General features: G+C 57.9%; 35 protein-coding genes and 1 pseudogene. 27 read left to right on the forward strand and 9 right to left on the reverse strand.

Features of this window, described 5'->3' with window-relative positions; all coding sequences use genetic code 11:
* The coding region (gene purM / locus WCG50_RS05050) for a phosphoribosylformylglycinamidine cyclo-ligase (RefSeq protein WP_336898484.1) at positions 1-865 on the reverse strand (865 nt) is incomplete at its 3' end.
* A 93-nt stretch (positions 866-958) separates the two neighbouring features.
* Here purM and WCG50_RS05055 point away from each other — a divergent pair.
* From WCG50_RS05055 to WCG50_RS05080, 6 genes are all read left to right on the forward strand, one after another.
* Complete coding sequence (locus WCG50_RS05055; RefSeq protein WP_336898485.1) at positions 959-2,041, forward strand: AI-2E family transporter; 1,083 nt, start codon at positions 959-961, stop codon at positions 2,039-2,041.
* A gap of 9 nt (positions 2,042-2,050) precedes the next feature.
* Positions 2,051-2,737, forward strand: coding sequence for a DnaA regulatory inactivator Hda (gene hda / locus WCG50_RS05060; protein ID WP_336898486.1), 687 nt, complete (start codon positions 2,051-2,053; stop codon positions 2,735-2,737).
* Between the two features lie 4 nt (positions 2,738-2,741).
* A complete protein-coding gene (locus WCG50_RS05065; protein ID WP_336898487.1) occupies positions 2,742-3,416 on the forward strand; it encodes an HAD family hydrolase in 675 nt (224 codons plus the stop codon).
* Between the two features lie 63 nt (positions 3,417-3,479).
* Positions 3,480-5,087 (forward strand): polynucleotide adenylyltransferase PcnB, encoded by a 1,608-nt coding sequence (pcnB, locus tag WCG50_RS05070; protein ID WP_336898488.1) that lies wholly within the window; start codon positions 3,480-3,482, stop codon positions 5,085-5,087.
* A 2-nt stretch (positions 5,088-5,089) separates the two neighbouring features.
* Positions 5,090-5,578, forward strand: a complete 489-nt coding sequence (gene folK / locus WCG50_RS05075; protein ID WP_336898489.1) for a 2-amino-4-hydroxy-6-hydroxymethyldihydropteridine diphosphokinase — start codon at positions 5,090-5,092, stop codon at positions 5,576-5,578.
* 93 nt (positions 5,579-5,671) lie between these two features.
* Positions 5,672-7,507 carry a methyl-accepting chemotaxis protein gene (locus WCG50_RS05080; RefSeq protein WP_336898490.1) on the forward strand — a complete coding sequence of 612 codons (1,836 nt, stop codon included), beginning with the start codon at positions 5,672-5,674 and terminating at the stop codon, positions 7,505-7,507.
* On the opposite strand, the gene WCG50_RS05085 is transcribed toward WCG50_RS05080, so the two are convergent.
* The 3 genes from WCG50_RS05085 to WCG50_RS05095 form a co-directional block, all read right to left on the reverse strand.
* Complete coding sequence (locus tag WCG50_RS05085) at positions 7,504-7,959, reverse strand: RidA family protein (protein WP_336898491.1); 456 nt, start codon at positions 7,957-7,959, stop codon at positions 7,504-7,506. The two genes, WCG50_RS05080 and WCG50_RS05085, sit on opposite strands and share 4 nt — an antisense overlap.
* 72 nt (positions 7,960-8,031) lie before the next feature.
* Positions 8,032-9,054 carry a transglutaminase family protein gene (locus WCG50_RS05090; RefSeq protein ID WP_336898492.1) on the reverse strand — a complete coding sequence of 341 codons (1,023 nt, stop codon included), beginning with the start codon at positions 9,052-9,054 and terminating at the stop codon, positions 8,032-8,034.
* Entirely contained in the window at positions 9,054-11,675 is a 2,622-nt protein-coding gene (locus WCG50_RS05095) for a circularly permuted type 2 ATP-grasp protein (protein WP_336898518.1), read from the reverse strand. Before WCG50_RS05095 ends, WCG50_RS05090 begins: the two co-directional genes overlap by 1 nt.
* A gap of 145 nt (positions 11,676-11,820) precedes the next feature.
* Here WCG50_RS05095 and WCG50_RS05100 point away from each other — a divergent pair, with 145 nt between their 5' ends.
* The 8 genes from WCG50_RS05100 (at position 11,821) to WCG50_RS05135 (ending at position 19,129) form a co-directional block, all read left to right on the forward strand.
* Complete coding sequence (locus WCG50_RS05100) at positions 11,821-12,318, forward strand: hypothetical protein (protein ID WP_336898493.1); 498 nt, start codon at positions 11,821-11,823, stop codon at positions 12,316-12,318.
* 2 nt (positions 12,319-12,320) lie between these two features.
* Positions 12,321-12,887, forward strand: coding sequence for an OmpA family protein (locus WCG50_RS05105; RefSeq protein ID WP_336898494.1), 567 nt, complete (start codon positions 12,321-12,323; stop codon positions 12,885-12,887).
* 3 nt (positions 12,888-12,890) lie between these two features.
* Positions 12,891-14,552, forward strand: coding sequence for a CHASE2 domain-containing protein (locus WCG50_RS05110; protein ID WP_336898495.1), 1,662 nt, complete (start codon positions 12,891-12,893; stop codon positions 14,550-14,552).
* A 12-nt stretch (positions 14,553-14,564) separates the two neighbouring features.
* Positions 14,565-16,532, forward strand: coding sequence for a caspase family protein (locus WCG50_RS05115; protein ID WP_336898496.1), 1,968 nt, complete (start codon positions 14,565-14,567; stop codon positions 16,530-16,532).
* Between the two features lie 8 nt (positions 16,533-16,540).
* Positions 16,541-17,044 carry a hypothetical protein gene (locus tag WCG50_RS05120; RefSeq protein ID WP_336898497.1) on the forward strand — a complete coding sequence of 168 codons (504 nt, stop codon included), beginning with the start codon at positions 16,541-16,543 and terminating at the stop codon, positions 17,042-17,044.
* An 84-nt stretch (positions 17,045-17,128) separates the two neighbouring features.
* A complete protein-coding gene (locus tag WCG50_RS05125) occupies positions 17,129-17,317 on the forward strand; it encodes a hypothetical protein (protein ID WP_336898498.1) in 189 nt (62 codons plus the stop codon).
* Positions 17,314-17,829, forward strand: coding sequence for a DUF2844 domain-containing protein (locus tag WCG50_RS05130; protein WP_336898499.1), 516 nt, complete (start codon positions 17,314-17,316; stop codon positions 17,827-17,829). The genes WCG50_RS05125 and WCG50_RS05130 overlap by 4 nt, the downstream gene beginning before the upstream one ends.
* 25 nt (positions 17,830-17,854) lie before the next feature.
* The gene (locus WCG50_RS05135; protein ID WP_336898500.1) at positions 17,855-19,129 is read left to right on the forward strand and encodes a DUF3443 family protein; all 1,275 of its coding nucleotides are present in this window, start codon (positions 17,855-17,857) and stop codon (positions 19,127-19,129) included.
* Positions 19,130-19,137: 8 nt separating this feature from the next.
* On the opposite strand, the gene WCG50_RS05140 is transcribed toward WCG50_RS05135, so the two are convergent.
* On the reverse strand, positions 19,138-19,785 hold the full coding sequence (locus WCG50_RS05140) for a GntR family transcriptional regulator (protein ID WP_336898501.1): 648 nt from the start codon (positions 19,783-19,785) through the stop codon (positions 19,138-19,140).
* 151 nt (positions 19,786-19,936) lie between these two features.
* Between WCG50_RS05140 and scpA the strand changes: the two genes are divergently transcribed.
* The 9 genes from scpA to WCG50_RS05185 all read left to right on the forward strand — a co-directional run bounded on the left by scpA (position 19,937) and on the right by WCG50_RS05185 (position 32,664).
* A complete protein-coding gene (gene scpA, locus WCG50_RS05145; RefSeq protein ID WP_336898502.1) occupies positions 19,937-22,096 on the forward strand; it encodes a methylmalonyl-CoA mutase in 2,160 nt (719 codons plus the stop codon).
* Positions 22,097-22,129: 33 nt separating this feature from the next.
* The gene (gene meaB, locus WCG50_RS05150) at positions 22,130-23,131 is read left to right on the forward strand and encodes a methylmalonyl Co-A mutase-associated GTPase MeaB (RefSeq protein ID WP_336898503.1); all 1,002 of its coding nucleotides are present in this window, start codon (positions 22,130-22,132) and stop codon (positions 23,129-23,131) included.
* A 76-nt stretch (positions 23,132-23,207) separates the two neighbouring features.
* Complete coding sequence (locus WCG50_RS05155) at positions 23,208-24,740, forward strand: acyl-CoA carboxylase subunit beta (protein ID WP_336898504.1); 1,533 nt, start codon at positions 23,208-23,210, stop codon at positions 24,738-24,740.
* Positions 24,741-24,762: 22 nt separating this feature from the next.
* Positions 24,763-26,817, forward strand: coding sequence for an acetyl/propionyl/methylcrotonyl-CoA carboxylase subunit alpha (locus tag WCG50_RS05160; RefSeq protein WP_336898505.1), 2,055 nt, complete (start codon positions 24,763-24,765; stop codon positions 26,815-26,817).
* A 2-nt stretch (positions 26,818-26,819) separates the two neighbouring features.
* Positions 26,820-27,302 carry a VOC family protein gene (locus WCG50_RS05165; RefSeq protein WP_336898506.1) on the forward strand — a complete coding sequence of 161 codons (483 nt, stop codon included), beginning with the start codon at positions 26,820-26,822 and terminating at the stop codon, positions 27,300-27,302.
* 166 nt (positions 27,303-27,468) lie between these two features.
* Positions 27,469-29,283, forward strand: a complete 1,815-nt coding sequence (locus tag WCG50_RS05170) for an FAD-dependent oxidoreductase (protein WP_336898507.1) — start codon at positions 27,469-27,471, stop codon at positions 29,281-29,283.
* A 12-nt stretch (positions 29,284-29,295) separates the two neighbouring features.
* On the forward strand, positions 29,296-31,146 hold the full coding sequence (locus WCG50_RS05175; protein WP_336898508.1) for a 2-oxoacid:acceptor oxidoreductase subunit alpha: 1,851 nt from the start codon (positions 29,296-29,298) through the stop codon (positions 31,144-31,146).
* The gene (locus WCG50_RS05180; RefSeq protein WP_336898509.1) at positions 31,143-32,198 is read left to right on the forward strand and encodes a 2-oxoacid:ferredoxin oxidoreductase subunit beta; all 1,056 of its coding nucleotides are present in this window, start codon (positions 31,143-31,145) and stop codon (positions 32,196-32,198) included. Before WCG50_RS05175 ends, WCG50_RS05180 begins: the two co-directional genes overlap by 4 nt.
* A gap of 25 nt (positions 32,199-32,223) precedes the next feature.
* Positions 32,224-32,664 (forward strand): CBS domain-containing protein, encoded by a 441-nt coding sequence (locus tag WCG50_RS05185; RefSeq protein WP_336898510.1) that lies wholly within the window; start codon positions 32,224-32,226, stop codon positions 32,662-32,664.
* A gap of 3 nt (positions 32,665-32,667) precedes the next feature.
* Here the strand turns inward: WCG50_RS05185 and rsxB are convergent.
* The 4 genes and pseudogenes from rsxB to WCG50_RS05205 all read right to left on the reverse strand — a co-directional run.
* Positions 32,668-33,321 (reverse strand): annotated as a pseudogene (gene rsxB / locus WCG50_RS05190) (electron transport complex subunit RsxB); the annotation flags it as partial.
* An 8-nt stretch (positions 33,322-33,329) separates the two neighbouring features.
* Complete coding sequence (gene phaZ / locus WCG50_RS05195; protein WP_336898511.1) at positions 33,330-34,991, reverse strand: polyhydroxyalkanoate depolymerase; 1,662 nt, start codon at positions 34,989-34,991, stop codon at positions 33,330-33,332.
* 309 nt (positions 34,992-35,300) lie between these two features.
* A complete protein-coding gene (locus WCG50_RS05200; RefSeq protein ID WP_336898512.1) occupies positions 35,301-36,119 on the reverse strand; it encodes a Rossmann-like and DUF2520 domain-containing protein in 819 nt (272 codons plus the stop codon).
* Between the two features lie 157 nt (positions 36,120-36,276).
* Entirely contained in the window at positions 36,277-37,473 is a 1,197-nt protein-coding gene (locus tag WCG50_RS05205; protein WP_336898513.1) for an amino acid aminotransferase, read from the reverse strand.
* A 139-nt stretch (positions 37,474-37,612) separates the two neighbouring features.
* Between WCG50_RS05205 and uvrB the strand changes: the two genes are divergently transcribed.
* The 4 genes from uvrB to iscU form a co-directional block, all read left to right on the forward strand.
* Positions 37,613-39,748 carry an excinuclease ABC subunit UvrB gene (gene uvrB / locus WCG50_RS05210; protein WP_336898514.1) on the forward strand — a complete coding sequence of 712 codons (2,136 nt, stop codon included), beginning with the start codon at positions 37,613-37,615 and terminating at the stop codon, positions 39,746-39,748.
* A 94-nt stretch (positions 39,749-39,842) separates the two neighbouring features.
* Positions 39,843-40,379 (forward strand): Fe-S cluster assembly transcription factor, encoded by a 537-nt coding sequence (locus WCG50_RS05215; RefSeq protein WP_336898515.1) that lies wholly within the window; start codon positions 39,843-39,845, stop codon positions 40,377-40,379.
* A 24-nt stretch (positions 40,380-40,403) separates the two neighbouring features.
* Positions 40,404-41,624, forward strand: a complete 1,221-nt coding sequence (locus WCG50_RS05220) for an IscS subfamily cysteine desulfurase (RefSeq protein ID WP_336898516.1) — start codon at positions 40,404-40,406, stop codon at positions 41,622-41,624.
* Between the two features lie 41 nt (positions 41,625-41,665).
* On the forward strand, positions 41,666-42,052 hold a 387-nt coding region (iscU, locus tag WCG50_RS05225; protein ID WP_336898517.1), incomplete at its 3' end, for a Fe-S cluster assembly scaffold IscU.

The raw sequence follows: 42,052 nt of genomic DNA on the forward strand, positions 1-42,052 counted from the left end.
GCTCGGTTTGGGGCCAGCTGCCTTTGGTCAGGTGGGCGGCCATGCCTTCAGGCAGCACGCGGGGAATATTTTCCAGCAAGCCGCCACCGGTGATGTGGGCCAGCGCCTTGATGCCGGTGGAGGTGGCCGCATCGTTGGGGAAGGCGGCGAGCGCAGCCAGCACGTTTTTAACGTACAGGCGGGTTGGCGCCATGATGGCTTGCTTGAAGGGTTGGCCATCAAGCGTGGCAGGCAACTGCTCACCCGCGCGCTCAATGCATTTGCGCACCAGGCTAAAACCATTGGAGTGCACGCCGCTGGAGGCCAGGCCCAGCACCACATCGCCGGGTTTGACATCGGCACCAGCCAGGATTTTTGATTTTTCGACCGCGCCCACGGCAAATCCGGCCAAATCGTATTCGCCAGCGGGGTACATGCCGGGCATTTCGGCGGTTTCGCCGCCAATCAGCGCGCAGCCAGACAACTCGCAACCGCGGGCAATGCCGCCCACCACCGCTGCGGCGGTGTCCACATCGAGTTTGCCGCAGGCAAAATAGTCGAGGAAAAACAGTGGTTCTGCGCCTTGCACAAGCACATCGTTGACGCTCATGGCGACCAGATCAATGCCGACGGTGTCATGCATTTGCCACTCAAAAGCGAGTTTGAGTTTGGTGCCCACACCATCGGTGCCGCTGACCAGCACCGGTTCTTTGTAGCGCTTGGGCACTTCAAACAGGGCGCCGAAACCGCCGATGCCCGCCAGCACCCCTTCGCGCATGGTTTTCTTGGCCAAGGGCTTGATGCGTTCAACCAGCGCGTCACCCGCGTCAATGTCGACACCGGCGTCTTTGTACGAAAGGGGAGAGGAATGCTGAGGTGTTGTCATTTAAAGTGCTTGAATAAAGGCGGCAGGGCGAAGGGCTCGGCTGAGCCCGATAGAATTTGCCTTGATTTTAAGGGTTAGTCCTCCACCATCCACATGCAATTCAATTCAACTCAAAAAAGAGCCTTGGCCTGGTGCCTGATTGCGGCCTTCACGGCTGTGGTCATTTGGTTGCTCGCGCCGGTGCTGACCCCCTTCGTGGTGGCCGCCGTACTGGCCTACGCACTGACACCGGTGGTGGACTGGCTCGACGACCTCGGGCGCGGGCGCATTCCCCGGCTCCTGGCCGTGATCGTGGTGGAGTTGCTGTTCATCCTCGTGGTGCTAAGTGTGGTCTTGCTGATTGTGCCGATTCTGGTCAAAGAGTTGCCTTTGATGAGCGAGCAGGTGCCGGTGCTGATGGAGGGACTGAATACGTCGCTGAAACCCTTTTTGGCCCAATTTGGGATCAAGTTTTCACTCGATGTGGGCAGTCTCAAGGCCTTTGCCCTGAAATACCTCAGTACCAATTTTGAAGAGGCTTTGGGCTCGGTCATGACATCGCTCAAGCTCGGGGGCAGCGTCGCTTTTGCCATCTTTGGCAATGCGGTGATGATCCCCGTGGTACTGTTTTATTTGTTGATGGACTGGCGACGTTTTGTGGCGCAGGCCCTTGAGTTTGTGCCACCCCGTGGCCGCGCCACTTATGACAGCTTCAGCAGTGAGGCTGACGCGGTGCTGGGTCAGTACCTGCGCGGCCAATTGCTGGTGATGGGCGTGCTGGCGATTTTTTACAGCGCCGGACTGGCTTTGTTCGGACTTGATCTGGCTTTGCCGATTGGCATTTTTACCGGGCTCGCCGTGTTTGTGCCTTACGTGGGGTTTGGTCTGGGTTTGATTCTTGCCACGCTGGCGGGCTTGCTGGAGTTTGCGGCCACGGGTGGGCCATCCAAGGCGCTGATGATGGTGGCCGTGGTGTATGGCTCGGGTCAGTTTTTTGAGAGTTTCTTGTTGACACCGCGTCTGGTGGGGGAGCGCATTGGCCTGCATCCGCTGGCGGTGATCTTTGCCTTGCTGGCTTTCGGACAATTACTCGGTTTTGTGGGCGTGTTGATCGCCTTGCCCGCGAGTGCTGTGCTGCTGGTCGCCATGCGTCGGGCTCGCACCCGTTATTTGTCCAGCAAACTTTACCAAGGTTAAATGAAGCGAATGAAGCAAATTGCCCTGGATATTGGTCTCGCGACCGGGCCGACCCTGGAGAGTTTTTTTGCCGGCCCCAACGAGGCTGCCCTACGGCACCTGGAACTTTGGGTCGGCAACAAGTCTTCGGCGGCGCTGCGCTCACCGGTGCCGATCTACCTGTGGGGCAACAATGGCAGTGGCAAAACCCATCTGCTCAAGGCGGTGGAAGCCGCTTTGAAAGAGCAGGGCGCTGACATCGGTTGGCTCGATGCCTCGGTGATGGACCCCCCTGAATTCGATGAGCGCTGGGCTGCCGTGTTGTTGGATGAAGTTCATCTCTACACGGCGGTGCAGCAGCATGCGGCCTTCAATTGGTTTGTCAATGCACAAACCCGGCCTATTGGGGTGCTCGCGGCGGGCGCCTTGCCACCGGCTGACCTGAAGTTGCGCGACGACCTGCGAACCCGCTTGGGCTGGGGTCATATATTTCAGCTGCAGGTGCTTAGCGAGCCCGAACGGCGCGCTGTGTTGCGTCAGGCAGCGGATGCGCGGGGGGTATTTTTGGGCGATGAGGTGATGGACTTCATGCTGACGCGCTTCAGTCGCGACCTCGGCAGCCTGATGGAACTCCTTGACCTGCTCGACGGCTATGCCTTGCAAACCAAGCGGGGCATCACCATTCCCCTGATTAAATCCATGATGGAAAACTCTTAAACGCATGAAACTGGCACTCTTTGACCTTGATCACACGCTGATCCCGATTGACTCTGACCACTCCTGGGGCGTCTATACCACCCACATCGGCTGGACTGATCCTGTAGATTTCACCCAGCGGAACGACCAGTTTTATGCCCAGTACCAGGCCGGAACGCTTGATATTCATGACTACGTGCGCTTTTCCACGGCTGCCGTGCGGCACCAAGGTGCTATAAATTCAGAAGCAGCCCACGCAGACTTCATGAGGGCTATCGTCCAACCCGCCTTAAAACCGCAGGCGCAGGCCTTGGTCGCCCAGCACCAGCAGGCTGGCGATGCAGTGATCATCGTCACGGCGACCAACGAATTCGTGACGCGTCCCATTGCCCATGCTTTTGGTGTCGCAGAATTGATTGCGGTGGAGTTGGAACGCGACACCGCACCGGGCGGCACGGGCTGGATCACCGGTGAAATCAAGGGCGTGCCGTCCTTTCGGGAAGGCAAGATCACCCGGGTCACGCAATGGCTGGCCGCGCGGCAACTCGTTTGGGCCGATGTGGAGAGCACTTTCTACACCGATTCCATCAATGATTTGAGTCTGATGGAACAAGTGACCCATCCCATCGCCACCAACCCCGACGACCGCCTGCGTGCCATTGCCGTTGAGCGTGGATGGCGCATACTCGACCTCTTTTAAACGTCTCACACAATGTGGGGTTACTGTCTCGAAAAGTGCGTATTTTTCAGATTTTTGGAATAAATGATTAAAAAATTCATCGACAAGCTGTTGGGCAAAGCCCCCTCGGCTGCAAAAAGCAAAAAGCTTCAATTTGGCAAGCGCGAAGAGGTCAGCGTTGCGGCGCATGGCATTGACGTGGCGCTGGTGGATGACCGGGCGCTCAATGTGGTGCGCACCCTCAAGCACGCCGGCTTTGAAGCCTATATCGTGGGGGGTGCCGTGCGTGACCTGATGGTTGGCCTGCGTCCGAAAGACTTTGACGTGGCCACCAACGCCACGCCCGAGCAGGTCAAAAGCCTGTTCCGGCGCGCCTTCATCATCGGGCGTCGTTTTCGCATCGTGCATGTGGTGTTTGGCCGTGGTCGTGAAAATGATGTGATCGAAGTCTCCACCTTTCGCGCCTACATGGACAACGCGGCCGCAGAGCAGGTCGCTGGCAACGAGAAAACCAGCCGCAACGAGTTGGCCAACATGAAGCACGCGGTGGATTCCACCGGCCGGGTGTTGCGCGACAACGTCTGGGGCCCGCAGGAAGAAGACGCGGTGCGCCGCGACTTCACCATCAACGCCATGTACTACGACCCTGAAACGCAGATTGTGGTGGACTACCACAACGGCATCAAGGACTCTAAAAAGCGCGTCATCCGCATGATTGGCGACCCCGCGACCCGCTACCGCGAAGACCCGGTGCGCATCATCCGTGCCGTGCGTTTTGCGGCCAAACTGAGCGGATTGGGTTTCCAGTTGGAACCCAAAACAGCCGCACCTTTGATCAAGTCCCAAGAGTTGCTGGCCGATGTGCCGCAAAGCCGCTTGTTCGACGAAATGCTCAAGTTGCTTCAAACCGGCCATGCGCTGTCGTCCATTGAGCAGCTCAAGTCGCTCGGCATGGCGCGAGGTATTTATCCACTGCTGGACGTGATCGTTGAGCGAGCCGAGTCGGTTTTTGTTAAAGCTGCTTTGATCGACACCGACCGTCGGGTGGGCGAAGGCAAACCGGTGGTGGCCAGTTTCCTGCTGGCGTGCGCCTTGTGGGCAGATGTGCGTGATGGCTGGGCGCAGCGCATTAACCAGCGTCAGTCACCCCATCCTGCTTTGCAGGACGCGATTGAAGACGTCTTTAATGCCCGCATTGGGGATGTGTCGGGTCGCGGCAAGTTGGCCGGTGACATGCGTGAAATCTGGATGCTTCAGCCGCGTTTCGAGAAGCGTGTGGGCAGTGCGCCGTTTGGTCTGGTTGATCAAGCCCGGTTCCGGGCGGCGTTCGACTTCATGCGTTTGCGCGCTGATGCGGGCGAAATTGACATCGTGCTGGCCGATTGGTGGCAAGAGTTCAGCCTGGCCAGCGACGATATGCGCCAGGACATGGTTGATCAGGTGCGCGAAGAGCAGCAGCAAAAGCAACGTGCGCCACGGGTTCACAAAATGCCAGTGGCAAAAGTCGCACCTGATGCGACGCGCGATGCCGCTTCATCACATGATGCAGACAACCGCAGCGTCGGCTCTGAGTCAGACGGCACAGAAGCCTACCCGGCTGAGGGTTCGGATGCCCCTAAAAAACGCCGTCGCCGCAGGCGCACCAGCGGTCCCAAAGACGGTGGCGAGCAGGCCTCAGACCCTGGCGTTTAAGTTTGAGCTTGCATCGGCCTGGTCGCCTGCCCGTTACGGCCTACATTGCGCTCGGCGCCAATTTGGGTGACCCGCAAGCCGCGTTGCTTCAATCCATCGACGATTTGGCGCAGACGCCCGACATCACCCTGGTTTGCCGATCCAGTCTGTACCTAACCGCCCCCATTGAGTCGAGTGGCCCTGATTACGTCAATGCCGTGGTCGAAATATCCACCGTGTTGACGGCGCCTGATTTGTGGGCTGCGATGCAGCGTATTGAATCAAAAGCCGGGCGCGACAGACCTTATCCGAATGCACCCCGAACACTGGACCTGGATTTGCTGCTTTACGGGACAGCGTCGATCCAAAGTGCCGCCTTGGTAGTGCCGCATCCGCGTATGGGAGAGCGGGCCTTCGTGCTGGTTCCTCTGGCGGAGATTGCGCCTCTTTCAAGCAATGAAGCCATGTTGGCAGCAGTGTCCAACCAAGTCCTCACACGTTTGCCTATTTGAAAATCAGGGAAAACCCTAGTTCCCAAAAATGTAACGGCGTTCTGCGAGCCTCTCTATTAGCATAAACTGAAAAAGTTACCAATAGGAAATGTCATGAATCTGAAAAATCTTCGAGTTGCCACTAAATTGTGGCTCGGTGTACTCTTAATTGTTGTTTCGCTGGTTTTGATGATTGGCACTTCGGCTTTCAGGCTGTCGGCCTTGCAGTCGCAATCAGACGATAAACTGGGTGCGCTCAACCTGCGAAGCAAGGCGGTCAGTACCTGGGCTGGCTTGACCGAATCCAACTCAATTCGCACCCTGGCGTTGATCTCGGCCTACGACGCCACCATTGAAGCGACGCTCAAGACCGATATTGCCGCCACTTCGGCCAAGATTTCTACGGCGCAAAAAAACATTGAGGCCATGCCCTTGGGCGAGATCGAATTAGCCCAGATGAAAAAGATCGCCGGTGCCCGTGGCGGCATGGCTGATTTGCGCGCTAAAGCCGTCAAGCTGAAAGCGGATGGCAACAGCGAAGAAGCCATGCGGACGGTGAAGGAGGAGTATCTTCCGGTCGTGGCGGTTTATCTTGGCACACTGCGTGAGATGGTCGAGATGGAAGAAAAGATCATGGCTGCCTTTTTGCAAGACACAGCTCAATCCCGTTCAACCATCGTCACCAGTCTTGCGGTGTTTTTTGTACTGCTCTTTGTGGGTATTCTGGTCGGAGCGGTCTGGCTTATTCGTTCAATCCGGCAGCCGCTGGACCAAGCTAATGCTTTGGCTGCGCGCATCGCCAAAGGTGACTTGAGCGCCGTCATCAAGGTGGATCGGCAAGATGAATTCGGTGAACTACTGCGCTCACTCGCGGCCATGAACGAGTCACTGGGCCGCATGGTGCACCAGGTGCGCCAGAGTACCGACAGCATTGCCACCGCCAGCTCGGAAATTGCCCAGGGCAACAACGACCTGGCCCAGCGTACCGAGCTCACCTCCAGCAACTTGCAGTCCACAGCCTCCAGCATGGCGCAACTGACCACCAATGTGCAAAACAGCGCCGACAACGCACGGCAGGCCAGTTCTTTGGCGGCCGATGCCTCTACGGTGGCTGAAAAAGGCGGAGCCGTTGTCAAGCAGGTCGTCTTCACGATGGAAGAGATCAACGCCAGCAGCAAGAAAATTTCCGACATCATTGGCGTGATCGATGGCATTGCCTTTCAAACCAACATTCTGGCGCTCAATGCCGCGGTAGAAGCCGCGCGCGCTGGTGAGCAGGGCCGCGGGTTTGCCGTGGTGGCGAGCGAAGTTCGCAGTCTGGCGCAACGCAGCGCCGAGGCGGCCAAAGAAATCAAGATGTTGATTGGCACCTCGGTCGAAAAAGTAGCCTCGGGGACCAAACTGGTGTCCGATGCCGGCGTCACCATGAGCGACATCGTGTCGTCCGTGCGCAAGGTAGCCGATGTGATTGGCGAGATTACCGCCGCCTCTGCAGAGCAAAGTTCTGGCATAGCTCATGTCAACCAGGCGATTGGCACGCTCGACCAGATGACCCAGCAAAATGCTGCTCTGGTCGAAGAGAGTGCCGCCGCCGCCGAGAGTCTGCGAGACCAGGCCAATCAAATGGCGCAGGCCGTTGCCGTCTTCAAACTCAGCGATTCAGCCCAGCAGGTCTTGTCGCGACCGATGCGCGACATCACGCCCCGTGCCAGTAACTTGACTTACAGCCGACCCCAAGCCTTGGCAAAGCCCCGGGCAGTGCCCGCGTTGGGCAATACCCGGCCTGCAATCAGCCCCGCCCGCAAGCCACTGGCGTTGTCTGCCTCACGGCCACCGAGTGCCGTCAAGAAACCACTGGCCATGGCCGCGCCCCTGAAAAAACCAGCCTCAGTCAGTGCCGCCCCCGTAGTGAGCAAGGCCGCTGCGGCCGATGATTGGGAAACGTTTTAAGCCAGTTCAGCGATCAGCTCAATTTCAACGCAGGCGCCCATGGGTATCTGCGCCACGCCAAAGGCACTGCGCGCATGAGCGCCTGCGGTGCCAAAAACTTCGCCCAGCAGTTCGCTTGCACCATTCGTCACCAGATGTTGCTCGGTGAAGTCGCCGGTGGAGTTGACCAGCGACATCAGTTTGACAATGCGTTTGATGCGGTTCAGGTCTCCCACGGCGGCGTGCAAGGTGCCCATCAGGTCAATGGCAATGGCGCGGGCTGCGGCTTTGCCTTCAGCAGTTTCCATGTTTTTGCCGAGCTGCCCAACCCAGGGTTTGCCATCTTTTTTGGCGATGTGGCCACTCAGAAAAACCAGATTGCCGGTTTGCACGAAGGGCACATAAGCCGCCGCTGGAATGGCCACGGGTGGCAGGGTGATGTTGAGTTCTGTGAGTTTGGCGTAAATGCTCATGCGGATTCCTTGGTGGATGGTTTATGAATGAAATAGGCTTCTAGCCCCCGTTTCGCTTGCGTGAGTAGCTATTTAATTAATAGTGCCCAATGGCAGCAACGGGCTCAGGCTTTGAGATTGACTCTGACTCTGGCTCTGGCTTTGTGAGGAGTTTTGATGTCCCATTCTCGGGCGTCCACCGGGTGGGCCGGCGGGTCCGTCACCGGGTGCGGGCTCGACGGTGACGCCCACCGTCAGCGTGTGGCTGGCGCCGCCATGAATCACACCCCGGATCGGTGAGACGTCCGAGAAGTCGCGCCCGGTGGCCAGCGTCACATAGTCTTCGCCGGGCGAGTGCCAGCCGGCGCGGTTGTTGGTCGGGTCGAAGTCGCACCAGCGCTCGCCTGGTGGCAGGTCGGGCGCATACACCGCCACCCAGGCGTGCGAGGCGTCGCTGCCTTTGAGCTTGACGGTGCCGGGTGCCGCCTGCGTCAGCAAGTAGCCGCTGACGTAGCGGGCAGCAATGCCCAGTGTGCGCAGGCACGCAATCATGATGTGCGCGAAATCCTGGCACACGCCTTTGCGCTGAGCCAGGGCGACCAGCGCAGGCGTGTTGATTTGGGTGCTCTGGCTTTCATAGTCGAAGTCGGTATGAATGCGCTGCATCAGGTCTTGCGCCACCGCCAGCACGCTCAGGCCCGGCACAAAACTGGGCCGGGCGTAGGCGGCAAACTCGGGGGCGCGGGGGCAAAAAGGCGAGGCAAACACAAACTCGGTGGCGGCATCAAATCGGCCGCCGGACTGGTAGCGAAACTGTTCCCGGGTTTGTTCCCAGTTGAAAAGGCTCCCCGGCAAGGCGCGGGCCGTGGTGGTGACCACGCTGTTCGCCACCACCTCAAGCACCGTGTGCGGTGATTGCAGCGAGAAAAAGCAGCGGGGGTTGCCGAACACATCCAGTGTTTGCGTCATTTGCGTCGGCAATGGGCTGATATTCAGCGAGTGGCTCAGCAGCTTCTGATAGCGGTTGCTGACCGGTTGCAGGTAGGCCATGTGCTGCGCGATTTCAACCGCTGGCAGATAGTCGTAACGGGTGGCGTGGGTAATTTGAAGGTACATCAGGTGCCCAGGCTTTGCTTGGTCTTGCCCGAGTGGGTGAAATAGGTGGTGCTGATTTCTTCGGAGACGTGGTAGGCGGCCGCGGTGCACTGCATCAGCAAATCGTTCAATGCATAGTAATAACCAGCTTCTGTGCCCGCCTCGCTGCCCGGTGTGGCGGGCAAGGGTTGTGCTTCGCACAATTGCTCCAGGCTCCAGGTCTTGGGGTCGGGCACCCGCAGTGACAAGGCGCTGAGTTGATCGGGCTCGCTGCCCGCCAGTTTGGCGAGTCGTCCGCGCAAGGTGTGCGTCACCCAAGCCAGTGAGCGCGGGTTGTCGCGGTCCAGCACCAGCAGGTCGATGAGCGCGGCGAGGTCGCGGCTTTGCTGAAACTGCGCGTGAAAGGTGATGGTGCTGTCAAACAGGGAAATCATGGCTTCAAAGCCACCATCCGTGTGGATCGAGCCGGTCTCCAGACCGCGTAACAAGGCCGAGGCCAGAAAGCTCAAACGTTCAATGTGGCGGCCAATGCTGAGCAGGCGCCAGCCATCGTCGCGGGTCATTCGGTCGGTTTGGGCACCGGTGATGGCGGCCATGTGGTCACTGGTGTTTTTCAACACCCGCAACGCTTCGAGTGACGAATAGTCGCCACTACGGGTGTGTTCGGCACAACGGGCAAACAGCTCTTCTTCCGCGCGCATGATGACGCGCCAGTGTTCTTGAGACAGCCGCTCGCGCACGGTGGCGCCGGTCATCTTGAGGGCGCGCAGGTAGTAGCCGACGCTAGTCGCTCCTTCGGTACTGCCCAGGTTGGAAATGAGTGAGCGCTCAAAGACGCGCCGGGCCAGTGCCGCCGAGGGCACGCTGGGCAGTACCAGTGTGTTGGCCACAGCCATTTTGCTGAGCCAGGCCAGCAGCGACAGGGACGACTGGTCTTCACCGTTCAGGCATTCAAGCGTCAGGCGCGCCAGCCGGATGGCATTCTCGGCCCGCTCGGTGTAGCGACCCAGCCAGAACAGGTTTTCAGCGGCCCGGCTGGTGACCAGGCGTTTGCGCTGGGCCAGCGTGGCGGGCGTCAGGTGCGGTTGCAATAAGGTGGTTTTGTCGACCTCGCCACGGGTCAGGGCCCAGACGTCGGCACTGCTGCCGCCGCGCTGCATCGAGGCAATTTCAGCCCCAGCACCGGCCACGCGCGCCAGCCCACCGGGCAGCACGCGCCAGGACTGCGGGCCGTCAGACACGGCAAACACCCGCAGCACCACCGAACGCGGCATCACCGCGCCCGGGGCTTGCGGGTCGTCGTCGGGGGCTGGCATTTGCCAGGTGGGCATTTGCGACAAGGGCACGTAAGTCTGCACTGTGTGTTCTTCGCTTTGCCGCAGGATGCGACCCGCCCATTCGTCCAGCGCCCGGGGCGACAGCGTATTTCCCATCACCGTCTCGAAACTGCCATGCGACGGCGAGCCGGGGTAGGTCGGTTTGATGGCGCAGTCGTGGAGTTGCGGCAAGGCTTCTTCCATGGCCGAACGCTCGCCGCACCACCAGGTGGGGGAGGCCGGCAGCTTGAGCTCTTCGCCCAGCAGGTGCTGCGACAGCGCGGGTAAAAAGCCCAGCAGGGCGGGCGACTCCAGAAAAGCCGAGCCGGGTGCATTGGCTACCAGCACATGTCCAGCCCGAATCGCCTGCAGCAAACCCGGCACGCCCAGCGTGGAATCGGGGCGCAACTCCAGCGGGTCAAGGTACTCGTCATCGACCCGTTTCAACAGGCCATGCACCGGCACCAGACCCTTGAGGGTCTTGAGGTAGAGGCGCTCGTCACGCACGATCAGGTCACTGCCTTCGACCAGCGTCAAGCCCAGGTAACGCGCCAGGTAGGCGTGTTCAAAATAGGTTTCGTTGTAAGGGCCGGGGGTGAGCAGGGCAATGTGCGAATCGGCCCCGGCCGGGCTCATCTGCTTCAGGCTCTCCATCAGGGCGCGGTAGGTGCCGGCCAGACGCTGCACCCTCATGGCCTGAAAAGCCAGCGGAAACTGGCTCGAAATGGCCAGTCGGTTTTCCAGTAAATAACCCAGGCCCGAGGGCGCCTGACAGCGTTGGCTGACCACCCACCAGTTGCCATCCGGCCCACGCGCCAAATCAAACGCGGCGATGTGCAGGTGCGTGCCGCCAACCGGCTTGACGCCGTGCAGCGGGCGCAGGTAGCCGGGATGACCGTGCACCAGCGCCGGGGGCAACAAGCCCTGAGCGAGTAATTTTTGAGGCCCATAGACATCGGACATGATTTTTTCGAGCAGTCGCATGCGCTGCTTCACGCCGGCCTCAATTTGCAGCCAGCTGTCGGGCTCAATGAGCAAGGGGAACAGGTCCAGCGACCAGGGCCGCTGAGGGCCGCCTTCGTCGGCATAGACGTTGTAAGTCACGCCGTTGTCGCGGATCTGGCGCTCCAGACTGAGGGAGCGCTGGTTCAGGTCGGTGCCGCCGGTGTCTGAAAAATTATCGAAGAACTGCCGCCAGACCGTCGTTAATTCTGGGTTTGTTGCTATGGAATGAGTAGCGTTTTCGGTGGCTTCGTCGGCTGGCGCGGTGGTGCTGCCGCGCAGTTCATCGAAATGACCCGAGGCGGCGACACAGGCCACCGCCATGGCTTGTAAATCGGGTTGTTCGGCGGTATCGCCGAAGGAAGGGGAGTTGGTTGCGTCTTTCAAGCAACCGAGTATGCCAGCGTCGTAGTCTCCTTGTGGCGCGCTATGAAGTGTTATCTTTGGCCGCAATTAAATAGGTTTGAAAATGAATAATTCAGTGCGCAAAAAACTGCTTTTAATCGGAGCTGTGGTTTTCTTTTTGGCGGGTTGCGAGTCCAACCCGGCTCAACCTGTGAGCACGGCACCGGCCCAGGCTGAATTGCAGTTTGTTGATTTGCAGGGTTTTGACCGTGATTTGGCGGTCTCTTTGTCGGCCCCCTTGCCCAAGGTTGAGGTGGCTTTTTATGACCGCATCACACCCAGCGCCATGCCCGAGCGCTTGCAACACTGGATGGCCTCGGTGGAGGCGGGCGGTGGCAGCGTGAAAGTCGTTCCCCCCAAATCGAGCGTCACGGCGAAAAGCCCCTTTCTATTAATCAGCGCTATCAGCACCTTGTGGACGGCTTCCAAAATGGTCAAGGAAGTGTCAGTGCAATCCCGCTTCAAGGCGGCTCAGTCGTTCGATGCTGAAATTATTTTGAAGACCGACGACAAGGGCGAGTCGGTGGTTGATAAAGTTGTCTTCATTCAGCGCAAGAAATAACCATGACGATCAAAACCTTCCTGTCGAGTTGCCTGCTGTGCGCGGTTTTTCCGCTGTGGGCGCAAGTGGCAGCACCCAGCACCGAGCAGATGATCGAGCAACTCAAAGCGCCCCGCACACGCAGTCTTCGCAATCTCACGGTCGAGGCGGTGGCCGCCAAATCAGCCCCTGACGCTCCGGCGGTGGGTGCCACCCCAACTCCGGTGGACGTGGCGCCCGCATCCACCGTGCGCCCGTCCTTGTCCTTGCTGATTCAGTTTGACTTCAACTCGGCCCGGGTGCGGCCTGAAAGTCAGCAAGCGCTGGCGAACCTGGCGACGGCTTTGCTGTCGGACGAACTCAAGGATGCGCGCTTCGCCGTCGAAGGCCACACCGACGCCCAGGGTCGGGTCGACTACAACCAGAAACTCAGTCAGCAACGTGCGCTTGCCGTGCGCGATGTCCTGAAAATACAGGGTGTGGCAGAAACCCGCTTGTCTGCGTCGGGCAAAGGGGCCTCAGAACTTGCCAACCCGGCCGATCCGCTGGCCGCTGAAAACCGGCGCGTGCGTATCGTCAACCTGGATTAATTGATGGCCAATCGCCCGGGCTCTGGCTGGTATGACAGGTTGACCGCCCGGCTTGGGGCGTTGCCGGCGCGCCGGGTGACCTGGAGCTTGGTGCTGCTTTTTTCCCTGTGGGTGCTGGCCGATGTTTTTGTGTTCAGGCTCACGGGCGGCTTGGCGCAGTCCAGTTTTGATGCCATGGTGCGGGCCCGTGTTTTTGTGGCGACCCCCGATCCGCGCATTGTCATCATCGACATTGACGAGGCCGCCCTGGCGCGCATGGGCAAGGAGTTTGGCCGCTGGCCCTGGCCGCGTGACACCTTGGCTACGGTGATGGCGCATATTGAGCGCCAGCAACCCGCCGCAGTGGTGTGGGATATTCTTTTTTCAGACGCCGACCGCTTGAGCCCCGGGGGCGATGCCGCCTTCAACGAAGCCGCCCAGCGCAGCCAGCACAGTCATTTTTCGGTGGTGCGTTTACCCAAAAGCAATGATGCCGCCAGCCAGATCACGCAGGCCGTTTTGCCGGGGCTGTGGGTCTCGACGGCCTTGAGCGCGCCAGGGCTTGCCTCGACCCAACCCGTCACCGTGGCCTTGATTCCTCCGGCGCTCCCTGCCGTGGCGGCCGGTCGGCTCGGTTTTAACAATGGCTATGTCGATCCCGACGGCGTGCTGCGCCGCTACCGTTATCTGGAACCGCTGGCCGACGGCAGCGCCCTGCAGTCGCTGCCATTGAGTGTGTTGGGTGCTATGAATCCAATAGCTGCTAGCGCAATATTGACGGGGGCTAGAGGGCTAAATGACTCAAAAGACGAGTTGATTTCCTGGCGCCGTCAAGCCGAGGCGTATCCGCATGTGTCGTTCGCCGATGTGTTTGCCCAGGCCGAAGGTGGCCCACCTTTGGCGGGCGTGCCTTCGCTGGCGGGCAAGGTCGTCATCATTGGGTCCACAGCCCCCAGCTTGCATGACATTCACCCGACGCCGCTCTCCCCCATGCAAGCCGGTGTGGATTCATTGGCCACGGTGCTGGACAACGCCTTGAACCAGCGCCATTTGCATGAACTCCCGCGCTGGCTTCAGGCCACGCTGGCCATTGCCTTGTGTATTGGCCTGGCGTTGTGGGTGCAGTTCTACAGCGTGGCATCGCTGGCACCGGCCCTGCTGGCCTTGCCCGCCGCGCTGCTGGGCGTGAGTTACCTGAGTCTGAATACACCCTGGCTATTTTTGGACCTGCACCTGGCCGCCGGTCTGGCCTTGCTGTTTTTGGCGGTGTTGCGGTTCTGGAGCTCACTGCGTCGAACTTATTGGTGCTCGCCGCCGCCCCCGTCCGAACAACCGCTGGCGATTTGGCCTTGGGCGCGTAACGAGCCTTGGCAGGAAGGGGCGCTCGACCGACTGATTGAGGCCGTGGAGCGCCATGCGCCGACCTGCCGCGTGGTGGTGGGCGATGCCCAAGTCTCCTGGCCTGCCTCGCTGCGCTGGCCCGAGTTGGCGCGCTTTGCCGCCGTGGTCGGCCCGCAAGAAGCTTTGCTGGCTGCGCGTGACAGCTTGACTCCCGCTTTCCTCCTTCTCGCATCGCGCCAAGGCGAGCCCGTGCTGCTGACTGCCAACCCCCATCGTGACCAGTTGGCCAACGGCGTCTTTGCCGCTTGGGCAACGCTGGTAAAAAATGATCAAACCCTGCTCTAAAAGGCTCCTTCCATGTTGTTCAAAATGAAACTCAAACCCTTGTGCCTTTTGCTGGGTGCCCTCGCCGGTGGGGGTGTCAGCACGGTCGCTCAAGCGCAGTTGGCGCCTGGAGCGACACCCGGCCAAGCCCTGACGGCAGTGCGTGCCACCGAACTGCGCGCAGACAAATTGGCGTCGGCCCCGGTGCTGCAAAGTCTGGCGGTGGGCGCTGCGCTGCGTCTGGTGAGTGTGGAGGGAGGCTGGGCGCTGGTGGAAACCACGCCTGCCAACAAAACGTCCGCCAAACTGTCGGGCTGGGTGCGCGCCAGCGCGGTGAGCTTGCCGCAAGCGGCGTCGTTGGCCTCCGGGCTGGCCAGTGGGCGTGAGTCAGCCGGCAACACCGCGCTGACCTTGGGCGTGCGCAGTCTGCCACCGCGCATCAACCGCCACGCGCTGATCATTGGCATCAGCCGCTATGCCGACCCGGCCACGCCGTCGCTGCCGGGCGCGCGCATCGACAAGGAGTCGGCCACCCAAATGGCGCAGGCCATGCAGGTGCCGCAGAGCAACATCCGGTACTTGCAGGACGACCAGGCCACCGGCAACAACATCCGCCAGGCGCTCAAGGACTTGACCGACAAGGTGGAAGACGGCGACCGGGTGTTCATCCATTACTCCGGCCACGGCACCCGCTACAACGACCCCGCTGCCGGAGGCTGCGTCGAGGCTTTGCTGGCCTACGACGGGGGCACTAGCGGCATGATCACCAACCACGAGATGGCCGACATGCTGAAAACCATCACCAACAAGACCGATAAACTCTTTGTGATGTACGACGCCTGCCACTCGGGTGGCTTGGTGGCAGCGGCCTCCAGCGTGCGAACGCGTGGTTTTTCCAACCGCAATGACGACGGCCAACTGCGGCCCAAGTTCGCCAGCATCTCCGAAGAATGCGGCCGCCCGGTCAACATCAAAACCCGTAACCTGGTGGTGGAAGCCGCGGCCAAGGGCGCGTTGCCGCAAGACATCATCCATGTCAGCGCCTCGCGTGACAACGAAATCAGTTTCGACGACGAACTCAAGGGTGGCCTGGCGACCCAGTTCATGCGTGACTGCATGCTGCGCGAGGCCAAAGACCTGGACAACTCAGGCGCCATCAGCATGGACGAGATCAAGCAATGTGCGCAAGAAAAAATCAACAAGCGCATGGCCAACGACGTGAACTACAAGCCGCACAACCTGGTGCTCAACGGCAACGCCGCATTCGTGCCCGCCTGGTTCAGTCAGGCGTCCGCCCTGGCGCCGGTCGTGGTGCCGGTTATCGTGCCGGTCACAGCCGTACCGATTCAGACCGCCACCGCAGCCACCGCCACCGCGCCTGTGGCGGTGAAACCCCCGGTCGTCGCCAGTCCGGTTGCTGGAACATTCCATACCGCCGTGCCAGTGGCAGAGCCGCCACCTGAACCGCTGACCGGTGCGCAGGCTTTGCGCCAGATGTTCGATCAGCGCGATGCCAAGCGTCGCGTGCAGGTCACGCTGAGCAAAGACAAGCTCAAAATTGGTCAGGACGTTTTGGATTTCTCGGTGCAGTCTGAGCGCGCCGGCTTTGTCTATGTGGCGCTGGCAGGCTCCGACAACCAGGCGGTATATTTATTGTTCCCCAACGAACTTGATAAAAACAACCAGGTCGAAGCGGGCCAGCAACTCCTGTTGCCGCGCCCGAATTGGCGGGTCAAGGCGGGCGGCCCGGCAGGCACCGACCACCTGCTGGTGATGGTGACCGACGCACCGCGCGACCTCAGCACATTGGCCGCCAACAAGGCAGGGCCGTTTGTGATGTCGCTCAACGATGCACAAGGCCGGGCCAAGCTGGGCGCGCTCATGACGACCTCGCAAATGGGGTCCAGCCCGGCTTGCGCCCATGCGGGCTCACGCAAGAAAAATGTTCTTTGTTCCGATGCCTATGGTGCGTCGATGATCACGGTTGAGGAAGTCAAATGAAGCTGATTATGAAAAAACTATTTGCTACTATTTTTATAGCTGCTTGCGCAATAGACACGGGATCTACAGGCCTAAATGGCATAAATTCAGAGCCGGGTGCCTTGGCTGCGGTGCCGCAGGGTTGGCTGGTGACGCCGGCGGAAGCGCTTGCGTTCAAAGGTGAGGAAGGCTACTTTGAGCCGCCGGCCTTGCGTCCGCGGGCGGTCGTGCCAATGATCGACATTCTCAAACCGGTGCCGGTGGCTGACCTGAAGGTCAAGGCGCCGTTTGCGATTGCCGTGCTGTTCAAAAGCCAGGCCGATGCCGCGATTGACCCCGCGACCTTCAAGGTGCTGTACGGCGCGTTCAAAATTGACATTACCCCCCGCATTACCAAGTTTGTCAAAGTCACGCAAGAAGGTTTTTCGCTGGAAAATGCCCAGATTCCGGTGGGCAAGCACCGTTTGACGATGCAGGTACAAGACGATAAACAGCGCGTCGCCGAGCGTGAGTTGCGGCTTGAAGTGGAGTGAGTCCTTTGAGGATTAACAACAACCAGCGGGGCGCTTGAGATGAGAATATTTTTCAGTATTTTAAGTTTGTTGTTGGTGGTCCTCATGGTTGGCTTGTTGGCCAAGAAACAACTGGGTGCTCTGTCGACGCTGGGCCCGGCACAGGCAGCATCGGCGGGTGTGTCGGTGCCAACAGGCAGCCCGCAGCAGCAAAGTCAGCAGTTGCAAAATCAGGTTAAAAAAACAGTGGAGGACGCTTTACAGCAGGCCAGACCGGAGTCGGAGGAAAAATGAAACTGTCGTTGGATTTCGGGATGTTCAAGCGCGCAAACCGACGCAGACTTTGTCTGGGTCCGTTGCTCGCTTGTAGCGCCAGTGTGGCTTTGGCGGCGCTGGGGCAGGCCCCCACAGTGCCAGCGATGAGCGCCGCCTCTGCTCTGGTGCCCGCTGCCAAACTGCTGGCTGCCAAGCCAGTTGGGCCAACGAATCTCTACACCGTGCACGCGGCTCAATATGAAAACGGCACACTCGTTCAGGAATACGCCAATGCTGCCGGCGTGGTGTTTGCCGTGTCGTGGCGCGGTCCAGTCTTGCCCAATCTGAGTGAATTGCTGGGGGCTTATTTCAATAGTTTCAAGCACGACGTTGAGCAAGCGCGCCTCAGTGGCAAACGCGGTGCCCCCGTGAACATCGAGCGCTCCGATCTGGTAGTCCGGTCGATGGGCCGGATGCGAAACTTTTTTGGTCACGCCTATGCGCCTGCCCTTGTGCCGGCGGGGGTGAGTATCCAAGATGTGGTGCAATAACCTTTTTAGCCGCGCTCTCGCGCTCATGGCGCTTGCGAGCCTTATCACGGCGTGTGGCGGTGGCGGCGGTGGGTCAACGCCGGCCCCTGCGTTGCCCAATACGCCCAGCTTGACGGGTTTGCCCATTCCCCCCGTAGTCACTAATCAACTCGGTATTTATGTCGACGCAGGCCCCCCAAACACCGGTTACAACGTTAACCGTCTGTACACCGATGTGACCATTTGCTACCCCGGTAGGAGTACGGCCGGCAGTGCGACCCAATGCCAGACCATCGACCATGTGCTGGTTGATACCGGTTCGACCGGTTTGCGTTTGTTGTCCAGTGCGATGGCGCCGGCCCTGAACCTTGGTCATGTAACGGGTGCGAGTGGTTTTCCGCTGCTGAATTGCGCGCAGTTTGTCGACAGCACCTATGCCTGGGGGCCCGTGGTGTCGGCAGATATTGTGTTGGCGGGGATGAAAGCGAACAATGTGCCGATTCAAGTGATGGGCGATGCAAGCTTCAACAGTTTGGCGACTGCTGCTGTCTGCAGTGGGACGACTGCTCTAACTACGGTGCAGGAACTCGGTGCCAAGGGCATCATCGGGCTTGGCTTGTTCAAGGAAGACTGCGGGCAGGATTGTGTCAACCATGTCGGTAACGGGCGCTATTTCACTTGTTCAAATGCCAGTTGCACAGCCACAGTCTTGTCCAAGGCCACTTTGGACCAGCAAGTGAATAATCTGGTGCCTTTGTTTGCAGGTGACAACAACGGGGTGGTGGTCGATTTGCCGGCGGTCGTTCAAGTGAGCTTGCCCAGTTTGACAGGGTCTTTGTATTTTGGAATCGGAACCCGAAGCAACAACACAATGAATTCGGGCTCGATGCTGGCACCTCAGTACACGGTTGGTGCCGGGTGGACGAACTACATAACGACGGTGTTGCCCGCAGCAACTTTCCTGACCAGCTTTATTGACAGTGGCTCCAATGGCTTGTACTTTGATTCAAGTTCAATCACGAAATGCGTGGGCGACAAGATGACTGATTTTTATTGCCCGGGTTCAACAGCGACAACTACTTTTTCTGCCACGCTGCAGGGCGCCAACGCCGTGACAAAGTCAGTGTCGTTTTCAGTCGGCAATGCTTCAGCACTTTTTACCACTGGAAACCCGGTACTTCCTACCTTGGCGGGAAGCATTGGCTTTGCAGGTGCTGGGGCTTTCGATTGGGGTTTGCCCTTCTTCTATGGGCGCCGGATTGGGTTTGGTATTGAAGGCCAGTCCACATCGTTGGGCGTCGGACCCTTCTACGCATTCTGAAGCACCGCTCAGTTAGCTGCTTCCAACCCGTTTTTGAAGTGTTCCTGCATGCGCTGCATGGACAGCGCCGTGTCACGTTCCGTAAGCGCCTTCATCACAGCCCGGTGCTCATTCAGGGACTCTTCCAGGCGCCCTGATTTCAGCAGCGAGTTGTGGCGATTGAGCTTCATGACCTTGCGCAGGTCGGTCACCATCTGGTTGCGCCAACGGTTGTTGGCAATCTCCAGGAGTCGCATGTGAAAGCGCTCGTTGATCTCAAAAAATAGTTCGCGGTCTGGCTTGGACGGCTTGGCGGCCGCTTCCAGTTCGCTGTGCAGTGTCTTCAATTCTTCGAGTTGTTCGGAAGTGGCGGTGCTCGCCACAACGCCTGCTGCATCGGCTTCCAGCAGGCTAAGCAGGTGGTAGACGTCTGACAGGTCCCGCTCCGAGACTTCGGTCACGTAGGCGCCGCGCCTGACTTTCATGGTCACCAGACCTTCCGCCGCCAGCACCTTAAGGGCTTCCCGCAATGGCGTGCGGCTGATGCCATAGGCTTCTGCAATTTTCAACTCGTCAATCCAGCTGCCGGGCTCCAGTTCGCGCTCAAAAATGCGCTGACGCAGGCGCTCTGCTACTTCTTCGTAGAGGGCGCGGGGAGACAAAGAGTGGGCTGGCATCCAAGAATTGTAAGCTGCAAATAATTTTTTGAATCAATAATTATAAATAACGTAAACTCGCAGCAGTACACTGAAACACGCTGGATGCCGCTTGCGATACAGCCTTTTTTGGTGCGTAAATTAGATTAATTTCTCCATAACGGTAGCCGTCATGACACAAAAAAATCCCGAATTTCAGACCGCCAACCTTGAAGCATGGACCAAGGCTGCTGCCAAGTCCGCTCCTGGCGGTAATGTTGATGCCCTCAACTGGATCACACCAGACGGCATCACGGTCAAGCCGCTTTACACCGCCGCCGACACCGAAAATCTGGCCTATGCCAACACGCTGCCAGGCTTTGAGCCCTACCTGCGCGGCCCGCAAGCCACCATGTATGCGGTGCGTCCGTGGACCATTCGCCAGTACGCTGGTTTCTCGACCGCTGAAGAATCCAACGCGTTTTACCGCAAGGCGCTGGCCGCGGGCGGGCAGGGCGTGTCGGTCGCGTTTGACCTGGCCACGCACCGGGGTTACGACTCAGACCATCCGCGTGTCACGGGCGACGTCGGCAAGGCCGGTGTGGCGATTGACTCAGTCGAAGACATGAAGATTTTGTTCAATGAAATTCCGTTGGACAAAGTCAGCGTTTCCATGACCATGAACGGCGCGGTGCTGCCGGTTTTGGCCGGTTATGTGATTGCCGCCGAAGAGCAGGGCGTGTCAGAAGACAAGCTCAGCGGCACGATTCAGAATGACATTCTGAAAGAGTTCATGGTGCGCAACACCTACATCTACCCGCCAGCGCCTTCCATGCGCATCATTGGTGACATCATCGAGTACACGGCGCAAAAAATGCCGAAGTTCAACTCGATTTCCATCAGCGGTTACCACATGCAGGAAGCCGGTGCCAATCAGGCGCTGGAGCTGGCCTTCACGCTGGCCGACGGCAAGGAATACGTCAAGACCGCCATCGGCAAGGGCATGGACGTGGATCAATTCGCTGGCCGCCTGAGCTTCTTCTGGGCGATTGGCATGAACTTCTACCTTGAAGTGGCCAAGATGCGCGCCGCGCGCCTGCTGTGGTGCCGCATCATGAAGGGTTTTGACGCCAAGAGTCCCAAATCGCTCATGCTGCGCACCCACTGCCAGACCTCTGGCTGGTCGCTCACTGAGCAAGACCCCTACAACAACGTGGTGCGCACCACCATCGAGGCGATGGCCGCCGTGTTTGGCGGCACCCAGTCGCTGCACACCAATGCGCTCGACGAAGCCATTGCGCTGCCGACCGAGTTCAGTTCGCGCATTGCCCGTAATACCCAGCTCATCATTCAGGAAGAAACCCACATCACCAACGTGGTGGACCCATGGGCCGGTTCCTACATGATGGAAAAGCTCACCCAGGACATGGCCGATGCCGCCTGGAAGATCATCGAAGAAGTCGAAGCCATGGGCGGCATGATCAAGGCCGTGGACAGTGGTTGGGCCAAGCTCAAGATTGAAGCCGCCGCCGCTCAAAAGCAGGCCCGCATCGACAGTGGCAAAGACGTGATCGTCGGCGTCAACAAGTACAAGCTCAAGACCGAAGACGCGATTGAATCGCGCGACATTGACAATGTGGCAGTGCGTGATGGGCAGATTGCGCGTCTCAATGCCATCAAACAAAAACGCGACCCAGCCCTTGTGGCTGCTGCGCTGGCTGCTATTACTTCTGCAGCAGAAACCAATACCGGCAACTTGCTGGATCTGACGATCAAGGCCATGCGCCTGCGAGCCACCGTGGGCGAAGTGAGCGATGCGCTGGAAACCGTTTACGGGCGCCACCGCGCCGATACCCAAAAGGTGACTGGCGTGTACGCTGCTGCTTATGACTCTGCCGAAGGCTGGGATGCACTTAAAGCCGAAATAAGTGCTTTTGCGGATGTCGAAGGTCGTCGCCCCCGCGTGATGATCTCAAAGCTGGGGCAGGACGGCCACGACCGCGGCGCCAAAGTGGTGGCCACCGCGTTTGCCGATCTGGGCTTTGATGTGGACATGGGCCCGCTGTTCCAGACGCCTGAGGAATGCGCACGTCAGGCCATTGAAAACGACGTGCACTCGGTCGGTGTTTCCACGCTGGCAGCTGGTCACAAAACCCTGGTGCCCGCCATCATTGCCGAGCTGAAAAAGCAGGGCGCTGACGACATCATTGTGTTTGTCGGTGGTGTGATTCCGCGTCAGGACTACGAGATGTTGTATGACGCAGGTGTCAAGGGCATTTATGGCCCAGGCACCCCCATTCCCGCCAGCGCCAAGGATGTGTTGGAACAGATCAAGAAGGCACTTGCCAGGTAGTCGTTCAGGTTCAGTTCCTTATTTCAAAGAATGATGACGATTCAGACCAGCGCGGTGGAGCAGATTACCCAAAGCACGGGCGCTCAACAGCGCCGCGCTATTGCCAAGGCCATCACGCTGCTCGAATCCACCCGCACCGACCACCGGGCGCAGGCCGATGAATTGCTCACCGCATTGCTGCCGTTCAGCGGCAAGTCTTTCCGGTTGGGTATCAGCGGCGTGCCGGGTGTAGGTAAATCCACTTTCATTGAGGTGCTGGGTCTGTACCTGATCGAACAGGGTCACCGTGTGGCGGTGCTCACGATCGATCCGTCATCCACTGTTTCTGGCGGCTCCATCCTGGGTGACAAGACCCGCATGGAATTGTTGTCGGTCCACGAGAAAGCCTATATCCGTCCCAGCCCCAGCAGCGGCACGCTCGGCGGTGTGGCTGAGAAAACCCGTGAGGCCATGCTGGTTTGCGAGGCGGCAGGCTACGACATTGTGATTGTCGAGACCGTAGGCGTCGGTCAAAGCGAAACCGCTGTGGCCAACATGACCGACATGTTTGTGCTGATGCAGTTGCCCAATGCGGGTGATGACTTGCAGGCCATCAAAAAAGGCGTGATGGAGTTGGCCGATCTGGTGGTCATCAACAAGGCCGATATTGACGCCCTTGCCGCCCAGCGCGCCCAGTTGCAAATTACCTCGGCCATGCAGTTGCTCGGCATGTTTGGCAGCCATGATGAAAAAAATTGGCACCCCAAGGCCTTGCAGATCAGTGCCTTGAAGGGGCAGGGCGTTGAACACTTTTGGGCTGCCGTGCTTGATTTCAAAGCCCTGCAAATCGCCAATGGCAAGTTTGCCGATCGGCGGCAGCATCAGTCGCTGGCCTGGATGTGGGAGCGCATTGATACCGGTTTGAAGCTCGCTTTCAAAGCGAACCCCAACGTTCAGCAACTCCTGCCACGACTCACACAGGAGGTGCTGGAAGGCCGTATGGCGGCGTCAACTGCAGCACGAAATATGCTTCTAGCCCAGACGAATACTGTGTAGAGTGCTATATAAAAAATAGCGATTTTAGAGATAAATTTACCGTTAGAGCCGACTAAGACTTCAGAAAGAGAAAACCATGCAAGACATACTTAAACAACTCGAAGCCAAGCGCGAACTCGCGCGATTGGGCGGTGGCCAAAAGCGTATCGATGCGCAACACAAAAAAGGCAAGCTCACGGCCCGTGAACGCTTGGAACTGTTGCTTGACGCAGGCACTTTTGAAGAATGGGATATGTTCGTCGAGCACCGATGTGTCGATTTCGGCATGGAAGAAAACAAGATTCCGGGTGATGGCGTTGTCACCGGTTACGGCATGATCAATGGCCGTTTGGTGTTTGTGTTCAGCCAGGATTTCACCGTGTTCGGTGGCGCATTGAGTGAAGCTCACGCCGAGAAAATCTGCAAAGTAATGGACCAGGCCATGAAGGTCGGCGCGCCAGTGATCGGCTTGAATGACTCGGGCGGTGCGCGGATTCAGGAGGGTGTTGCTTCGCTTGGTGGTTACGCCGATGTGTTCCAGCGCAATGTGATGGCCAGCGGTGTGGTACCCCAGATCAGCATGATCATGGGACCTTGCGCCGGTGGCGCGGTGTACTCGCCCGCCATGACCGACTTCATCTTCATGGTGAAAGACAGTTCCTACATGTTTGTCACCGGCCCTGAAGTGGTGAAAACGGTCACCCATGAAGATGTGACCGCCGAAGAACTCGGCGGCGCCATCAGCCACACCACCAAGAGCGGTGTCTGCGATCTGGCGTTTGAGAACGATGTAGAAGCGCTGCTGATGCTGCGTCGCCTCTATAACTACCTGCCGCTTAACAATCGTGAAAAAGCGCCCGTGCGCCGCGGTGGTGACCCGGCCGACCGCATGGACCTGAGTCTCGACACGCTGGTGCCTGACAACGCCAACAAGCCTTACGACATGAAGGAACTGATCGTCAAGACCGTGGACGATGGTGATTTCTTTGAACTGCAGCCGGAATACGCCAAGAACATCCTGATTGGTTTTGGCCGCATGGAAGGTCAGACCGTGGGTATCGTGGCCAATCAGCCGCTGGTGCTGGCGGGTTGCCTGGACATTAAGAGCTCCATCAAGGCGGCGCGTTTTGTGCGCTTTTGCGATGCGTTCAACATTCCGGTCATTACCTTTGTTGATGTGCCCGGTTTCATGCCTGGTACTGCACAAGAGTACGGCGGCATCATCAAACACGGCGCCAAACTGCTCTATGCGTATGCCGAGTGCACAGTGCCAAAGATCACCGTCATCACGCGCAAAGCCTACGGCGGTGCGTACGACGTGATGAGCTCCAAGCACCTGCGTGGCGACGTCAATTTTGCTTGGCCAAACGCTGAAATTGCCGTGATGGGCGCCAAGGGCGCTGTTGAAATTATCTTCCGCGAAGACAAGGGCGACCCGGCCAAACTGGCCGCCAAAGAAGCCGAATACAAAGCCCGCTTTGCCAACCCGTTTGTGGCCGGTGCCCGTGGCTTTATTGACGACGTGATCCTGCCGTCTGAGACCCGCAAACGCATCTGCCGCTCGCTGGTGATGCTGCGCGAGAAAAAACTTGAAAATCCGTGGCGCAAACACGGAAACATCCCCCTTTGATGGCCTGAGGAGAAATACAAAAATGTTTACAAAAATTCTGATCGCAAACCGCGGCGAAATCGCTTGCCGCGTCATCAAGACCGCTCAAAAAATGGGCATCAAAACCGTGGCGGTTTACTCCGATGCGGACAAGGACGCACGCCATGTCATGCTGGCCGACGAAGCCGTCAACATTGGTCCGGCCCCCAGCCGAGACAGCTATTTACTGGCTGAGAAAATCATTGCTGCCTGCAAGCAAACCGGTGCCCAAGCAGTGCACCCAGGCTACGGTTTTTTGAGCGAAAACGCCGGTTTTGCCAAGCGCGTGGAAGAAGAAGGCATCACCTTCATCGGCCCTAAGCACCACTCCATTGCCGCCATGGGCGACAAGATCGAGTCGAAAAAACTCGCTGGTTTGGCGGGTGTGAATTGCATTCCCGGTGTCAATGACGCGATTGAAACGCCTGAAAAAGCAGTTGAAATTGCCAAGAGCATCGGCTACCCGGTCATGATCAAGGCCAGTGCCGGCGGTGGCGGTAAGGGTCTGCGCGTTGCTTTTAACGACAAGGAAGCGTTTGAAGGCTTCACCAGTTGCCGCAACGAAGCACGTATCAGCTTTGGTGATGACCGTGTGTTCATCGAGAAGTTTGTTGAAGAACCCCGTCACATCGAAATTCAGCTGATTGGCGACAGTTTCGGCAACGTGGTGTACCTCAACGAGCGTGAGTGTTCCATTCAGCGTCGCCACCAGAAGGTGATCGAAGAAGCGCCGTCGCCTTTCATCTCTGAAGCGACCCGCAAGGCGATGGGCGAACAGGCCGTGATGTTGGCCAAGGCCGTGAACTACCAGAGCGCCGGTACGGTGGAATTTGTGGTCGGCAAAGACCAGAGCTTTTACTTCCTGGAAATGAACACCCGTTTGCAGGTAGAACACCCTGTGACCGAGTGCATCACCGGTCTCGATCTGGTTGAGTTGATGATCCGCGTTGCTGCAGGCGAAAAATTACCCCTGACACAAGCTGAAGTGAAGCGTGACGGCTGGGCGATTGAGTGCCGCATCAACGCTGAAGATCCGTTCCGCAATTTCTTGCCTTCGACCGGTCGACTGGTGCGTTTTCAGCCACCGACAGAGACCATGTTCTCAGCAGATACCAGCCAGTGGTACGGCGTTCGGGTTGATACCGGTGTGCAGGATGGTGGCGAGATTCCGATGTTCTATGACTCGATGATCGGCAAGCTGATTGTTCATGGCAAAGACCGTCTGGATGCGATTGCCAAAATGCGCGAAGCGCTCAACGGTTTTGTGATTCGCGGTATCAGCAGCAACATCCCGTTCCAAGCGGCTTTGCTGGCGCACCCCAAGTTTGTGGCGGGTGATTTCAACACCGGTTTCATTGCTGAGAATTACTCGAAAGGTTTCCGAGCTGAAGATGTACCGCACGACGATGCCGACCTGCTGATTGCGCTGGCGGCGTTTGTGTACCGCAAGTACCTCAACCGCGCGTCCAATATCAGCGGCCAGATGGAAGGTCACGAACTGGTGATTGGTGAGAACTTTGTGGTGCTCACGATGGGTCAGAAGGGTGCCACGACTCCCTCCACCGTCGCTATCACCGACTTCAATGAGAAAACAGGCTCCAGCTCAATCACTGTGGGTTCAAGTAGCTATAAAATTTGTAGCAAATACCGATTGGGTCAAGTTCGTATCGAAGGTACTTGCAATGGCGTTGCGTTCACCGCACAGGTGGAGCGCGGCAGTTTGGCTGGCAAGAACCCGCTAGCCATTCGCGTTTCGCACAACGGCGCCCAAATTGACGCCATGGTGCTGTCCAAACGGGCTGCTGAATTGCACGCTGTGATGCCCTACAAGGCCCCTGCAGACATGAGCCGCTTTGTCCTGTCACCCATGCCCGGTTTGCTGGCTGAAGTGTCGGTACAAGTGGGACAGAAGGTGCAAGCCGGTGAACGCGTTGCCGTGATTGAAGCCATGAAAATGGAAAACGTGCTGTTTGCGCAAGCCGATGGCGTGGTCAAGTCGGTTGTGGCGGCCAAGGGTGAATCATTGACCGTTGACCAAGTGATTGTGGAGTTCGTCTGAATATGAGCCGCCCCTTCAAAGTGCTGGGGATCCAGCAAATTGCCATTGGCGGCACGGACAAGAACCGGTTGCAAAAACTTTGGGTCGACATGCTCGGCCTGGAAGTGACCGGGACTTTTCGTAGCGAACGTGAAAACGTGGATGAAGACATCTGCGCCATGGGCAGTGGCCCGTTCAAGGTCGAGGTTGACTTGATGCAACCCGTGGACATCGACAAGAAACCAGCGGTGCACACCACGCCGCTCAATCATGTCGGTCTCTGGATCGATGATCTGCCACAGGCTGTGGCGTGGCTTACCGCCAGAGGGGTGCGTTTTGCACCGGGAGGCATTCGCAAGGGGGCTGCCGGGTTTGATATCTGTTTTCTGCACCCCAAGTCGAATGACGAGTTCCCCATCAGTGGAGAAGGCGTCTTGATTGAGCTGGTTCAGGCTCCGTCTGAGGTGGTGGCAGCGTTTGAAAAACTTGCAGCCAGCGCGGTCTGACGCAGACGGTCTTTTTGAACGGTAAAAGGTTGATATAAGTCAATAAAAAACAGCTGATTGAGCCCCGTCTACGGGATACTCCTTAGAGTTCATTACGCCCTTCGGGGCGTAAACTCTTTGTACCTTGAACTGCTCATGCAGTGCGACAAGGATAGAGGAGACCCACTTGCAGCCTACCAATGTGACCCAGCCGGCCTATTTTCACAAGGTCGTCGATTGTCAATGGGCCTGTCCGGCCCACACCCCCGTTCCAGAATACATTCGCCTGATTGGTCAGGGTCGCTACAGCGATGCCTACATGATCAACTGGGTGTCCAACGTATTTCCTGGCATCCTCGGTCGAACGTGTGACCGCCCTTGTGAGCCCGCTTGCCGACGTGGTCGGGTCGAGGAAAACAACGGTGAGAAGCCCGAGCCAGTGGCGATTTGCCGCCTTAAGCGCGTCGCTGCCGACCATAAGGACGATGTCAAGGCGCGCATGCCTGCGGTGGCACCGCGCAATGGTCGTCGTGTGGCTTGTATTGGCGCCGGGCCATCTGCCTTGACAGTGGCACGCGACTTGGCCCCGCTGGGCTACGAAGTCACCGTTTTTGACGGGGAAGCCAAGGCTGGTGGTTTCATCCGCTCACAAATTCCGCGTTTTCGCCTGCCGGAGTCGGTCATTGACGAAGAAACGGGTTACATCCTAGACTTGGGTGTCGAATTTAAAAACAACCAGCGCGTGACCTCGATGCAGACGCTGTTGGCAGAAGGTTTTGACGCGGTGTTTGTGGGTTGTGGCGCACCGCGCGGACGCAATCTTGAGGTTCCAGGGCGCGCCGAGGCAGCTGCGCATATTCACATTGGCATTGACTGGTTGGCCTCGGTTTCATTTGGCCACATTACCAGCGTGCCGCCGCGCGTCATTGTGCTGGGTGGTGGTAATACCGCGATGGACTGCTGCCGCTCTGCGCGGCGTCTGGGTGGCTCGGATGTGAAAGTCATCGTGCGCAGTGGATTTGAAGAAATGAAAGCGTCGCCTTGGGAGAAGGAAGATGCCGTGCACGAGGGCATTCCCATCATCAATTGCCATGTGCCCAAGAATTTCAAACATCAAGACGGCAAACTGCTGGGCATGACGTTTGAGGTGGTGAGTGCCGTCTATGACGACAAGGGTCGGCGCAGTTTGGTGCCCACGGGCGAGCCCGATGTGTTTTTTGAATGCGACGAGGTGCTGGTGGCGGTGGGCCAGGAAAACGCTTTTCCGTGGATCGAGCAGGACACCGGTATCGAGTTTGACCGCTGGGGGTTGCCGGTGCTGGGTAAAGATACTTTCCAGTCCACCTTGCCCAAAGTTTTCTTTGGCGGTGACGCGGCTTTTGGGCCAAAAAATATTATCACGGCAGTGGCCCACGGCCATGAAGCCGCGGTGTCGATAGACCGGTTCTTGAACGCAGAAGCGGTGGAGGTTCGCCCCGCTCCAAGGACCAACCTGATGTCCCAAAAAATGGGTATTCACGAGTGGAGTTACCACAACGATGTGTCGGATGACCCCCGCTTCAAAGTGCCATGGGCGTCAGCCGAAATTGCGCTGTCCAATATTCGTGTGGAAGTGGAGTTGGGCTTCGATGCCGCCACGGCCTACAAGGAGGCCAGTCGTTGCCTGAATTGCGATGTGCAAACCATTTTTAACCGGGATACCTGCATCGAATGTGATGCCTGTGTGGACATTTGCCCCATGGACTGCATCACGTTCACGGCCAATGGCGAGGAGACTGATTTACGCACCCGTCTGAAAGCGCCAGCCCTGCAACTCGGACAAAATTTGTACGTTTCAGGCAACCTGAAAACGGGCCGCGTGATGGTGAAAGACGAGGACGTCTGCCTGCACTGCGGTCTGTGTGCCGAGCGTTGCCCCACCGGTGCCTGGGATATGCAAAAGTTCCTCCTGAACACGACCCAGGCCGGGCCGGGATGTCGTGACAGCCGCAAAGCCGCATAAATAGGAATAAGCATGAAACGCATTGAAGCTATCAACGATTTCGTCATCAAGTTTGCCAACGTTAACGGTTCGGGTTCGGCCTCTGCCAACGAGTTGTTCGCCAAGGCGGTGATGCGCATGGGCGTGCCGGTGAGTCCACGCAATATTTTCCCCAGCAACATTCAGGGCATGCCGACCTGGTACGAGGCGCGCGTGTGCGAAAAGGGTTACCACGGGCGTCGCGGTGGCGTCGACATGATGGTGGCGATGAACCCACAGACCTGGGACACGGACGTGGCCGAGATCGAGCCCGGTGGTTATCTGTTTTACGACAGCACCCGGCCGATTCCCGAGTCCAAATTCCGCCAGGATGTGCATGTCATCGGCATCCCCCTGACTGAAATCAGCAACGCGGCTTATGCCGATCCAAGGCAGCGACAACTGTTCAAAAACATCATTTATGTCGGCGCTTTGTCGGTGCTGCTGGATTTGGATGCGGCTGTTTTCGAGAAGCTTTTTGCCGAGCAATACAAGGGCAAGGAACGCTTGCTGGACTCCAATCTGAAGGCTTTGCATCTGGGGCGTGACTACGTCAAAACGCACCTGGAAGCACCTTTGGGCATTCGGGTGCAGAAGGCCGACAAGGTGGGCGACCAGATCTTTACCGATGGCAACAGTGCGGCCGCCTTGGGCTGCGTTTATGGCGGCGCCACGGTGGCCGCCTGGTACCCGATCACGCCTTCGTCGTCGGTGCCGGAAGCCTTTCAGAAGTACTGCGACAAGTTCCGGGTCGATCCGGTGACGGGTCAAAATAACTTTGCCATCGTACAGGCCGAGGATGAGCTTGCTTCCATCGGCATGGTGATTGGGGCCGGATGGAATGGCGCGCGGGCTTTTACAGCCACCTCCGGGCCGGGCATCTCGCTCATGACCGAGTTTATTGGGCTGGCCTACTTTGCCGAAATTCCGGTGACCATCATCAATGTGCAACGTGGCGGCCCGTCTACCGGCATGCCGACGCGCACCCAGCAATCCGACCTGATTTGCTGCGCCTATGCCTCGCATGGTGACACCAAGCATGTGCTGTTGTTTCCCCAAGATCCCTATGAGTGTTTTGAGCAATCAGCGGCCGCGCTTGACTTGGCGGAGCGCTTGCAGACGCCCATTTTCCTGATGACCGATCTGGACATCGGCATGAACCAGCGCCTGTGCAAACCCTTCGTCTGGGACGACGCCCGCGAGTACGACCGGGGCAAGGTCATGACCGCCGCCGAACTCGAAGCAGGCAAGGACTTTGGGCGCTACAAAGATGTGGACGGTGACGGCATTCCGTGGCGCACATTGCCCGGCACGCACCCGACCAAAGGTGCATTTTTCACGCGTGGCACCACGCGTGACCCGTATGCGCGCTACTCGGAACGCGGCCCGGATTACATCTACAACATGGAACGCTTGCTGCGCAAGTTCAAAACGGCGGCCGATCTGGTGCCGCAGCCGGTACTGCGTCCGGCGTCAGAAAAAACCCCGCTTGGCGTGATCTATTTTGGCTCGACCAGTCCCGCCATGCGCGAGGCGCTCGATGTGCTGGACGCCGAGGGCCTGCATCTGGATGCAATGAGATTGCGGGCGTTCCCGTTCCCCGAGTCGGTAAATCGTTTCATCGCCGAGCATGAAAAAGTGTTTGTGGTGGAGCAAAACCGCGATGCGCAAATGCACTCGATGCTCGTCAATGAACTTGAGATTGATCCGGCGTCTCTTGTGAAGGTGCTGCATTACGACGGCACACCGATCACCGCGCGTTTCATCGCCCGCGCTATTCGCCAAAGTGTCAATCCGCCTCAGCCCGAAGCGCTGAAACTGCCTAAGCAGAAAGAGCTCGTATGACCTACATTGCCAAACCCCGCCTGCACCACCCCACGCTGGCCACCAACAAGGTTGGCTACACGCGCCGCGATTACGAAGGCCGCATCTCCACCTTGTGCGCCGGTTGCGGGCATGACTCGATCTCGGCGGCCATCATTCAGGCTTGCTGGGAACTGGACATCGAGCCGCACCGCGTGGCCAAGCTCTCGGGCATCGGTTGCAGTTCCAAGACGCCAGATTACTTTCTGGGCGCCTCGCACGGCTTCAACACCGTGCACGGCCGCATGCCTTCGGTGCTGACGGGCGCCAACATGGCCAACCGCGATTTGTTGTACCTGGGGGTGTCGGGCGATGGTGACTCCGCTTCCATCGGCTTGGGCCAGTTTGCCAATGCCATGCGCCGCGGTGTGCGCATGGCCTACATCGTGGAAAACAACGGCGTCTATGGGCTGACCAAAGGCCAGTTTTCAGCCACTGCCGACCGGGGTTCCAAGAGCAAGAAGGGTGTCATCAACAGCGATAGCCCAGTCGATCTGGTCGGTATTGCCTTGCAACTGGGTGCGACCTATGTGGCGCGCAGTTTCTCCGGTGACAAGGCGCAACTGGTGCCGCTCATCAAGGGTGCCATGGCACATGGTGGCGCAGCGTTCATTGACGTCATCAGCCCCTGCGTGACCTTCAATAACCACGGTGGCAGCACCAAGAGCTACGACTATGTGCGCCAGCATAACGACGCCGTGAGCCGCATCGACTTCATGCCGCAGCACAGTGAAATAACCGCTGAGTACGCGGCTGGTGAGTTGGTCGAAGTTGCGCAGCACGATGGTTCTTTGCTGCACCTGCGCAAGCTGCATCTGGACTATGACCCGACCGATCGATATGCCGCCATGAGCTACATGAATTCACACCAGGCACGCGGTGAGGTGGTGACCGGTTTGCTCTACATTGACCCGCTGGCCACCGACTTGCACACGTCGATGAACACCAGCGAGACACCGCTCAACACCATGAGCGCCCGCCAGCTTTGCCCGGGTGCTGGTGCGCTGGACAAGATCAACGCGTCCCTGCGCTAAAGAGTTTTTCGATAGGAGTTGCACCATGGCTGAACGTACTGTATTTCAATCCATGTCTCAAAGACACGTCATCAGCCTGGGGCCGCAAGCCAGCATTTGGGAGGCCGCCTGCATCATGACCAAGGCGAACTGTGGCAGTGTGCTGATTGTGGACACGCCCGGCACCTTGCTGGGCATCGTGACCGAGCGCGATCTGATGACGCGGGTGCTGGCCAAGGCGCTCAATCCCGAGAAAACGCTGGTGGCCGATGTGATGACACGCGGCCCTTATTGCGTGGCGCCTGAAACCCTGGTGTCGGATGCCGTGCTGATCATGATCGAGCGTGGCTTTCGACATTTGCCCATCGTTTCCACGGCAGGGAAAATTCTGGGTGTTTTCTCGGTACGCGACGCCTTGCCTCGCGAGATTGGTGCCGCCGTCAGTCTGGCCGAGTTTCATGACCAAGTGAATGACGCGCTGGGCTAAAACTCAATTTTGAGGCGTGGCTTGCTTGGCGCGGGCGCGGGCCAGCGCCGCTTCAATCACGGCGCGCTTTTTGTCCAGCACGGCCGGGTCTGTGTGTTGTGAATGGTGGCTCAGATCGGCCAGTTTCATCAAGGCTTTTCCTTCAAGCCTTTTGGCGTTCTTAATCTCTTCACGTTTGGCTTTAAAGCTATGAAATTCGTAGCGATCACGCGCCAGATCAGCTTGCTGGGGCGACCAGGCTTCCCACCCGGTGGCCGTACCCGTGACATTTTCCAGTTCGATGCAGTCCACCGGGCAAACTGGCAGACACAACTCGCATCCGGTGCAGTAGGCCTCAATTACCGTGTGCATCAGCTTGTTGCTGCCCAGAATGGCATCAGTGGGGCAAGCCTTGATGCACAAGGTGCAGCCAATGCACCAGTTTTCATCGATGAAGGCCAGGGTGCGGTGACTCTCGACACCATGAACCGGGTTCAGCGCCCTGATGGACTGACCGGTTAAGGCTGCCAAGCGCTCAATGCCTTGTGTACCACCCGGTGGGCATTGGTTGATGCCCGCCGAGCCCTGCGCCATGGCATCGGCGTAAGCCGCGCAATCAGGGTAGCCACACCGCGTGCACTGCGTTTGGGGCAGTGCCGCGAGCAGTGAGGCAGCGAGGGCTGACCTTACTTTTTCCGTACAACCTTCTTTGCTATCGTATTGCTAGCTAGTGACGCAAGCTTCACGGGGGCTATCGCTTGTTTTTGTTTAGAAGTCGGTGCTGCCTTGATCGATGCCTCCTGTGTCGAAAGCTTGACCGGAGTCAGAGGTGTTTGGGCTTCAGCCCCTGGGGCTTTGGCGGGCACGGCCACCATGGTGGTCTTGATCGTTGAGGCCAACGGCTGGATGGTTGGCTTGGCAGCCACCGGCGCGGTTTTCACCGGCTTGGCCACAATTGGCTTGGCTTGTGCCACAGGCGCCTTGACGGGAACTGCTTTGACAGCCACTGACTGGGACGCAGCAATAGGTGCAGGTGCGGCGACAGGTTTTGCAACGGCTACCGGCGCTTTGTCTTCCTTGGCCACCGGTTGATGGGTCAGGATGAACGCCTTGACAGCGGGATAAACCACTTCGCGCCAGCGGCGGCCGGCAAAGATGCCGTAATGGCCAGCGCCTTCCACGATCAGGTGCTTTTGCTCGGAATCAACCACGCCGCTGCAGATGGTGTGCACAGCCTCGGTCTGTCCGGAGCCAGAAATATCGTCCAACTCGCCTTCAACCGAGAAGAGGGCCGTGGTGGTGATGTCTTGCGGGCGCACGTGTTCCATATTGCCTTCGACGCTGCGAATGTTCCAGGTTCCGTTGACGAGGTTGAATTCCTGGAACACCACCTTGATGGTTTCGAGGTAGTAGTCGGCGTCCATGTCCAGAACAGCGTTGTACTCGTCATAGAACTTGCGGTGCGCTTCGGTGCTGGCACCGTCGCCCTTGATCAGGTCCTTGAAGTAGTCGTAATGGCTTTTGGCGTGGTTGCTGGGGTTCATGGCCACAAAACCGGTGTGCTGCATGAAGCCAGGGTAAACGCGACGTCCGGCACCCGCAAAGTTGGTGGGCACGCGGTAAATCACGTTTTTCTCAAACCAGGAATGAGGCTTGTTCATGGCCAGGTTGTTCACGGCTGTGGGAGACTTGCGTGCATCGATCGGGCCACCCATCATGGTCATGGTCAGGGGCGTCAGTTCGCCGCGGCTGGCCATCAGGGAGACTGCAGCCAGCACCGGCACAGTAGGCTGGCAGACGCTCAGTACATGGCAGTTGCCGTAAATTCCTTGCAGGTGGCGAATAAACTCCTGCACGTAGTTCACATAGTCGTCAAGGTGGAATTCACCTTCGGATAAAGGCACCAGGCGGGCGTTTTTCCAGTCGGTGATGTAGACCTTGTGGTCTTTGAGCATGGTCTTGACGGTGTCACGCAACAGGGTGGCGTAGTGGCCGGACAAGGGCGCCACGATCAATACGGCGGGCTGGCCTTTGAGTTTTTCGAGCGTGGCTGTGTCGTCGCTGAAACGTTTGAAACGACGCAGCTCGCAAAACGGTTTACTGACTTCAATGCGCTCATGGATGGCGATATCTACGCCATCGACATCAATCGTGCGAATGCCGAATTCTGGTTTTTCGTAGTCTTTCCCCACGCGGTGCAGCAAGTCGTACCCGGCGGATATGCGCTGAGAAAGTGGGCTTTTGCCCAGTAATGACTGGGGATTTCCATAGACCTTGGCAGCTGAAAGAGCCAAGTCAGTGAAAGGCTCCATCAGGGAACGTTGATTTTCGTAGAGTTGGTAGAGCATGATGATTCACTTTATGGAAATGTTGCAGTGCAGCATAACAGCTACTTCTGTCAAGAACTGGAGGGAAAACCTCAATTCTCGGGGTTTAGCGTCAGAATTATGCAAGGTGGAAATTAGAAACCCTTTTCCTCAATGATTTTCTGTGTCTGGATAAATAAAGTCACCCTCAATGCAACTCACTTTTCGCAGAGCCTCAATGGCAGGATTTTGAAGTCAAAACGAACCCTCAAATCAAACAATCGCGTTTCGACGACTTGAAGACCTTACTTGAAACAGCCCGAATGGAGATTCTTTTTCTGAGGTGAGGCGTCAACTGCTGGCCGATAGTTTGGCAGCCAGTTGGCTCAAGGCCCGGTAAGCCTCTCCTGCGTTGGCGTTCCAAGCGGTGACAGCATCCCCCTGGCGCTGGACCAGCGCCACATCACCGCGGGCGGCTGGGCCAGTCAGGGCGCCAGCCGGTCCAAGTGTTTGGATGTTATTTACGGCATTTTTTAGCAAGGTGGCGTTGAGGTGGGCCGCCACATCGGCGGGCACGCCACTGGTGGTCCAGAGCTGATTCGCGACTGCTTGGAGCACTGGCAAAAAGTTGGTCGCAAACACGGCGCCTGCGTGGTACAGCAGCTTGTTTTCGGCCAGCAGGGGAAAGCAGTTGGCGCCAATCTGGGCGAATAACGGCTCTAGTTCGTTCAAAGCGGCTGGGTCGCCTTCCAGCGCACAAGGGGTTCCGGCGAATTGCGCCAGTGCGGACTCCGGGCTGGCAAAACTCAGCAGGCAATGCGCGCTGGCTACTTGCCAGTCGGATGACTGCAATGCTGACAGTTCGGTCGAGGCCAACGCACCGCTGCAATGAAAGACGATGCCCGACGGCTGCGCCGGAGCGATGTTTGCCAGGTCGGCCGCAACCTGGGCAATATGACGGTCAGGCACAGCCAGCATCCAGACATCAGCGGTACACATGTCGCTCAGTTGCGTTACAGCGCGACCTGCGCCAATGAAGGCAATGGCGTCAGCGGCTGAAGACGCAGAGCGTGTCAGCACATCCTGAATGTGGTAGCTGCCTTGGTCGTGCCACAGCCGCGCCAAGGTACGGCCCACACGCCCACACCCGATGATGTTGAGTGATTTCATGCTGAAACTTGCAGATTAATTGCTATATAAATAATAGCTACTTACGCAATAAATACGGGGGCTGGAGGCCTATTTTCTTTAAATATTCTGGTTCAGCGTGCAGGCCGGGTTAACGCAGTGCAACCCGACCTGAAAGCGCGTTTGATCTAGCTGGAGATCAGATAACCTTGGCAATTGCAGCGCAAACGTAGTCGATGTTTTTGCTGTTCAACGCCGCCACGCACATGCGACCGGTGTCGGTGCCGTACACGCCAAACTCGCTGCGCAGACGCACCATCTGGTCCTTGGTCAGGCCGGAGTAGCTGAACATGCCGATTTGCGTGGTGATGAAACTCATGTCCTGCTTGACACCAGCGGCTTTGAGGCCGTCCACCAGTTTCTGACGCATGGCCTTGATGCGCACGCGCATTTCGCCCAGCTCAGTCTCCCACAGCGCGCGCAATTCGGGGTTGCCCAGCACCGCCGCCACAATCGCGCCACCGTGAATCGGTGGGTTGCTGTAGTTGGTGCGAATCACGATCTTGAGCTGGCTCAGCACGCGACCGGTTTCTTCCTTGTCCTTGCAGACCACCGACAGGGCGCCGACGCGTTCGCCGTACAGGCTGAAGCTCTTGCTAAACGACGTAGAGACAAAAAAGTCCAGGCCCGCAGCCACAAACTTGCCAATGACGGCGCCATCTTCGGCAATGCCGTAGCCAAAGCCCTGGTAAGCCATGTCGAGGAACGGCACCAGGTTTTTGGCCTGAATGGCGGCAATCACCAAGTCCCACTGGGCGGCAGTGATGTCGTAGCCGGTCGGGTTGTGGCAGCAGGCGTGCAACAAGATGATGGTGCCGGGGGCGGCCGCGTTCAGGTCGGCCAGCATGCCGGCAAAGTCCACACCGCGCGTGGCAGCGTCGTAGTAACGGTAGGTTTCGACTGTGAAACCGGCGTTGGTGAACAAGGCGCGGTGATTTTCCCAGCTGGGGTCGCTGATCAGCACCTTGGCATCGGGGTTGAGCTTCTTCAGGAAGTCGGCGCCGATTTTCAGGCCACCGGTGCCGCCAATGCCTTGCACTGTAGCGACGCGGCCACTTGTGACAACGTCGCTCTCCGAACCGAACACGAGAGATTTGACGGCTGCGTCATAGGCGGCAATGCCGTCGATGGGCAGGTAGCCGCGTGGCGTGGGCTTTTCCATCATGGTTTTTTCAGCCGCTTGCACGCATTGAAGCAAGGGAAGTTTGCCGTTGTCGTCAAAGTACACGCCCACACCCAGATTCACTTTGGCGGGGTTGGTATCAGCGTTAAATTGCTCGTTCAAACCCAAAATAGGGTCGCGGGGGGCCATTTCGACAGCGGAAAAAAGTGACATGAGAGAGTCCTGTGAAGAGAAGTCTGAAAAATAGGCGGAAGGTCGCCAAGATCGTCTGCATTTTAAATGCACCAGAGCCGATGTGGATTTCGTAATTCGATAACATGTCAGGTTGCTCCGAATTTTTGAATAGTCCGCCATGCCTGCACCCACCCCGATCGCTCTTGCCACGACTGATGACGCCGAGCAGATCCGAACTGGCACTTTTGTCAGTTACCCCGGTTCGCCATTTGAGCTGTACCAGCCGTACCCGCCTGCGGGCGACCAGCCAGAAGCCATCAACCAGTTGGTGGAGGGCGTTAACGATGGCGAGGTGTTTCAGACCTTGCTGGGCGTGACCGGCTCCGGCAAAACCTTCACCATGGCCAATGTGATTGCGCGGCTGGGTCGGCCGGCCATTGTGTTTGCGCCCAACAAGACCCTGGCGGCGCAGTTGTACAGCGAATTCCGCGAGTTTTTTCCCAAAAATGCGGTCGAGTATTTCGTGAGTTATTACGACTACTACCAGCCCGAAGCCTATGTACCGCAGCGCGATTTGTTCATCGAGAAAGACTCGGCCATCAACGAGCACATCGAGCAGATGCGCCTGAGTTGTACCAAAAGCGTGCTGGAGCGGCGCGATGTGGTGATTGTGGCCACGGTGTCGGCCATCTACGGCATCGGCCAACCCGAGGCGTATCACAAGATGGTGATGACGCTGCGCGCCGGCGACAAAATGGGCCAGCGCGACCTGATCAGCCAACTGGTGCGCATGCAGTACCAGCGCAACGACATGGATTTTTCTCGCGGCAAGTTTCGCGTGCGGGGTGACACCATTGACGTGTTTCCGGCGGAGCACAGCGAAATGGCGATCCGCATCGAGCTGTTTGATGACGAGGTTGAGTCGCTGCAACTGTTTGACCCGCTCACCGGGCGCATTCGTCAGAAGATTCCGCGCTTTACCGTGTACCCCAGCAGCCATTACGTGACGCCGCGCGAACAGGTGGTAGCAGCGGTGGAGGCTATCAAAACCGAGTTGTCAGACCGGGTGAAGGAGTTCATCAGTCAGGGCAAGTTGGTAGAGGCGCAGCGGCTGGAGCAGCGCACCCGGTTTGACCTGGAGATGCTCGTTGAGGTCGGTCACTGCAAGGGCATCGAGAACTACAGCCGCCATTTGAGTGGCGCCGCGCCCGGTGCGCCGCCCGCCACCTTGACCGATTACCTGCCCAAAGACGCGATGATGTTTCTGGACGAGTCGCATGTGCTGATCGGCCAGTTTGGCGGCATGTACAACGGCGACCGGTCGCGCAAGACCACCTTAGTCGAATATGGATTCAGGTTGCCCAGCGCGCTGGACAACCGGCCGCTCAAGTTCGAAGAGTTCGAGACCAAGATGCGGCAAGCCGTTTTTGTCTCGGCCACGCCGGGGCAATGGGAAAAAGACCATGCGGGGCAGGTGGTGGAGCAACTGGTGCGACCCACGGGGCTGGTCGACCCCGAGGTGGAGGTGCGCCCCGCCATCAACCAGGTTGACGATGTGCTGCAAGAGATTCGTATTCGGGTTGAAAAACACGAGCGGGTGCTGATCACCACGCTCACCAAGCGCATGGCCGAGCAGCTGACGGATTATTTGAGCGACAACGGCGTGAAAGTGCGCTACCTGCACAGCGATATAGACACCGTGGAACGGGTCGAAATCTTGCGCGATCTGCGCCTTGGCGCTTTTGATGTGCTCGTGGGCATTAACTTGCTGCGCGAAGGGCTGGACATTCCCGAGGTGTCGCTGGTGGCGATTCTGGACGCTGACAAAGAAGGCTTTTTGCGCTCTGAGCGCTCGCTGATTCAAACCATTGGCCGGGCTGCGCGCAACCTGCATGGGCGGGCGATTTTGTACGCCGACAAAATGACCGAGTCGATGAAGAAAGCGATTGGCGAGACCGAGCGGCGTCGCGAAAAACAGGTGGCACACAACCTGGTGCATGGCATTACGCCGCGCTCCATCGTCAAAGAGGTCAAGGACTTGATCGACGGCGTTTACAGCGAAAAAGCCGGTAAGGAGGCTGAAAAGCTGGAACGCGATGCGATGCAACGGGCGCAGGTGGAAGACATGAGCGAGAAAGATATTTCGCGTGAAATCAAGCGACTGGAGAAGCTCATGATGGAGCATGCTCGTAATCTGGAGTTCGAAAAAGCAGCGCGGGTGCGCGATCAACTGGGTATTTTGAAGGAGCAGGCCTTCGGTGCAGCAGGCTCGGATAACGTGGTCGGCATCACAAATGGCGTTAAGAGTTCATAATGTGACTGAGCGGTATAGGTACCCGAGCAGAACGCTTGGTTTATTGTTATACTCGACTACGTTAGTCAACTTAATACAACTTAAGGAATATGCCATGCGACTCACCACTAAAGGCCGTTTTGCCGTCACCGCAATGATTGATTTGGGTTTGCGCCAAAGCAATGGCCCAGTCACCTTGGCGGCCATTAGCCAGCGCCAGCAGATTTCACTTTCCTATCTGGAGCAGTTGTTTGGCAAGTTACGTCGGCACGAGTTGGTGGAATCCACCCGCGGCCCCGGCGGCGGCTACACACTGGCCCGCAGCCCGGCTGAAATCACGGTGGCTGAAATCATCACCTCGGTGGATGAGCCTATGGATGCCACGCAATGTGGCGGCAAGGAAAACTGCCTGGGCGAGGGCGCCCGCTGCATGACGCACGACCTCTGGGCGTCCCTGAACACCCGCATGGTTGAGTTTTTGGACTCGGTCACGCTGCAAAAACTGGTGGACGAACAATTGGCCAAAGGTCTGCAGATCGAAGGCAAGCCTTCTTTGAAGCGCGCCATTTCCAGCATGCCAGCTGTCAAGCCGATTCGCATGAACATTCCCAATTCGGTTTTTGCATTGGGCAATGCGTTCTCTAAAATCTAAAGTAACTCAAGCAGCGAACTCAAGATGGATACAACCCCACATTTCCCGATTTATATGGACTACAGCGCCACCAATCCCTGCGATGAGCGGGTGGTGGATGCCATGATTCCCTGGTTGCGCCAGCATTTTGGTAACCCTGCCTCGCGTAGTCACGCCTGGGGCTGGGAAGCCGAAGCCGCGGTTGAAAAAGCCCGCGAGCAAGTGGCGGCGCTGATTGCCGCCGACCCGCGCGAAATCGTCTGGACATCGGGTGCGACTGAATCCAATAACCTGGCCTTGAAGGGTGCCGCGCACTTTTACAAGACCAAGGGCAAGCACATCATCACCGTCAAGACCGAGCACAAAGCAGTGCTCGACACCTGCCGCGAGTTGGAGCGCCAGGGCTTTGAAGTTACTTATCTTGACGTGCAAATCGACGGTATGGTGGACCTCGAAGTATTCAAGGCAGCGATTCGCCCCGATACCATTTTGGCCAGCGTGATGTTTGTCAACAACGAAATTGGTGTCATTCAGGACATCGCCGCCATCGGTGCGGTGTGTCGTGAAAACGGCATTATTTTCCATGTGGACGCAGCGCAGGCCACCGGCCGTGTGGACATCGACATGAACCAGTTGCCGGTGGACTTGATGAGCCTGACGGCGCACAAAACTTACGGGCCCAAAGGTATTGGCGCGCTATTTGTGCGCCGCAAGCCGCGAGTTCGCATTGAGGCGCAAATGCACGGCGGCGGTCACGAACGCGGCATGCGCTCTGGCACTTTGCCGACGCACCAGATCGTCGGCATGGGCGAGGCTTACCGCATTGCCAAAGACGAGATGGCAGGTGAAAACGTGCGCATTCAGGCCTTGCATGACCGCATGCTGGCGGGTCTAAAAGACGTTGAGCAGGTGTTTATCAATGGCAACATTGAAAAACGCGTGCCGCACAACCTCAACATGAGCTTCAACTATGTTGAAGGCGAGTCACTGATCATGGGCATCAAAGGCTTGGCCGTGTCGAGCGGTTCGGCTTGCACCTCGGCTTCTCTGGAACCTAGCTATGTACTGCGTGCTTTGGGTCGCAGCGATGAGCTGGCCCACAGCAGTCTGCGCATGACGATAGGTCGTTACACCACCGAAGCTGAGATTGATTACGCGATTGACACCATCAAAGTCAACGTGGCCAAGCTGCGAGACTTGAGTCCGCTCTGGGACATGTACAAAGAAGGCATCGACATCAGCACCATCCAGTGGGCTGCCCATTAAATAGAACGAGCTCTTTCCTCAACTGATTTAGGAGAAACAAAATGGCATATTCAGAAAAGGTCGTTGACCACTACGAAAACCCCCGCAATGTCGGCTCGTTCGACAAGGGAGATGATTCAGTAGGCACCGGCATGGTCGGTGCACCGGCTTGTGGTGACGTGATGAAGCTGCAAATCAAGGTCAACCCCGAAACCGGTGTGATCGAAGACGCACGCTTTAAAACCTACGGTTGTGGCTCAGCCATTGCATCGTCTTCCCTGGTGACTGAATGGGTCAAGGGCAAGACCTTGGACCAAGCCGCAGCCTTGAAAAACAGCGAAATAGCGGAAGAGTTGGCACTCCCGCCGGTGAAGATTCACTGCTCCATCCTGGCCGAAGACGCCATCAAGGCAGCGGTGAATGACTACCGTCAAAAACACAACGCCTCA

Source organism: Rhodoferax sp., assembly GCF_037143375.1.
Lineage (GTDB): Bacteria > Pseudomonadota > Gammaproteobacteria > Burkholderiales > Burkholderiaceae_C > Rhodoferax.

Coding starts and splice junctions, on each gene's coding strand:
- WCG50_RS05205 (WP_336898513.1), bottom strand. CDS start 37,473: ATGTCACTTTTTTCCGCTGTCGAAATGGCCCCCCGCGACCCTATTTTG.
- WCG50_RS05125 (WP_336898498.1), top strand. CDS start 17,129: ATGGTTGGCTTGTTGGCCAAGAAACAACTGGGTGCTCTGTCGACGCTG.
- WCG50_RS05140 (WP_336898501.1), bottom strand. CDS start 19,785: ATGCCAGCCCACTCTTTGTCTCCCCGCGCCCTCTACGAAGAAGTAGCA.
- WCG50_RS05165 (WP_336898506.1), top strand. CDS start 26,820: ATGAGCCGCCCCTTCAAAGTGCTGGGGATCCAGCAAATTGCCATTGGC.
- WCG50_RS05120 (WP_336898497.1), top strand. CDS start 16,541: ATGAAAAAACTATTTGCTACTATTTTTATAGCTGCTTGCGCAATAGAC.
- meaB (WP_336898503.1), top strand. CDS start 22,130: ATGACGATTCAGACCAGCGCGGTGGAGCAGATTACCCAAAGCACGGGC.
- WCG50_RS05200 (WP_336898512.1), bottom strand. CDS start 36,119: ATGAAATCACTCAACATCATCGGGTGTGGGCGTGTGGGCCGTACCTTG.
- scpA (WP_336898502.1), top strand. CDS start 19,937: ATGACACAAAAAAATCCCGAATTTCAGACCGCCAACCTTGAAGCATGG.
- WCG50_RS05095 (WP_336898518.1), bottom strand. CDS start 11,675: ATGGCGGTGGCCTGTGTCGCCGCCTCGGGTCATTTCGATGAACTGCGC.
- WCG50_RS05080 (WP_336898490.1), top strand. CDS start 5,672: ATGAATCTGAAAAATCTTCGAGTTGCCACTAAATTGTGGCTCGGTGTA.
- WCG50_RS05115 (WP_336898496.1), top strand. CDS start 14,565: ATGTTGTTCAAAATGAAACTCAAACCCTTGTGCCTTTTGCTGGGTGCC.
- phaZ (WP_336898511.1), bottom strand. CDS start 34,991: ATGCTCTACCAACTCTACGAAAATCAACGTTCCCTGATGGAGCCTTTC.
- WCG50_RS05155 (WP_336898504.1), top strand. CDS start 23,208: ATGCAAGACATACTTAAACAACTCGAAGCCAAGCGCGAACTCGCGCGA.
- WCG50_RS05130 (WP_336898499.1), top strand. CDS start 17,314: ATGAAACTGTCGTTGGATTTCGGGATGTTCAAGCGCGCAAACCGACGC.
- uvrB (WP_336898514.1), top strand. CDS start 37,613: ATGCCTGCACCCACCCCGATCGCTCTTGCCACGACTGATGACGCCGAG.
- pcnB (WP_336898488.1), top strand. CDS start 3,480: ATGATTAAAAAATTCATCGACAAGCTGTTGGGCAAAGCCCCCTCGGCT.
- WCG50_RS05180 (WP_336898509.1), top strand. CDS start 31,143: ATGACCTACATTGCCAAACCCCGCCTGCACCACCCCACGCTGGCCACC.
- WCG50_RS05135 (WP_336898500.1), top strand. CDS start 17,855: ATGGCGCTTGCGAGCCTTATCACGGCGTGTGGCGGTGGCGGCGGTGGG.
- hda (WP_336898486.1), top strand. CDS start 2,051: ATGAAGCAAATTGCCCTGGATATTGGTCTCGCGACCGGGCCGACCCTG.
- WCG50_RS05085 (WP_336898491.1), bottom strand. CDS start 7,959: ATGAGCATTTACGCCAAACTCACAGAACTCAACATCACCCTGCCACCC.
- WCG50_RS05090 (WP_336898492.1), bottom strand. CDS start 9,054: ATGTACCTTCAAATTACCCACGCCACCCGTTACGACTATCTGCCAGCG.
- WCG50_RS05160 (WP_336898505.1), top strand. CDS start 24,763: ATGTTTACAAAAATTCTGATCGCAAACCGCGGCGAAATCGCTTGCCGC.
- WCG50_RS05105 (WP_336898494.1), top strand. CDS start 12,321: ATGACGATCAAAACCTTCCTGTCGAGTTGCCTGCTGTGCGCGGTTTTT.
- WCG50_RS05100 (WP_336898493.1), top strand. CDS start 11,821: ATGAATAATTCAGTGCGCAAAAAACTGCTTTTAATCGGAGCTGTGGTT.
- WCG50_RS05175 (WP_336898508.1), top strand. CDS start 29,296: ATGAAACGCATTGAAGCTATCAACGATTTCGTCATCAAGTTTGCCAAC.
- WCG50_RS05185 (WP_336898510.1), top strand. CDS start 32,224: ATGGCTGAACGTACTGTATTTCAATCCATGTCTCAAAGACACGTCATC.
- WCG50_RS05055 (WP_336898485.1), top strand. CDS start 959: ATGCAATTCAATTCAACTCAAAAAAGAGCCTTGGCCTGGTGCCTGATT.
- WCG50_RS05220 (WP_336898516.1), top strand. CDS start 40,404: ATGGATACAACCCCACATTTCCCGATTTATATGGACTACAGCGCCACC.
- WCG50_RS05215 (WP_336898515.1), top strand. CDS start 39,843: ATGCGACTCACCACTAAAGGCCGTTTTGCCGTCACCGCAATGATTGAT.
- WCG50_RS05065 (WP_336898487.1), top strand. CDS start 2,742: ATGAAACTGGCACTCTTTGACCTTGATCACACGCTGATCCCGATTGAC.
- WCG50_RS05110 (WP_336898495.1), top strand. CDS start 12,891: ATGGCCAATCGCCCGGGCTCTGGCTGGTATGACAGGTTGACCGCCCGG.